Origin of the sequence: Sinorhizobium sp. CB7 (assembly GCF_041357635.1) — a bacterium.
GTDB lineage: Bacteria > Pseudomonadota > Alphaproteobacteria > Rhizobiales > Rhizobiaceae > Rhizobium.
In genome coordinates, this window is sequence record NZ_JAULLL010000019.1 from 1 (window position 1) to 57,671 (window position 57,671).

Sequence of the window (57,671 nt, forward strand, 5' to 3'; positions counted from 1 at the left end):
CGTCGCTAATCTTGCTTCCCAACGCTGACATTCGACCAGCATCCCAAGAGGCGACGACTGTCGCATCTCTAACTGGCTTATATGTCGCATCTCTAAAATGCTGCTACATACAAAGATCGCATAACATAGATTATGGAACTAAAGCAAATAGCCATTGTGACGGCAAACGGCTGGAAACCTGAATTCCCAAAGCCAAATCTTCGGCGATCAGTATAAGCCCTTCACGCTCTCACGCGGATTTCTCTCGCTGCGATCTTTTTCGAAAGCAGCTTTGGATCGCACGAAAATATGCTGTCCGGTCGGCCCGCAGCACACCAGACTTGGTCGTAGACCAGCAGGCTTTCGTCGACATAGACGGGCAGATTAATGCGATGACCGATCGGCGCGACGCCGCCGATGGCAAAGCCGGTCTCATCGCGAACACGGTCGATATCAGCGCGCTTTAAGTTCAAGCCATAAGCATCTGAAATATATTTCGTATCTGCATTGTGCGCGCCGGAGACCAGAACCAAGGTCAGCCTGTTCGTGGCAGCGTCGACAAAAACGAGCGATTTCACGATTTGTGCGACGGCACAGCCAGCGGCCTGCGCGGCTTCCTCAGCTGTGCGCGTGGACTGTTCCATGCGTTTGATGACGATACCGAGGTCCAGATCCGAGGCGGCTTTTTCGACTCGTCCGAGGCTTGAGAGCTTTTTCGTATCTTCGCTCATCGTTGGGCTCATAGCTGGCCTTCCGTTACGTCAACCTCGAAGCTCATTTGGTCGTATGCCGGCTCGACATGTGCCGGCGTCTCGGCCATCACAGTGTTGTAATCGAGCGGTGAGTGCATATGCGTCAGGATCGCGCGCTTCGGCCGAAAGTATTCGATCCAGCCGAGAGCCTGTTCCAGAGACAAGTGGCTCGGATGATACTGATACTGCAGCGCATCGATGATCAGGACATCCAGGTTCCCGAGTTTGCTGATGCTGTCGGGCGGAAAATCACTCACATCGCAGCAATAGGCAACATCGCCGATCCTGAATCCGAGCGAATGGATATCGCCATGATGCTGACGATGCGGCTGAAGTCGGATCGGGCCGCCTGCTCCGTTGATGACGATGTCGGCATTCAGACTTTCTATGATGATCGGCTCTACAACTGGCGGATAATTGCTGCCTGGCGGCGTCTCCATGCAGTAGCGAAAGGCTTCGCGAAGGCGATCCATTGTCACCTGGTCCGCATAGATCGGGATGCGCCGGTGCGAATTGTGAAAGAACCCGCGCAGATCATCGATGCCATGGATATGGTCGGCGTGAGGATGCGTGTAAAAGACGGCGTCTACTGAAGCGACGCTTGCCCTTATCATCTGTTCACGGAAATCGGGACCGGTGTCGACAACGACGGTGGTTACACCCCCATCAGGCGCTGTCTGCTCGATGAGGAAGGCAGATCGCGTACGTCGGTTCTTCGGATTCCCTGGATCGCAAGCCCCCCAGTCACCGGTGATCCGAGGTACGCCCGGCGACGACGAGCAGCCCAGTATGGTGAAGCGTCGCCGATAGGTCACGTTCGTCAGATCCTCGGCATTCGGGAAAAAATGCGATAGGCATTTTCCGTCGTGATCCTGCCAATTTCCTCGAGGCTCATGCCGATCGTTTCGGCGAGAACTTCGGCGGTATTAACGACATAGGATGGTTCGTTACGCTTTCCACGCCAACGCTTGGGCGCAAGATAAGGTGCATCGGTTTCCACAAGCAGCCGATCATGCGGGATCGTCCTGGCGATATCCCGCAATTCCTCCGATTTCGGAAAAGTCAAAATACCGGAAAAGGAGACGTAGCCGCCAAGTTCAATGCCGGTGCGCGCCAGATCCGCTCCGGACGAAAAGCAGTGCAGGATGAAAGGGAAGGCTCCCTTCCCCGTTTCGCTTGTCAGGATCGCCGCCATATCCACGTCGGCGCTGCGGCTATGGATCACAAGCGGCAGCTGCGTTTCGCGGGCCGCAGCGATATGGCGCAGGAACCCGGTCTTCTGGTCCTCGGGTTTCACGGTGTCATAGAAATAATCGAGGCCCGCCTCGCCGATTGCCACGACCTTTTCCTTTTTCGAAAGCCGCACCAGGTCCTCGACCTGGATGTCGAGCTCCTCGTCGGCATTGTTCGGATGCGTGCCGACCGAGCAGAAGACGGACGGATATCGTTCGGTGATTGCCAAGAGACCGTCGAGCTTGCGCACCCGCGTGGAGATCGTCACCATCTGCTTCACACCGGCCTCGTGGGCGCGCGCGACGATTTCATCGCGCTGCGCCTCGAAATCGGCGAAATCCAGATGGCAGTGCGTATCGATCAGCATCGCAGCCTCAAGCCTCAGGCGCGACGTAACGCGGAAAAACCGGCGTCGGCGCTTCGAGCGGCGTCCCCGCCACAAGACGACCAGACTGCCCGAGCGCGGCAAAATCGCGCTTATCCGCCGGCACCGCGACAAGATCGAGCAGCTTTGCCGCCGATTCCGGCATGAATGGCTGCAGCAGGATGGCGATCTGGCGAACGACTTCCGCCGTTACATAGAGCACGGTTCCCATGCGCGCCGGATCGGTTTTCTTCAGTGCCCAGGGCTCTTGGCCCGCAAAATAGCGGTCGGTTTCGGAGACGACGGCAATGATCGAGGCGAGCGCCCGATGGATCAGCTGCTTGTTCATATCTTCACGGGTCGAGGCCAGCAGCGCATCGACTTGCTGCAGCATCGCCTTGTCTTCTTCCGTCAGCGGGCCACACTCCGGAATTTTTCCATCGCAATTCTTGACGATCATCGAAAGCGAACGGCTGGCGAGATTGCCGATGCCGTTGGCGAGATCGGAATTGATGCGCGTGCCGATCGCTTCCTCGCTGTAGCTGCCGTCCTGCCCGAAGGAGACTTCGCGCAGGAAGAAGTAGCGCACCTGGTCGAGACCGAAATGATTGACCAGATTGACCGGATCGACGACGTTGCCGAGCGACTTCGACATCTTCTCGCCCTTGTTGAGCAGGAAGCCATGCGCATAAACACGCTTCGGCAGCGGCAGCTTCGCCGACATCAGGAAGGCCGGCCAATAGACCGCGTGGAAGCGGATGATATCCTTGCCGATGATATGCACGTCCGCAGGCCAGAACTTGGCGCGCGGACCGTTCCTGTCCTGAAGATAGCCGGTCGCGGTGATATAGTTCGTCAGCGCGTCGACCCAGACGTACATGACATGCGCCGGATCGTTGGGCACCTTGATGCCCCAATCGAAGGTCGTGCGCGAGATCGACAGATCCTTGAGGCCCGACTTGACGAACGAAATCACCTCGTTGCGACGCTCGGCCGGACCGATGAAATCGGGATTCTCTTCATAATGCTTCAGGAGCCTGTCTTGATAGGCGGAAAGCTTGAAAAAATAGCTTTCTTCCTGCACCCATTCGACAGGCGTACCCTGCGGGCCGTAGCGTACGCCGTCGGCGCGCAGCTCGGTTTCGTTCTCCTGATAATAGGCTTCATCGCGAACGGAATACCAGCCGGCATAGGAATCCTTATAGATATCCCCGTTATCGGCCATCAGGTTCCAGATGTCGCGCGAAGCCTCGTGATGACGTGGCTCCGTCGTGCGGATGAAGTCGTCATTGGACGCATTGAGCAACTTACCCATCGCCTGAAATTCCGCCGAATTCCGCTCGGCTAGCTGTTGCGGCAACAGGCCTTCGGCGCGTGCCGTCTGCTGCATTTTCTGGCCATGTTCGTCCGTTCCCGTCAGGAAAAACACCTCGCGCCCATCGAGCCGCTGGAAGCGGGCCATAGCATCCGTCGCAATCAGCTCATAGGCATGGCCAATATGCGGCTTGCCGTTCGGATAGGAGATCGCGGTGGTGATATAGAACGGAGAGTTATCTTTCATGGGTGGCATCTTACTTCTTACAAGTTTGTCAACCGCTCTTAGCGCAACTTGCTGCAGAGCGAAACATTAAGTTTCGCAGCGCAAAGCATTTGCAAGACCCCGGCGAGTGAGCTTGACTCGCATTTCCGCCCGCCTTACCCCATAGGGCTCTAACGAGCGAGGCAATCATCCGGGCAATGTCGCAATCCATCGATGAAATCAAAATCAGGTTTGCGCGGGGAACCTGACCTTTGACGCTGACAGCCCATTTCCAGCCGCTCTATTCGCTTTCCGGATTTTTCGTCGGGATGCTCGTCGGCATCACGGGCGTCGGCGGAGGTTCGCTGATGACGCCGCTCCTCGTCCTCCTGTTCGGCGTCCATCCGGCAACCGCAGTCGGCACGGATCTGCTCTACGCCGCCATTACCAAAAGCGTCGGCACGGCGGTCCATGGCATGCATGGGCGGGTCAACTGGCGAATCGTTCGATCACTGGCCGCCGGCAGCGTGCCGGCAGCGCTCATCATGCTCTGGACAATGGCCGGTGTCGATCGCAAGAGCAGTGCCGTGACGCACATGATCACGCAGTCGCTCGGCTGGCTGCTGTTTCTAACGGCTATCATGCTGATATTCCGGGCGCAGTTGCTGGCTTTCGCGAAAAAAGCGATTGGTGAACAAGCCCCTGCAAAGCCGGTCACGATCGCCCTGCTCACGCTCCTCCTTGGATTGGCGCTCGGCGTGCTTGTGACCATGACCTCCGTCGGCGCCGGTGCGCTCGGTGTAACCGTGCTACTTGCGCTCTATCCGCGGCTCGATGTTCGCGAGATTGTCGGATCCGATATCGTGCACGCGGTGCCGCTGACGCTGATCGGAGGCATGGGTTACTGGGCCATTGGTGAAATCGACTGGACGATGCTGTTCGCACTACTTGTCGGTTCCATTCCGGGGATCGTGATCGGAAGCCTTGCGGCACCGAGGCTGCATGAACGCACAATCCGGATCGTTCTCGCCCTCACGCTTTTCATCGTGGGCTGGAAGCTGATTGCAGGCTGATCGACATGTAATCACGTGCCCAGTTGCCTCATGTCTCCCAGGATTGTCAAAATGGTCTGCTTTCGATCGAGATTGTAAGCCTGTGACACCGTCAATTGTTCCGAGACGTCGGAATAAAGGCGAGCGAGGCGCTCGGCGGGTCCGATTTGTCCTGCTGCGGCGAGGCTCTTCGCCCGGCTCATGATGTCATCGCCGACATGGCTGATGAAGAACTCGAAGATCGTGTCGCTGTCCCTGCCGGACAAAGCATCGGCTAGTCTGTGCATCGCCTTGCGGGCCGCTGGCCCTTCCGCCGCCATGACCTGGTTGTAGGCGGCGATAATTTCACCGCCTCCGTAGTTCAGAAGCTTCAGGGCCTCGGCAACGCTGCCTTTGGCGCCAGCAAGCAGGATGTCCTTCTGCGCTTCGCCAATTTGCATCCCGAGATGGCCCAAGGCGCGTTCCAGTGCGTCATCACCCAGCGGCGACAATTTCAGCGGCAGGCAGCGCGAGCGGATCGTCGGCAGAAGCCGTCCCGGCGCGTGCGACAGAACGAGAAACATTGCACGCTTCGGCGGCTCTTCCAGAATCTTGAGAATGGCGTTGGCGGCGTTGCGGTTCATATCGTCGGCGGGATCGATGATCACAATGCGCCAGTTGCCTGTGCCGGACGTCTGGGCAAAGAAGCGCCCTGCCCTTCGTACCTCGTCGACCGTGATCGCAGATTTCACCTTCCCGGTCTTCTCATCAAACGGGCGACTGAGATGAAGCAAATTATGCGACGCCCCCGATGCAATCTGCCGACTGATCGGCGAAGCCGGGTCCGGATCGCTCAGGACCTCCGGGGCCGTTGCCGGATCGGGATGGGAGAGCACGTGATTGGCGAAGCGGAAAGCAAGGGTCGCCTTACCGATGCCTTCCGGCCCTTCGATAAGAACAGCATGGTGTCCCTTCCCCGAGCGATAGGATTGCGCAAGGAACCGTTCAGCCGTCTCATGGCCGTAAAGATGCGTATTTTCCGCAGGCGGTATGGCGCCGTCGAGAACGCCCGGCTGTTCATTCGTCATCGCGCCGATTCCGTTGTGCTCGCCGACCTCGGATCGCGCTGTGTCAATACGGCATCGACAATGGCGAGCACGTCCTGCGCAATCGCCTCTTCTTCCTGCAGCGCATCGACCACATGACAGCGATCCGGTTCGGCGGCCGCGATATCGAGGTAGGCTTCACGCCTCTTTTCGTGCGTTTCCAGCGTTTCCTTCTCGAAGCGATCCGGTTCGACAACGGAGGCCGCAGACGCGCTTCGAGAACGTGCGCGTTCCAATCCAATGCTTGCTGGAATATCGAGGATAACTGTGCAATCCGGGATCACGCCGTCGACTGCAACGCTTTGCAACGCCTCGATGAAATCCGGTTCAAGATTGCCGGTTATGCCCTGGTAGACACGTGACGAATCCATGTAGCGGTCGCAAAGAACGATCGTACCGCTCAACAGTGCGGGGCGGATCAGCTCTTCTACATGGTCGTTACGGGCCGCCGCAAAAAGGATCGCCTCCATGCGGGTACCGAACAGTTCCGCTGCGCCGGACAGAAGCACATGGCGAACGGCCTCGGCACCGGCCGAACCTCCTGGCTCACGCGTTACAAGCACATCGTGACCGCGCCGACGAAGCGCGTCGGCCAATCGACGGATCTGGGTGGATTTTCCGGCTCCCTCCCCGCCTTCAAAGCTGACGAACAATCCTGTACCGATCGACAAAGAACAAATCCTGCATCTGTCTACGTGTCCACGCCCCTGGATCACGATGATTTTGGGCCGAACCGACCCAAAATCATAAACGTGATCGATTCTAATAGTCAGAGCGGGATGCGGGCGGAAACCGCACGCACTTTTTCTCATCCCGCTCTGGCCTGTTTATCGCAAGATGGAACGGGACGAAACCGCCACCGTTCCGCAAACGTCTATTTCTCTTTGAATTTGCGGATAAATCAGTCTTTTCGATGATAATCTTCCTACCGCATAACTCCTTCGTGGAAGCGTGGAACCGCTCCCATCTTTTGCTTTTGGGCAATTGCGAACGCAAAACCGCTTCGCGCCTTTCGTCGAATTGTTTTAGGTCGGCTCGGGTTTATTCCATAGCCACGAAAAGAAGAGCGATTCTCCAAGTTCCAAGAGAGCGTCCATGGCGCGCCTATGAAGCGGTCCCTGCTCCACAGCTTTGCCCGTATAGAGCGGCACGTCCCTCAGCAGGCGGTTTCCGGAAAAAATGCGCAAGGTTCCCGCCTGGTAACCGGCTTCGACGGGAGCCGTCAACGGCCAGCGATATACGATGCGGGCAGCAAGCCGTTCAGGATTGCTAATCGGAATGTAGACGCTGACAGCCGACTTGGCGACCAGATCGACCGAAGACACGGCGCCGCCGTAGACACTCGCAGCGCCAATCACCTCGCCTTCGGCAAAAATCTGTCGGCTTTCGAAGGCCGTCAATCCCCACTCCAGCACCCGTTTGGCTTCCTCCGTCCGCTCCTTGTCGGAAGCAAGCCCAGCCAGCGCCAGAAACAGGCGCTTGCCGTCGCGTTCGACGGAGGCAACGATAGAATAGCCCTCACCTTCTGCAAAACCGAGCGCAAGACCATCGGCACCGATACCCAGATCGAGCAACGGATTGCGGTTGCGCTGAAAGATCTTGTTCCATTCGAAATCCGGCTGCGCGTAGTATTTGTAGAGATCGGGATAAGTCTGCTGCAACTGACGCGCCAATGTCACCAGTTCATGTGCGGATACCTTGCTGCCCGGGTCCGGCAGACCAGTGGCATTGGCAAACACGGCATTCGGCATGCCGATCTCTCGCGCGCGCCTCGTCATTCTTGCGGCAAACTGGGCTTCGCTGCCCTCCATGCCCTCTGCAAGGATGATGCAGCCGTCATTGGCAGCCTGCACGACAACGCCCTGAATCAGATCCTGCACCCGGATACGCGATTTCAGCGCGGCAAACATCGTTGAGGTGCGCGACGGCGCTCCACCGGTGCGCCAGGCATGTTCAGAGACCGGATATTCCGTGTCGAGCGCAACCTCCCCCTTCTGCAGGGCGTCAAAGACGACCTCCATCGTCATCAGCTTGGCAAGTGATGCCGGAGAAAAGACCTGGTCCTCGTTCTTGGCGAGCAACACCGTTCCGGTCGAAGCCTCGATCATGAAGGCCTGCTGCGCTTTCGTCTCGAAGGCAGGTATCGTGCCATCGGCAGCAACAGCGGAAGGGATCGGAAATGCCAGAAGGACAAGAAGAAAAAGCATGCACTTCCGCATTGCGAATCCCGTCAATCAAACGATGCCTTGGCAGAGTAGATAGAACGGCCGGCCGACGCAATGATTGCGTTATCGGCCCTGCACTTTCGCCGCCTGCTGATGCTTGAACGAGGCGAGGATCGAGGCTTGCGTCAACCCATCGTTACGCGCCATGACCGCATCGAAAGCGATCGGAACGACAACAGTCTTGACAGGAGCTTCGTTCTGGTAGGCCGAGGCAAGGGAGCCGCTTCGGATATAATCGGGCCGTTCATAGGGTATCGGGCCGATCTCCGGCAGGACGACGAGCTGATCGAAGGCCTGCGTTGCATTGTTCGCGGCGGGTGCCAAGCGCGGGGCGGCGCTGGGTGTCGAGCCGGCGTAGGACGTCGCGGATATCGGAACGGGGATTCTCGCCGGCTGAGGCGGCGTGTAGCCGATGCTGCGCAACTGATCGCCCATGGTCTGGTTCGAAGCCACCATCACGCCGGTTGCGATCTGGCCTTCCGGATTGATGCGCGGCAGACGGCTGCCTTTCGGTACGTAGGAAGCCATGAGATAAGGCATATCATGCCCGTCCATGCGGGCGCGCCCGACATATTGGACACGCACCTGGCCGGTGCCGCTGTGCTGCAGATCGAGCATATCGGCGGTCTTATTGGAAAGGTCGATAATGCGGCCTTCATGATAAGGCCCGCGGTCGTTGACGCGCACGATAACAGACGAGCCATTTTCCGTATTGGTTACGCGCGCGTAGCTCGGCAGAGGGAACGTCGGGTGCGCGGCGGAAAGATGCATTTGGTCGTAAACTTCGCCATTTGCCGTCAGTCTGCCGTGAAAAGCAGAGCCGTACCAGGATGCGACTCCCACCTTATCATAGGAAAAATCTTCCTTCGGGTAGTACCACTTTCCCCTCACCTGATAGGGATTGCCCACCATGTAGCGGCCGCCACCCTTGGGAATGTTATTGCCTGTGGCAACGCGGGGGCTGGCTTTGACGCCGTATTCCTTCTCCGAAAAATATTCCTTGGGATGAGAACGCTTTTTCGCAACCTGGGTCGTGCCGCATGCGGCAACCGTTGCGCACATCAATGACAGCGCAAACCACCGCATTCCGGTCGCGACCGTCGCCGCACCAATTTCAAACTTCATTTGTCCCACGCCGCTTACGACCGCTATGGTTAAGGAATGCTTCAGCCCAAAGGCTGCATTCGCCTAATCCCCAATCGGCTAACGAAGGATTAATCATGCGAACATCGTGTCGAATTTGCGAATAATTTCGCCAGGATAGGACCAATTCTGCTGAGTATGGTTTATAAAGCGTTACGGCAAACGATGGTCCGAAACGAAATATTAACAGCCTGAAGACTCCGTGAAGAGGCCGCGAATGCCTCGTCCGCGTGCCCCGCCTGCAGGCTCTTCCTCCGCGCGAAATGATGGAAAACAGCAAATATACTGGGAACGAATCGACGCTTCGCAAGTTGATGTGGTGGTTCATCCGCTGGAGGGTCGATCATGCGAAAGTTTACACTGGCGGCAGGTCTGGCATTTTGCCTCACCAGCCTCGATTTAAACACACAGGCACTTGCCGCCCTCGAGAATAACTTCGACTATAATGCCATACCGCAACCCGATGTTTCTTATGCGGAATATAAGGATCCTGCACTTACCGAACCTCCCATGGAGTGCCATCCGACCTATGCACCCGCCTTTATCCGCGCAAATGACGGTACGATCATCGGTGTCGGATATCTGGAACTTTCCGAAGATTGCGGGCCTTGAGATCAGGCCCGCGCAATCAACCGTGTGCGGCCCCTTCAGTTCAAAAACTCTGGCTCTCGCGCGTTATCCCACGCGATGATCGACGCTCGACAATGACGAAGAGATTACCCAGTATAGTTGCGAGAGCAGCGATTCTTACGGTTGATCGGCTGACGTCATTTCGAAGGGAGACGCATGACCACCGCGTTGACGTTGAAACATCGGGCTCTGACATGCCAGTGAACAAACCTCTCGCGGTGTCCGTCCTCGCTGCAATTTGCTCTGGGTGTGTCGACCAGGCAAATACTCCCACACTGCTCCCAATTGGTCATCCGCCGAACCCGCCGTGGGTCGCTCATACCTTTTGCGCGGGCGACGCCAAGGCGATGTATAACGAGGCGAAAAGCCAATATGAGTTACGTCTGCAAATGACCGGATATGCGGAAGCCGATCCGATTAACGAGGAAGAGCAGGCGAAGGCGGCGGCATATCGGAAATATGTCTCTTGCGTCGCGAGCCAGGGCTATCGAGCCGTCAACTGACTAGTGGAGTGCTACCCAGTCATAGAGTGGCTAATCACAGGGCCACCATGCGGGTGTTGCCCATAGCAAGCACGCGGCCAATGTCGCAGATATCATTTACTCATAAATGCTGAGCCAGCGCATAATCCTGAAAATCAGCATCGCTCTTCAGGATTATGCACTGCGAAGTGACAAGGCATCAGCAGCGTATCATCGCCAGCCAAATCAGAAAGACCGCCTGGAAATTCCAATGACTTGGTGAGGCCGCCGGGTAACTTGCAGTCTTGAAAATGCGGCGGCCTCCAGCTTTCGCCGCCTCTACATTAGATCTGCGGCGGCGCACAGGGTCAACGGCGTAGACCCTCAGCAATTTGGCTGAAACTATCCTCTTCAATCTTACGGTTCCGACCGGCATTGTTCTGTGAAGACGCCAACAGCCGGACAGTCGAATACGGATGCGAAGGACAGGAGAGCATTGAGGAAAACCGACGAGGAAAGGGGAGAGATACGGCAGCAGAGGGGGTTTATGCCTGCGGTTATTCGCTCGCCGCCAAAACGAGCCGCAGTAATGCTGGAAGCGATCGTGATCCTGTTCGCTTCATAATTGAGGCGCGGTGGTTTTCTACGGTGCGCTGGCTGATCCCTAACTCCGCAGCGATGACTTTACTGGATTGCCCTGCAATCACCCTGTCCAAAATCTGGCGTTGCCGCGTCGTAAGGCGCGAGAGCTGATCCAACGCGCCCGCCCGCTGATCATGTGGAACGACATTCAGTGGACGTTGTGGTTCAGCCTCTCCTTTTGATGAGGAAAGATGCAAAACGCCGCCTTTAACCGAAAAAAGCATACCAAACGGAACAAGGTAGAGATTGCCGGCCTTGATGGTCATGCCATCCTCCGCTTCAATGACAATAAGTCGGGTAAACGAAGCCAGCATTTGCGTTGTTACAGCCGTACCCAATGAATTGCCGGATTGTACGACAATCACCGCGATGCCGGTCTCATCGGAAAGAGAATTGAAAAACACCCTGCACGCTTCCAGGCCGTCTTCAGAAGCTCCAATCACGATGACCAAAGTATCAGAGTGATACGGCAACTGTTTCGCCGTTGATGTATTTTGAATCCTGGTGTGGAATGTATTTCCCTTTCGCTCGCGATTCGTTTCGATCATACTATCGTCCCACGTTTCTAGCTCCCGGAAGTACAATGAAGAAGAAGGAAATATTGTCGAAATCTTCTCGACTTGCGTTATGGATTTTAACATATCAGCCCTTTGAATATTAGCATAAGCAGAAAATCGATTTAGATCAATCATCAGACTCAAATGAATGAAAGAAGCAGGCGCAATTATCCAATCGGCTTAGACCAAAATCGTTATCTGTATATCGATCGGTATCTATCTGATGTAGTATGGCCGCTGAACGATGTATTGACGATTTTGCGTTTGCCTTAGTTTATTCGCGCTGCGTATGAGTATTTTCCGATACTATTATTTCTAAATTAGCCAGACGTATATTAGCAATTAACCCATATGCCTCAAGTGTAGAACCTGCCGGGGGGCGCGGATTTGGGCCGGCAAGGTTTTGAGTTAAGAGGGGTTCATGATGACCTTAACAATCCATGGCCAGAACAACTGGCCAGGCCAATTGTCGCGGCCTGCACAAATTCATGCCATCGCGAATTCGTCTGGAATTCCATCCGTGGACGAGATTGGAGAGGCAAATACGCTCGCCATCATTGATGATCGCGCTCTCGACAGGGAATGCCTTGCTCAGAGTCTGATTGCGCACGGTCTCAATATGAACGTGAAAATGTTCAGTACGATCGATTTGTGGAAAAAGTCCGGCAACAGAAACTTTTCCGGCATTCTGATAAACACCGGACATCGTGACTTTCATGAGAAGGCGTTGGCGGAAGAGGTGAAGCGGCTGGTAGCCGAGTTTCCGAACATCGCGGTCGTCATCCTATCCGACAACCATGATCTCAGGCAGATATTGATGGCGCTCGAGATCGGAGTAAAAGGTTACATTCCTTCTGCGATCGGTCTCAGTGTCTGTGTACAGGCAATCTCTCTTGCCCTCGCCGGCGGAATATTCATTTCAGCGGAGAATATCAACGATCTCCATGAGTTACTGACGGTCGCCGATCAAAAGGGACGCAGACGCGCGGAAATGTTTACCTCACGCGAGGAAGACGTCATCGACGCTCTCAGTCAGGGCAAACCAAACAAGATTATCGCTTATGAGCTCAATCTTTGCGAGAGCACAGTCAAAGTTCATATCCGCAACATTATGAAAAAACTGAAGGCACGGAACCGAACGGAAGTCATTTTCAAAATCAACGGATTATTCAACTGACTTGACGCGTTCGAACAGCGAATTGCGCTGTCCGCCATGCAAACCATGCAACCTGCGCAAAAGTTCGCCCGTATTTATTCGCTCTTTCCACGAGGGACAGATCCGGGCGATCTCAAATGCTTCTTCACATTGATCAGCCCGCCTCGCCTCTCGCGCTGCCGCCAGAAACATGGGTCCTTATGCAGCAGCGCGTGCGGGATGGCGTGCCCCGGCAACGCCGTCCTTCCGATCAAAACCATGACTACGCCTATATGACGAAGCCGGCGTCCGAACGAATGGCGTGAGGCGCCCTGCTGAGGTTGTCATATTTGCGACGAAGCAGGAGCGGACCGGAGCAAGAACATGTGTGGCTTCATCCAGAATTTCGAGAATTCCGATCGCTTGCGCAAACGCGCCAAGGAAGTCATCCCCGGTGGGGCGCATACCTATGCGAAGGGGGACGATCAATATCCCATCCTGTCGCCAGGATTCATCGATCGCGGTTCCGGATCCCATGTCTGGGATGTCGATGGAAACGAGTACATTGAATATGGAATGGGCAATCGCGCGGTGGGCCTTGGTCATTGCTACCCTGATGTTCTGGCGGCCGTCAGGCGCGAGCTGGAATATGGATGCAATTTTACGCGACCCTCGCGAATAGAAGTGGATTGCGCGACGACCTTTCTCGATCTCGTCCCGTCGGCGGACATGGTCAAGTTCTGCAAGGACGGTTCCGACGCGACGTCAGGGGCAGTCAGGCTCGCAAGAGCGGTAACGGGGCGTGATCTCATCGCGCGTTGCAGCGACCACCCATTCTTTTCAACAGACGATTGGTTCATCGCTACAACCGACATGAATGCCGGCATCCCGGAAACCGTCAGAAAGCTGACACTGGGCTTCCGTTACAATGATCTCGACAGTGCACGCATGTTGTTCGATCTCCATCCGGGCAAGATTGCGGCGTTCATTCTGGAGCCCTCGCGCGGGGAGAAGCCGGCGGATCGGTTCCTTCACAAGCTGCAGGCTCTTTGCCATCAGAATGGTGCGCTTTTGATTCTGGACGAGATGATCACGGGCTTTCGCTGGCATAAGGGTGGCGCCCATCAGCTCTACGGCATCGAGCCCGATCTCTCCTGCTTCGGCAAGGCGCTTGGCAACGGCTTTGCGATTTCCGCTCTGGCGGGCAAGCGCCAATTCATGGAAAGAGGCGGCATAGAACAAACGCAGCATCCGCGTGTTTTTCTGCTTTCGACGACGCATGGTGCCGAAACTCATGCGATGGCGGCAGCAATAGCCACAATGCGCGTCTACCAAAACGAACCGGTCATTGAACACCTCTATCGCCAGGGGCAGGCGCTGAAGATATCGATCAATCAAGTGATTGATCGCCACGGACTACAGGATTTCTTTGAGGTCACCGGCCATCCGACTTGCCTCACCTATGCGGCTCTCGACACGGACCATCGTCCCTCGCAGGCCTTCCGCAGCCTATTTCTGCAGGAGACATTGCGCCGCGGTCTCCTCGCACCTTCGTTGGTGGTCAGCTACACCCATGAGGACGAGGATATCAATCGGACGGTAGATGCCATCGATGGTGCTCTCTCCGTCTACAGGCGGGCACTGGAGAACGGCATCGAGCATTTCCTGGTCGGCCGACCGTCCGCGGTTGTCTTCCGCGCCTTCAATCAGCCCCCTGCCCGCGCAGCGGCTGCCGCCATGGCGAGCAATGGCTGATTCATGACAGCCCCATGCGTCTCGCAAGACGCATCGGGCTGTAACCCTTTGAATTGCTGCATAGTTTACCGGTTCCGATCTCAGGAACCATGCAGCGGTACCATGAAATCACAGACTGATCTGGTCTTCGGGGCCATTGCAGGCATCTGCGCCATCCAAGCCTATTCCTTAGGGCGTAGTGTCCCGGCCCTACTCCTCCTTTTTCGACCTAGCCGCAACCGATCTCCTCAATCACGATTTTCGCCCTGCCCCCGTAGCGTCTTCCAATATGCAACGACACTGCCGGAGGACCAGGGCAATGAAAGTTATGGTGACGGGACATAGGGGCTACATCGGTTCGGTAATGATTGGAATATTGCGCAAGGCAGGCCATGAGGTTCATGGTTATGACAGCGGGCTCTACCGCCGCTGCGCCTATGCCCCTGGCGGACCTTTGCCGATGGTCCCCGCAACTCGCAAGGACGTCCGCGACATCACCAAGGCCGATCTGAAAGGCTTTGATGCCGTGATCCATTTGGCCGCATTGTCCAATGATCCGCTCAGCAATCTCAATCCGGACACCACCTACGAGATCAACTATAAGGGCAGCGTCCGCACCGCCATTGCGGCGAAGGAGGCCGGCGTGAAGCGGTTCCTCTTTGCGTCCTCCTGCAGCAATTACGGGCTGGCGGGTGACGGCCTGGTCAACGAAAACTCAGAACTCCAACCGGTTTCCGCCTACGGGACCTCTAAAGTATTAGCCGAAAGGCATATTGCCACCCTCGCCGACGACAATTTCTGCCCCGTCTTTCTGCGGCCAGCAACCGCCTACGGCGTGTCGCCAATGCTCCGTTTCGATATTGTCCTCAACAACCTGATCGCGTGGGGCGTCACACAGGGACGAATCCTGCTGAAGTCGGACGGCAGCCCCTGGCGCCCCATCGTTCATATCGAAGACATTTCGGCAGCCTTCGTTGCTGCGCTGGAGGCACCGAGGGACGCTGTGTTCAATCAGGCCTTCAATGTCGGCCAGACGGAGCATAACTACCAGATCAAGGACATTGCCGAGATCGTTGCCGCCACTGTGCCCGGATGCCGGCTGGACTACGTTTCGGGCGCAAGTCCAGACAAACGGTCCTATCGCGTCGACTTCTCGAAGATCTCCCGTGTCCTTCCAGCCTTCAGACCGCGTTGGGATGCCAAGGCCGGCGCCGAACAACTCTATACAGCCTATATGAGTGCCGGTCTGACGCTTGCCGAATTCGAAGGACCGCGCTACCAGCGGATTGCCCATATCCAGCAGTTGATCGGCGATCACGTCATCGATGAAGACCTTAGGTGGCGACAGCCAGAGACGCACATCCCGGCCCCGGCCTTCGCCGAAGCCGATGCCTGAGAGTTGCAGCCATGGACGCGCTTCCTTCTGCGGCACAGGTCCTCGATCGAGATACAGGCCAGGACATTTACGCCCTGGCCAGCCGTCTTTTCCCGATATGCAGAAGCATCACGGGGCAAGGCGTCCGGGACACGATCGCCATCCTGAAAGACTTCATAGATATCGAACGCCATGATGTGCCGACTGGGACGCAGGTCTTCGATTGGGTGATCCCCAAGGAATGGAATATCCGGGATGCCTATGTGAAGGATCCCGCAGGGCGCAAAATCATCGATTTCGCCAGATCCAATCTTCACGTCATGAGCTACAGCACAAGCGTGCGGAGGGTCATGTCGCTGGGCGAACTCAAACAGCATCTTCACACGCTGCCCGCCCGAGCCGATCTCATCCCCTACAAGACGGCCTACTATGCCGACGAATGGGGTCTGTGCGTGGCCTATAGCCAACTCGTCGAACTTGAAGAGGGCGACTATGAGGTGATGATCGACTCCGAGAAATCGGAAGGGCATCTGTCATATGGCGAATATCTTCATTCCGGCACCACGGACAAAGAGGTCCTGCTTTCCGCTCATATTTGCCATCCGTCGCTTGCCAACGACAATTGCTCCGGGCTCGCTCTGCTGACCTGGATCGCGCGTGCGCTCAAGGCTCGCAGGACTCGCTACAGCTACCGGTTCCTGTTCGCGCCCGGGACGATCGGCTCGCTGACTTGGCTTTCCCGAAACGAGGACCGACTTGCGAATATCGCCCATGGCCTCGTCGTATCCTGCATCGGCGATGCGGGAGGCCCTACTTACAAGCAGAGTCGCCGTGGAAATGCTGTCATCGACCGTGCGGTCGCCTGTGTGCGCTGCAATGGCGATCGCCGTGCGGAAATGCAGCCCTTCAGCCCCTATGGCTATGACGAACGGCAATTCTGTTCACCCGGTTTCAACCTGCCGGTCGGGCTCCTGCAGCGGAGCGCATTCGGCACATTCCCGGAATATCATACATCGGCCGACAATCTCGACCTGATCCGGCCGGAGCATCTCGCAAGCTCGTTCCGGATGGTGATGGATATTATCGACGTCCTCGAGGAAAACTGGATACCGATCAATCTTTCGCCGAAGGGGGAGCCGCAGCTCGGTCGGCGCGGCCTCTTTTCCCCATTCGGCGGTCACAAGGTCAACAGTGACATGTCCATGGCGTATCTCTGGGTTCTCAATCTCGCCGATGGCGATCATTCGCTGCTCGATATTGCGGAACGATCGGACATGCCGTTTTCCACTATCGCCAGCGCTGCCGCGCGATTGCAAAAAAGCGGCCTCCTCGGCAGAGAAGAAATCACCGTTGATTAGGCGTCGACGGGTTGCGGTGCGAGCAACGGCCAATTCTTGTCCTTTTCGGAGATCACTGTCGGCTTAGCCGGCCAATCGATCGCGAGCGCGGCGTCATCATAGCGCATGCCGCTTGCATGTTCCGGTTTATACGGCGTGGTTATGAGATAGGAAACGACAGAGTCATCGCGCAATGACTGGAATCCGTGCGCACATCCTTTCGGAATGTAGAAATGCAGCCGCTGCTCGGGCGAGAGGATTGCGGCTGTCCACCTAAGGTAGGTCGGAGATTCCGGCCGCAAATCCACCGCGACATCCCATATGGCGCCCTGGATGCAAGTGACTAGCTTCTCCTCTTCATAGGGATACGTTTGGAAGTGAAGTCCTCGCAACGTGTGCTTGAGATAGGAATGGGATATGCTGTGCTGCGTGAAGCCCGACGCCAATCCATGCTCCTTGAATTCTTCGACGCTGAATGTGCGCGCGAATGAGCCTCGGGCGTCGAAATTTGCAATTGGTTCCATCAGCCATACACCGCTTATTGCCGTCTCGCTGAACCGCATGGATCGTCACTCCATTCTCATCCCGATGTTTCTCTCCGAAATCTGATTCAGAATCCGGCCGCGGGAAATTCAGCTTTAAGCCGTATGCCGGCATAGGCCCGGAGGTACCGTTTCCCGGATGGTCCCCGTGCCCTTTTGCGACACTTTAGTAAATATAAAATAAGTGGTACCTCATACAACTTTTGAACGACACGCGCGGCCAGATTGTGGTGTCGTTCTCACCCCCTCATCAGCGTAGCGTGCAGGCATGGAAATGCGGCCGATCAACCGCTATCTGGAGGGCTTTCTGATGAACTTGAGGGCAGACCATGTCCCGTCGATTCTTGCTGATGATTTGAGCGTTCAGCCGTGCCGGCTGTGCGGTACCCCTCTTGCCCATAGTTTCGTCAATCTTGGACTGTCGCCACCTTGCGAGAGCTACGTTCCCGCGAGCGCGATCGGTAACCCCGAGAGCTTTTACCCCCTGCACGTCTTCGTTTGCAGTGAATGCCTGCTGGTGCAGTTGCCGGAACATGTCAGCCCTCAGGCAATATTCGAAGAGTATGCCTATTTCTCATCCTACGCTCAGAGCTGGGTCGAGCATGCGCGGCGCTATTGCGACATGATCATCGAAAGGCTCGGCCTCAACGGCGATAGCCTTGTCGTCGAACTTGCCAGCAATGACGGCTATCTGCTTCAGCATTTCCTTCCCCACAATGTCCCGATCTTAGGCATTGAGCCTGCAGCTAATGTGGCCAAGGCCGCGTTTCAGAAAGGCATCCCGACCGAGGTCGCCTTTTTCGGCCGCCAATTGGCCGAGCAGATGGCGGGGCGCGGTCAGCGCGCGGATCTGATCATTGGCAATAATGTCCTGGCACAGGTGCCGGATCTCAACGACTTCGTCGCCGGAATGAAAATCCTGCTGAAGGCGGACGGTGTCATCACACTGGAATTTCCACATGTCGAGAGGCTGATTGCGGAGAACCAGTTCGACACGATCTACCACGAACATTTCTCCTATTTTTCGCTCATCACGATCGAAAAGATGGCAAAACGGCATGGGCTGAAGGTCATCGATGTTGACGAATTGCCGACACATGGCGGTTCCCTGCGTGTCTATCTCAGCCATGCCGAAAGCAGCAGGCAGCGCCAAAGCAGCGTCGACGAATTGCTGAGACGCGAGCTAGGCGCTGAACTTGACCGCGTTGAAACCTATGCCGCCTTCGACGAGGCTGCCCGCAGGACGAAACGGAACCTTCTGGCCTTCCTGATCCGACTCAAGGATATGGGCGCATCGATCTGCGGTTATGGCGCGCCGGGGAAAGGCAACACGCTTCTCAACTACTGTGGCATCGGCACCGACTTTCTCGACTTTACCGTAGATCGCAACCCCTACAAACACGGCCGCTTCACACCCGGCATGCGCATTCCGATCAAACCGGTGGACGCCATTGCACTCAGGAAGCCGGATTACATTCTTATCCTGCCCTGGAACTTCAAGGATGAAATCATTTCCCAAATGAAGCACGTCGGCGAATGGGGTGGCAAATTCATCATCCCCATCCCGGAGGTCAGTATCGTAGATCCCAAGGAGTTTCAGCCATGAAAGTTGTGCTGTTCTGCGGCGGCAGGGGCACCCGCATCCGCGAATATTCGGAGAGTATTCCGAAACCCTTGATCCCCCTCGGTTCACAACCGATCATGCGCCATGTCATGCAGTACTATGCTGACTACGGACATGACGACTTCATCCTTTGCCTCGGCTACAAAGCCAACACGATCAAGGATTTCTTCCTCAACAGCAAACCTCAGAACTATTCCGATTGTATCGTGTCCGGCGGGGATGTCGAACTCCTCGGCGATATTCAAAAGAGCTGGCGTATTTCGCTGATCGACACAGGTATCTGGCGCAATATCGGGGAGCGCCTCTGGGCCATACGCGATCACGTCAGAAATGAGCGGATGTTCCTGGCCAACTACAGCGACGGTCTGACGGATGTCGACCTTGACGATATGATCGCGCGTTTCGAGGCCAGCGGGAAGATCGCTTGCTTTCTTGCCGTCCGTCCGCCGCTGACCTATCACCTTGCCGACATCGAGGAAGGCGGCGGTGTCCGCGAGTTCCGGTCATCGGACCGATCCGATATCTGGATCAACGGCGGCTATTTCCTGCTGCGGCCCGAGATTTTCGATTACATGCGCGAAGGTGAAGAGCTGGTGCTGGAGCCATTCTCGCGCTTGATCGCGGAAAACCAGTTGATGGCCTATAAGCACGAGGGCTTCTGGAGGTCGATGGATACCCTCCGTGATTGGCAATCCCTCGAGGAAATGGTCGAGCGCGGCGATATGCCATGGACCCATCTCGGCAGGTCTGCCGATCGAAGCAGGATGGCGAAGTTATCATGAAGAACCTGTCACTTGCCGCTTCCGGAGAACGTTTATCCATTCTGTGCATCGGCGCCCACTCCGACGATATCGAAATCGGCGTAGGCGGCACGATTCTCCGCCTGCTGTCGGAGGGTGTTAAGCTGGATGTCCATTGGTGCGTCCTGAGTGCTGCGGACAACAGAGCCGAGGAAGCGCTGAGTTCGGCGCGTGCCTTTCTTGAACGGGCGGAAACGCACTCGATAGAACTCGCCAATTTTGATGACAGCTTCTTTCCGAGCCAGACCCGTGAAATCAAGAATTGGCTGCTCGCTCTCCGCGACAAGGTCAACCCGGATGTCATCTTCACGCATAGCCGCGAGGATGAACATCAGGACCATCGCGAGATCAACCGGCTGACCACCAATGTATTTCGAAACCATTTCATTCTGGAATACGAGATTCCGAAGTGGGACGGCGATTTGATCCAGCGAAACGCCTACGTCCCCCTCACCGCCGACATTATCGAGACCAAGGTCGCGCTGCTTCTCAGGCACTTCGCCACGCAGAGATCGAAGGATTGGTTCGACGGCGACACTTTTCGAAGCCTGGCGCGACTGAGAGGAATGGAATGTCGCGCTCCAGCGCGCTTTGCGGAGGCCTTCACGATCCGAAAAGTTCTCCTGGCGTGAGCCAGGCCGCAGTCTCCGCAAGCAAATCGGGCATACGAAATGCAGTAGCAGCAAGTCAGTGGTATCTACAGCAAATCGAGGGGTATGGGGCAATGGGCGAAGAAATCATTGATTATAAGCAGAATATGCTTAGGGCACCTGGTATGGCATCAAAGATGCTGACCTCAATTTCAGTTGACGACCAGGCTCGTTTTCCGCGAGCGAAATCCGGGGACTATCTTGCACTTGTCGACCGCCGGATGCTGGAGCGGGAGTGCTTGGCTCATGCATTGAATGTTTATCGCATCGGTATGAGAGTCATGACATTTTCCGATCTATCCGCATTGCAGGAAATCCAAGGCGAGGCGGGAATGCCGCGTGCCATCCTGTTCAATGCCGGGAATGCCGGCCTGGAGGACAGTCGACTGGAGGCCGAGATCAGCGAACTCGTGGCAGCAGTCGCGCCTACGCCGGTTGTTGTCGTATCGGAAAATCAGAACCTTTCGGATGTCCTCAACATAATTGCGCTGGGGGTTCAAGGCTACATCCCGAGTTCCGTCGGCATCGGTGTCTGTGTGCAAGCAATCGGCCTGGCGATGGCCGGCGGCAAATTCGTACCGGCAAGCGCCGTCATGCACATGCGGGCCTTGCTGGGTGTCAATTCCAAAGTGACCATCGGCACGAATTCGAGGTTTACCGAGCGTCAATCGGCGGTGGCCGAAGCGCTACGGCGCGGTATGGCGAACAAGGATATCGCGCAGGAACTCGATCTTTCCGAAAGCACGGTGAAGGTACACATCCGAAACATCATGAAGAAACTAGGGGCCACCAACAGAACGGAAGTTGCCTACAAGATAGGCGGCTTAAGGGAGGGCGATCGGCTGGATTGAACCCTCGCGAATATTTGTAATCTGGTTAGCCGCAGCGGGTATAAGCCTATGATTTTGTCCCACGATCCGCCAGGTGGCGGCGAAATGAACATGTCACGCGTCCTTTCGATTCTAAGGGACCGAAAACTGACCGTTCTTGCTTGCTTAGTCCTCAGCCTTGCGGTCTGCGCAATCGGCTATTTCAACACGAAGCCTCGATACAAGGCGGAGGCGATCCTGGCTTTGGATGTCAGAAAGCTTCAGGCTCTTCCCATCGAAGCCGTCGTGTCTCCGCTACCTCAGGAAAGTCCGGTTCTGCGTACCGAGCTCGACATCATCGGATCGCGCACAATGGCTGAGCGTGTGGCAAGCCGAATGGAAGATCTTGGCATCGGAGTGGAGAGTTCAACGGAGGGCAGCATCAGGCAAAGCCCAACTGCCTCCGCGCAAGCTGCCGATGCTTCGGAAAAGAGTGCAGAAAACGAAGCTCTGGTAGAGCAGCTGATGAGCAACGTCCGCGTCGCGAATGATGGCCGCTCTTACACGATCTACATCTCCTTTACCGCCGACGATCCCAATTTCGCAGCGGTGGCGGCAAATGCCTATGGCGAAGCCTATATCGAGTACCAGATCGATCTTCAGACATCGGCAACCCGGCGCGTAAGTGATTGGCTCGGCGAAAAGCTGGTTGATCTGCGAACCAAACTGGAAGAATCCGAGCGCCTTGCAACCGATTTTCGTGAGAGAGCCGGTATCGTCAGCACCGACGGTACTACCCTTCAGTCACAACAGATAGCCGGATTGAACAATGAACTGACTGCACTCCGCGCCAGGGCGGCGGCCGCCGAAGCGCGTCTGTCAACCGCCATCGATGTGCAGCGCAATGGTACCGATCTGGAGCTTTCCGAGGTTCTTTCTTCGCCGATGATCCAGCAGCTTCGGGGCGAGGAGGCGCGCATCAAACGCACCATTGCCGAACTTGATGAGAGCGGCGCCATGAAGAATGTCCAGCTCCCACAATTGAAGTCGCAACTTGTTTCACTTCAAACGCAGATTGGCACTGAGGTTTCCCGCATTATCGAAAGCCTGCGGAACGAAATCGAAGTTAACCGAAGGCAACAGGCGGGCCTGGAGGAAAGCATCAAAGAGACGCGCGCGTCAATGGCGACCTACAGCCAGACACTTGTGCATGCCGATCAACTTGATCGCGAAGCCAGCGCCAATCGCGCCATATATGAAAGCTATCTTACACGCTATAAACAGACCATCGAACAGGATGGCATCGCGACGGCCGAGGCCCGCATGATTTCGCGAGCGACACCATCGTCGCGGCCAACCAGCCCAAATCCTTACCTGTGGTTAGTGGCCGGCATCGCCTTCGGCCTTACCGCTGGTATCGCCGCTGCCTTCCTCCGGCATCTTACGGAACGGAAAGTGCGCTCGGCGGATACCTTGGAGGCAAGAACCGGCCTTTCTGTCATTACGAAGGTGCCGCGCGGTAAGTTGCAGTACAATACCAATGCTTCAATTCTGGTTCATGATCAGAGCTCTTCTCTCGGCCGGGCAATGGCCGAGATTCAATCGCAGCTGCGATTGTTCGCGGATGCCAAGGCCACGCGTGCAAGGGCGGCGCGCGCAATTGCTATAGCGTCCGTTTCCGGCAGCAGAAGCAAATCCCATATCGTCGCAAATCTTGCACGGCTAGTCGGTGCGACGGGATTGAAAACGATAGTCATCGAAGCGAATCTGCGAAATCCGACACTCGCCGAAGAGTTTGGGTTGAGCTCCGCGGCGCACCTCGAGCAGGTCGTCATGCAAGAGATTCCCTTTGACGACGCGATCCAACGCGACCCGAGCTCGATCGTCGACGTTATCCCGGCTCAAAGCAGCAATGCACCGGAATCGGTCCTGGCCAACCAAAGATTTGCTCTTTTGATCCAGGAAATGAAGCGGCGCTATGATCTGGTGCTGATCGATATGCCTTGTGCTTCCAATGGTTTCGATCTGATGCGGATCGCTTCCTTCTGCGACGACGTCGTTCTTGTCGTCCGACCGAAATTCACCAGAGTCTTCGATCTGGAGGCATGCATCAAGAAGCTGCGGGCGGCAAATCGCAGCATCGCTGGCATCGTTTTCGACAGCGCTTATCGCCCAAAGGGGGCTATGGACAAAAAAACGGGAGCGCCCCCACACCAACTATATCTCGGCGGAATGCGCCGCCGAAAGCGGCGCGGCGATCAAGCGCAACCCATTGCAGCAAGCCTATGAAACGGGAGCGTAAGGTGTTTTCTGTAGCACGCAGCCATCGTCAGTTCAGGTCGTCCGCATCCCCGATATGCATCATTGCAACGCTGGCAGTCCTCCTGTCCCCAGCTTCAGTGACGGCGCAAGCTCAACAATACAGGGTAGCATCGGGCGATGTGCTGTCGGTTTCCGTTTACGGCGACCCAAATCTGACCGGTCTTTTTCCTGTGAGTACCGATGGCACGATCGGCTATCCGGTTCTTGGCAATTTAGACGTCGTCGATAAGACGACCGCCGAGATTGGTGCTGCAATCAGCGCATCGTTACGGGAACATATTCCCAATCTCTCTGTTGCGGTTTCCGTTAAGGAATATGCGCCGATTTTTATCATCGGCGACATTCAAAACCCCGGCAAATACGAGTTCCGGCCTGGAATGATCGCGCTGGAAGCTTTCGCCCTCGGCGGTGGATTGCGTCAGTCAGACCGGGCACTAGACGCCTCCGGGGTTCAACTGGTGGCGGCCCAGCAGGAGTATGACGATGCCGCGCTCCAACTGTTATCGCAGGATATCAAGCGCGTGCGGTTGGAAGCGGAAATCAACGGCAAACCGTTCGAATATGATGCAAATGCTACCGGCACCGGCGTACGCGATGCCGCCACGATCCAAAGCATGATTGCCGCAGAGCGCAGCCTTTTCGAACTGCGCCTTTCCACAATGGAAAGCGATAGAAGGAATATGGAAGCGCAGCGCGAGAATTATCAGGAAGAGATCGAGATGCTCGAAAAGAGCGCGGCGATGAGAAACGAGCAATTCAACCTTGTGCAACTCGATGTCAATGCATCACAAGGCCTTGTCTCCCGGGGGGCGGCTTCCGAAGCCACGTTGCGCGACAGAAAGCGCGATTTGCTGGCGATGAACCAGCAGCTTCTCGAATCGGGATCCTTTCTCGCGCGCGCCCGGCAAAATAAAAATGAGGTCGAGCGCAGGATTCGGGAACTCGATGACCAAAGAAAGAATGAGGCCGCCGTCGAATTGAGAAACATCACCCTCGATATGATCCGACTGAAGAAGAAGATGTCCGCGATCGTCCAAACCATGGCCGAAATCGGCGCCGCAGCACAGCGTGTCAGCAGTCTCGAGCAAACCGTGAAGACCAGATTTTCGGTCGTTCGCATGGTTGATGGCAACTACCAGGAAGTGCCTCTGGAGGAACATGCGGAGGTCAAGGCGGGTGATATCGTTCGCGTTCAACTGGTTCCGGCAGTGCAAGCAATCGCAAGCCGAAGCATAAACAACAATTAGAGCCGGAAATGATTTCAGGTCGAAAGGATCTGAAATATGAATTCGTCTCCGACCAAAAAACTAATGTAATGCATGTCGCAAAAGTGTGCAGCGGTTTTTGCGGCAACGACATGCATGAAAACAATGAGCTAAAGCATGTCGCGTGAATATCCCTTTTCGGCATGCCGCTCTTGGCGCGGATCAATTGTCGGCACTCAGCTCAAGGCTGTGGAACATTTTAGCGCATCCAATGGGATGCGCTTTCGAAATCAAGCAACTTCAGAGATATCCTTGAAGCTCCGCTGCCAATTGGCATAAACACCGACAATGCCCGCTTCGAGTTCTGTACTTGGCCGCCATCCCAATGACCTGATGTACGAACTATCGAGAAGCTTGCGTGGCGTTCCATCGGGCATTTCGGTGTTGAATACAATGCGTCCTTCATAGCCAACAACCTTTGCGACCATCAAGGCCAGGTCACGGATGGATATCTCGCTGCCGGATCCAACGTTGACTATCCTTGACCCCGCATATCTGACCATCAGATAAACGCATGCGTCCGCAAGATCGTCGACATGAAGGAATTCGCGCAGCGGCGTTCCTGTCCCCCAAACCTCGGCGGTCTTTGTGCCATGAACCTTTGCGTCATGGATTTTTCTGATCAGAGCAGGAAGAACGTGCGACGTTTCGAGATCGAAATTGTCATTCGGGCCGTATAGGTTGGTCGGCATTGCCGAGATCGCCTGCAGGCCATATTGTCTTGCGCATGCCTCGGCTAGTTTAAGCCCAGCGATTTTCGCGATCGCGTAAGGCTCGTTGGTGGGCTCCAGGCTCCCAGTCAACAGCGAGTCCTCCGTGATCGGCTGACCGGCGAATTTCGGGTAAATGCAACTCGATCCCAGCCATAAGAGCTTTTCAACCTTGATATCGGCCGCGGTCTTGATGACGTTCATCGCGATCATCGTATTTATGTAAAGGAAATCGACCGGGTATTGCGAATTGGCTTTAATGCCGCCGGCTAACGCGGCGGCCACGAAGATTGCCTCCGGACGGTTCTGCCGCATCCAGTTCTCGGTTTCGCTCTGGCGGGTGAGGTCAAGCTCACGATGTGACGCTGTCAGGATTTCACAGTCTTCCCGCTGCAACCGCCTCACAAGTGCGGAGCCGACCATTCCAGCGTGACCGGCGACCCAGACGCGCTTACCGCGGAGATTGTACGTCGGACGGTTCGCCTCAGCCATAAAAGTCATTTCGGCCCTCTTCCTTCATAATTGTTCTGAGATCCGCTTGCACCATTTCGGAAACGAGATCATCGAATGAAATCGAATGTTGCCAATTCAGTTTCGCCCTTGCCTTTTCCGGATTCCCCAAGAGGATATCGACCTCTGTCGGCCGGAAATACACGGGGTCGATCTCGATGATGGGATCGCCGCTCTTGCGGTCGAAACCAACCTCATCGACGCCGTCGCCTTCCCATTCGATGCTTCTGTCCACAACCTTGAAGGCGCGCTCGACGAACTCACGCACGGTATGCGCCTCGCCCGTTGCCAGCACATAGTCATCCGGCGTCTGCTGCTGCAGGATACGCCACATGCCATCGACATAGTCGCGTGCATGTCCCCAGTCGCGCTTGGCGTTGAGATTGCCGAGCCGCAGTTTCTTCTGCAATCCGCGCTCGATCGCGGCCACTCCGCGCGTGATCTTGCGGGTGACGAAGGTTTCACCGCGTACAGGGCTTTCATGGTTGAAGAGGATGCCGTTGGAAGCATGAATGCCGTAGGCCTCGCGGTAATTCACGGTGATCCAGTACGCATAGAGCTTTGCGGCCGCATAGGGGCTACGGGGGTAGAACGGCGTTCCCTCATGCTGAGGCGTTTCGCCTAGCCCGCCAAAAAGCTCGGACGTGGAAGCCTGGTAAAATCTGCAGGTCTTTTCGAGCTTCAGTATCCGGATGGCCTCGAGCAGACGCAGCACGCCGACAGCATCGGCATTGGCGGTGTATTCAGGCGTTTCGAAGCTGACCTTCACATGGCTTTGGGCGCCGAGATTGTATATCTCGTCCGGTTGGACGTCCTGTATGACACGGCACAGGTTGGTGCCATCCGTAAGGTCACCAAAATGCAAATGGAAGCGAGAGCTGTGTTCGTAGCGATCGTGATAGAGATGATCGACGCGCCCCGTATTGAACGACGATGAGCGTCTCTTGAGACCGTGCACACGATAGCCCTTGGAGAGAAGCAACTCACTCAGATAGGCACCATCCTGCCCGGTGACACCAATAATTAACGCAACTTTCTCGGTCATCGATAGTCCCCTCTTCCGTCCACGCCTTGTCTTTAGCCTTTGCTCACGATGAGTATAAAAGTCACCGGAGCAGTGGCACTTTGCCAAAAAGGTGTAGATGCACGCCGGCCAACTCCCCTAGCGGGATGCGGTATTGCCAAAGGGACTCCGAAAGTCGCAGACATCCCGCATAAGGGGTAGCAAAGCCTATATTCGGCTCACCGCTCTATCGCATTTGGGGAACTTGCGAGCATTGCCCCGCCTGCCAGAATGAGCAGCATCCGGTCGTCGGCCACCATGCCGGACTTTACTCTCGCCGAAGCAGCCAAGGCAGCAGTATGAGAATTATTTTCGCTAATCGCTACTTCTACCCAGACCAGTCGGCGACCAGTCGGATGGTGTCCTCCATAGCCTTCGCCCTGGCGCAACGCGGCTTCGAAGTCGTCGCCCTCGCCGGTCGAAGTCTGCACAACAGAAAGGACGTGCTTCTGCCTGAGGAGGAAACGATATCGGGGGTCAGGGTCTGCCGCCTGACCACATCCCGGTTCGGTAGGCAATCCGTTGTCGGCAGGTCAATCGACTATCTTTCCTTTCACGTGCTTGCACTCTGGTGGTTCCTGCGAAACACCTCCAAGAACGATGTCGCCGTCATATGTACGGATCCGCCGTTCCTGTCGGTCAGCTGTGCCATTGCGCTGAAGCTGCGGAGGGCTCGGATGGTCAACTGGATCATGGATCTGTTTCCGGAGACCGCGATCGAACTTGGATATCTGAAGAATCATCGGTCCTTCGGGAGGCTCGCAAGAGCCATTCGAGACCGGTCGATCAGGAAGTCCGCGCTCATCATCTGCCCCACGAAGACTATGGCGGACTACATGATCGGGCAGGCCCTGCCGAAGGAAAGAATCGCCGTCCAGTACCACTGGTCCAACGAGGATGAGATTTATCCCGTGGATCCGGAGCAAAACCGCCTTCGCCAGGAATGGGACCTCAGGGATGATTTCGTCGTCGGCTATTCGGGCAATTTCGGCAGAGCACACGAATTCACGACGATTATCGAAACCGCCTCACTCCTTAGGGATCGCAAGGATATCCGCTTCCTTCTGATCGGCAGCGGTCATCAGCATGCCGCGGTTCAGGAAGCGGTAAGGGAACGTAAGCTGGAAAATGTCATCTTCAAGCCGCTGCAACCGGCTGAACGTCTGGCCGAAAGTCTCAGCGCCGCCGATGTCCATCTCGTTTCTCTGTTACCGCAACTCGAGCACTGCATCATACCAAGCAAGCTTTACGGCATCCTTGCCGCGGGTAGACCGACGATCTTCATCGGTGACCGGGATGGGGAAGTCGCCCGCATAGTGGCTTCAGGGTCATGCGGAGAAACGGTCGCGATTGGAGATGCCGAAAAACTAGCCCTCACCATCCGGGAGCTGCAAGAGTCCCCCGCCCGTCGCTCGGAGATGGGCAAGGCTGCACGACATTTGATCGGCACCGCCTACTCCCGCCGAGCTGCGATAGAAAGCTGGTGTGCGCTCATCGAGCGGCTGAAGCCAATATCGGCGCCTTATCGCGATGAGATCCAGAGGCAGTTTTCATGAGTGGAAAAGTCATTGTCAGCCAGCTCGGCGCCCGCATGCATTATGCAGTGCCAGCCATATTCGCATCCCGGGATCGCCTCGCGCATTTCTATACGGACATATGCGCAACGAAGAGCTGGTCTCGCCTCGCCACGGCTTTGCCCACCACTCTTACGCCGGCGGCCCTTCGGCGCTTCGCCGGACGGCAGCCGAAGAATGTTCCATCGAATCTGATTACGATCTTTCCCGTCTTCGGCATCCGGTCAGCTTTACGTCGGATGCGCGGAAAGGATGTCGTCGACGATACGTCGCACGCTCTGTGGGCGGGCGCTCATTTCTCCCGTCTGGTTGCCCGCAACGGTTTCCACGGCGCCGAAGGGATTTATGCCTTCAGCGGCGATGCACTCGAACAGATAAAGGCTGCCAAGCAGCGGGGATTGTGGGCCGCAGTGGAACAGATGATCGCCCCGCGCGACCTGGTCGAACAACTGGTAAAGGAAGAAGCCGAATCCTTTCCCGATTGGGCAGGTCCGCTACCGGTCAATTCGTTCGCCCGCATCTTTGCTGACCGTGAGAAAGCGGAATGGGATGTAGCGGATTTGATCATATGCCCGTCCGAATTCGTACGCAAACACGTCGTTGCGGCTGGAGGTGACGAAAGCCGTTGCATCGTTGTTCCCTATGGGGTCAACGCGAGATCGCCGGCCAGTCGGCCACCGCGCTCGCCAGGCCCGCTGCGGGTGCTTACTGCTGGCCAAATCGGTCTACGAAAGGGTTCTCCTTACGTCGTCGAAGCTGCCCGGCTTCTTGGCGGAGCGGCAAGGTTCCGCATGGTCGGTCCATGCAATCTCCCTGAGGCGATCAAGAAGAAACTGGCGCTGTCTGTCGATCCTGCCGGCATCATTCCACGCGCTGCCATGGCCGAGGAATACCGATGGGCCGACGTCTTCTTGCTGCCTTCGATCTGCGAGGGGTCGGCAACCGTCGTCTACGAGGCGCTCGCCGCCGGTCTGCCAGTCGTCACAACCGAAAATACCGGAAGCGTCGTGCGTGACGGCGTGGAAGGCTTCGTTGTTCCCCTTCGCGACAGCCAAGCGATAGCGGAAGCAATCGAAAGGCTGGCAGTGGATGACCAATTGCGAGCCGAAATGTCTGTGAATGCTCTCCGACGAGCAGCTGAGTTCACCGTTGAGAAATATGGCGAACGCCTGCTCGCTGCAATCGACACCCTTCCTCGCGTCATTGTCGGGAGCGTTCGACAAGGAAATGCGGATCATGCGCAGTACCAGATCGCAACGTGGTCGGGCGCGCATTCCGCATCGTGAGCGACTTGCAGGCGGTGACGACTACGCCGGCCGATAAGGACGTATGTTGTTGCTGTCAGCTCGGCAAGGACGCCAGGATGTTTTCGGAGATCTGTCGCAGCATGAAGATAGTTCACGTCATTTCTACGATAGATCCGGCAGGCGGAGGACCACAGACCGTGGTCGTCCGAATGGCCGCAGCACAATGCGCGCTGGGTCATGAGGTCCACATCGTTAGCTATGCCGGGCCAGACAGTCGGGACAGGGCCTTTCGTGCCGCGGCGAATATACCCGATTTCGAAAAAATCCGGTGGCATTTGCTGCCGGACCCAGATCGCCTTGAGCGCATTGCCTGCATTAAAGGGTCAAGGCTAATCAATCGAATTCTGCCTTCCGCCGATTTCATTCACCTTCATGGGGTATGGGAGTCCCTCCTGTTCAGATCGGCATCGGCAGCAAGAAAGGCAGGCGTGCCTTATTGCGTGCGGCCGGCTGGAATGCTCGACTCGTGGAGCCTGCAGCAAAAGGCGTGGAAAAAGCGGTTGGCGCTGTCTCTTGGCTATCGCGGCATGCTTGAAGACGCCAAGTTCATTCAGGCGCTGAATGCCGACGAAGCACAATTGATGCGGCCGCTTTCGCTGGCTACACCAACGATCGTTATTCCCAACGGGGTCTTTCCTGAGGAATTCGAGCAAGGTTCCGATGCGGTGTCTTTCCGCAAGCAGATCAACATGCCGAACGATCGACGCTTTGTGCTCTTTCTTTCCCGCCTCCACTTCAAGAAGGGCCTGGATCTTCTTGCCAAGGCGTTTCAGATGGTTTCCGCCGAATGCCCGGATGTCGATCTGGTGGTTGCGGGACCGGATGACGGAGCGCGCGAAGAATTTCTGGCGCTCGTGCGCACCCTGGGTATTGAGGAGCGCGTCTGGTTGACCGGACCGATCTATGGGGCAGCCAAGCTTCAGGCCTTCTCGGCAACCGCCTGCTTTTGTCTTCCGAGCAGACAGGAAGGATTCAGCCTTGCAATTACCGAAGCGCTCGCCTGCAGTGTGCCGGTTGTCATAAGTGATGCGTGTCACTTTCCGGAAGTGGATTCGGCTCAAGCTGGTATTGTAACGTCGCTGGCCCCTGCGGCGATTGCTAAGGCGCTGGTAGCCGTGTTGAAGAACGGTCCCATGGCCAACAAAATGGGCGAAAATGGCCGGCGACTCGTGATGGAGAACTTCACCTGGCCGGTCATTGCAGGAAAGACCATAAACAGCTACCGCTCGTTTGCGTAGCAGGCGGCTGCAGCCGGATTGCGTCGACCGACCGGCTTGGCCGGATTGCCCACATAGACGGTCCAGGCGTCGAGCGATTTAGCCGCGACACCTCTCGCTCCCAGAACGGCTCCCTCCCCGACCGTGACATTCGGCCCGACGAAGGCTTCGGCGGCGATCCAGCAGTTAGCCTGAAGCGTGATCGGTTTGCTGATCAACGGGAACCGGCTGTCATGGATGTCGTGAGTCCCAGTGCACAAATGCGCTCGTTGAGAAACGTTTGCGTGATCGGCAATCGTCACACGGGCGACGTTGTAGCAGATGGCGCCAGGTCCAATTGAAGCGAACTCCCCCATCTCAAGGTTTCCGGGCCACCAGATTTTGGCCCTGCCATCGATGGAGGCCGTGGAATGAACCTGGGCGCCAAAGCACCGGAGCAACCAAAGCCGCCAACGGGCCATCGGCGAAGGCGTCCACGCGGCCAGTGTGGTCCAGCAAATCGCCCACAACAGGCGCATGGCTCGAAACTTCAACGAGAAGGTAGGCCCGCCGAACCTTGGAAGAAGGATTTCGGGATCGTCGAAAGAGACATGGTCAGTGTACATGCCAGGCAGCTCCCCTCGAAACAGATGTGATCTTGGACTTGCTTTCTTCACGCCCTGCTCTCCTACGCGGTCCAATGCGCGCGAACGCCAAGAACGGTACAAGAAAAAACAGCATATGCACCCAGACCATCACGACCCAATCCGTCTGATGCGAAATCGCATGCATGGCGGGAACGATGGATAGCATGTAGACCACTTGTGCTGATGCCTCTCCCGCATTCGCCGAAACCCAAATCCGGTGCATCAAATAGGACAGGAGGAGAAATTTCAGTGCGCCGAAATACCAGAAGGACTGGAAGGCATCCGCCATTCCTGTTTCGGTAGTGCCGGTCAAGGGGTCGTAATCCCGCGCAGGAACAGGCATGGACAGCATCAGCGCGTTCTTGAAACCGCTGCCGAGCAGCTGAGCCGGCACGTAGCTGAAGATCAGCCGATTCCAGTGAAATTTGCCGTAATCGAAATCCAGCGTGCTGTCGGTGTCGTTTATTCGGAGCACGGCGTTGCGCATTTCCGGCCCGCCGTCCCTCAAAACCTGGGTGACATTGCCGACCACATCAATACTCGCTACATCGCTCCAAATCGGCGTGGCATTCGCCCGAGTGATATTGCGATAATCGCCCATGCTGGCCATGCCGACTGTTCCAAGCAGCAAAGCGGCGACCGTCAGCACACGCGAAAGCGTCCAGCCGCGGTAAAACCAGAAGGCAAGCAGGAAGATGAAGCAGAGCTCCACGGTCTCGGCTCGCTTTCCTGTTACGACGATTCGATCGAGGTAGAAGACGAGATCAAACGCGATAATAGCCAATGCCACAAATGACATGCGTCTGGCAAAGCAAAGGACCGCTACGGCGAGACCATAGCAGAGCAATCTCGAGAAAAAGACATAGATAACCGGCACGCCGGTCATTTGTACACCGACCGTGATTTCGGTCGAAAGGCGACTGAGCTTATAATAGAAATAGGCTCCAAGGATCGACAGCAAAAAGGCGATGACAAGAAGGCGCTTTTCTGAAAAGTCGTGACGAAAGAAGGAGAAGGGCTTGACGCGCGACGTGTAGCCCAACCAGCACATCAGCAGACAAAGAATGGTAAAAGCGACGGTTTTGGCGAATGCGTTTTCCGGCAGAAAGCGATCGTCTGCTAGAGCGGGAACCTGCGGCAGGAGAAAAGCGAAGGTGATAACGCCCGTCAGGAACGGAAATTGATAAAGGTTCACGCGCCGAACCATACCAACGCCCAATAGGCAGAACACGACGAGGACAAGAACGCAAGTCAACAACCAGTTCATCGCTTTTACCCAAACGTCTTCCGCCGACCGCCTATGACGGATCGGGCGCGAAGATAAACCAAGACTTGTATAAGGATAGTTTCAGATATTCCTTGGTGATCTGAAGCCCCTTATGGTCAAAGACGAGTTTCGAATACGAGATGTTTCGTTCTACAGGCCAGGAGACCCAGGCGATCTCCTTTGCAGCAAATGCGAAACTGTCGAGGGCTCGTCGGGAATGAAACCAGCTGGTGACCAGGGCGCCGCTGTGTACATTCATCGATTTCAGGAGCGGTGCAGAAAATTCTGCATTTTCCCAGGTACTGGCCGATTTGCATTCGACGCTGATCGCCCCTGCCCCAACCCCCTGGTTGATCATTGCATCCCTGATCGACAGGCAGTCTCCGCTGCCGCTGACGAGGATGCGGGGCGCAAGGCCCTGCTGCCAAAGTTCGGCGGCATGCGTCGCCCGCGGCGGTCCATCGCCCCCTAGCACAACGATGATGTCGGTTTTCTCAAGGGGATCGTGAACGACAAGAACCTCGTCCGATGCGACGAGGGCGAAGACATAGAAACCTGCAAGCAGGATTGCCATGATGCAAAGAGCTCCTGTGAGATACCAACCTCTGGAGAACTCAGTTCGCGGCGACCGTGGCCCGTTCGACAATTTCCGAACACTCGTCATACGGGCAATCCGCGCTCCCGCCGCTGCAACTCCATCGTCTTGATCACGATCATATATTCGTATGCCGCAATCAGCCGGCAGTAATGATAACCTTGGATGCCATCAAGGAAACCACCGCGCACGAAGTACATGTAGACGAATCGAGCCGTCGCGCGGAATGGGACGTGCTTTGACAATTCCTTCAGCGCGCGTCGGCGAACTTCAGCACGGGAACTTATGACCTCTCCCCAGGGAATGCGCCCGTTGCGCAGGCTCTCGGCTGTTTCGCGCGCTTCGGACGAAGAATAGCGATTGTGCTTTTCATACCAGGCCCTGAGGCCCTTGTTGAAACTGTAGTGGAAGTAGTGGGCCTTCAGCTTTCCTTCCGGCCCATCGCCGATGGGGCGGGCATGCTCTTCACGCTCGAAGCGGATGATACGGTCAGGGCGGAAAAATCGCGTCATCCAGGTTGGATAGAGGCTGCTATGCTTTATCCACCGACCCATGAACATATTCTTGTAGCGGATGCGGAAGAAGGCCTCGGGTCTTGTCGGATCAACCGCGATTGCCAGCATTTCATCGCGCAGATCAGGTGGTGTCACCTCGTCGGCATCCGGCATGAAGACCCATTTGTGCTTGTAGGTGATTTCCTTCAGCGCGAACATGCGTTGGCGGTCTTCGCTGTCATAGGCACGTTGATAGACGCGAGCGCCCGCCTCCTTGGCAATTTCGACCGTCCGATCAGTGCTGAAGGAGTCAAGGACGACGATGTCGTCGCACCAGGATAGAGATTCCAGGCATGCGGGAAGATTGATTTCCTCATTCAGCGTCAGGATGCATACAGAGATCGACACGAAACACCTCTCCGAAAAACCAAATTTCCAAACCCATTCAAATCTCGACGCCGCTTTTGTCGCGCTTGGTGGCTGCCAGGCTGATGACCTCCGGCGACCCGGATGCGGCAGAACCCAGCAGCCGTTGGAAGGCCGGCTTTCGCGGCCGCCACATCAGTACGAATCCGGTGTGCAAGGCCGCCGGCACCAGCAGTCCGGCGGCCATGACGAACCCCGAAACGCCCTGGACGATCCCGATGTATCCGATCCCGCCGCAAATCGCAGAAAGCGCAGTGATCACGCCGGTCGCGGAGGCAGGTGACAGGCCACTGTCGAGAAGCAAATGATGCAAGTGCCAACGGTCCGCCGACATCGGGCTGCGGCGGTCAAGCACGCGACGTATCATCAGGCTCAACGTGTCGATAATCGGAATGATAACGACCCAAAGAAGAGCGGCAAATGGGATCGCGGAATCGCCGGCTGCCAGCATGAGGATGACGTAGGAAAGGGTCGCGCCAAGCGCTGTACTCCCGGCATCGCCGAGGAAGATACTGGCGCGTGGACGCCATGGGCTTCTCATATTGAAGATCAGGAAGCCGCAGATTCCGACGAGAAGTATCTCCAGGGAAGGCATGACGTCCGAAGAACCTGAAAATCCGGAAATCACGAGCAGCCACATGATGGCAACCGCCGCCGCACCACCTGCAAGTCCGTCGACACCATCGAGCATGTTCCAGGAGTTGACAAGGCCGGTAATGAAGCAGGTGCTGATGACGAAGGCTACCAACGCCAGGGCTGCGATCTCAGTGTGAAAGAAGTTAAGCGACAGGGATGACGTATCGAATTCGGCGACCATGATGAGGGAAGCCAGCAGTTGGACCAAAAGACGCCTGAATGCCGAAAGTTGATAGCGATCATCGGCGACACCGAGCGCGAGGATGATCGCCAGGGCGAGCCAGTAGTTCACAGAGAGGCTTAAAAGCTGTCCGCTCACGCTGGAAACGATCGCGAAGGCAGCGAATATCGCAATGCCTCCGCAAAGCGGTATATGCCCGTCATGGCGCTTCCTCGCATCAGGATGGTCGACCAGGGCAACGGTAACCGACACCCTTCTCAGCACCGTGATGAACGCAACGCAAAGCATGAAAGCGAGAATATTGCTCAGTATAAGCCCAGACATCTTGACCATCCCCTCGGCGCGCGACGTAGCCGATCCCGACTGCAAGCCAGAGACCCTGCGACGGAGGATAAAATCTCCTGGGAGTTTGCTGATACGTGGGAAAAAGAAGCCAATTTTCAGCCATAAGACGTTGCCGGCGAATAGGCCTACTACTTGCGGCGATATCGGTCGCACCCCAAAGGGCAATGAAATTCGATGGACCAACGCCTTTCCTTTGGAAAGGCGTTCATGCCGGAGAAATCGCAAGAAGAGGTGCGCGTCTGGCTATGACTGGCAGACCCACCTCATCGAAAAGGACGCCCCTTCGATTACCGAGAGCCGGTCGATAGTGGCGAGATCAAGTGACGGCCGCCGAAAATAGCAGTGATCGGTTATGCGTGGCGAAAAGACCTGGTGAGCGCGGTTGCGCCGGGTCCGAGCGGGGCATGAATTTAAGGCAATGCCCGGCAGCTCGGAGCGATGCGAACGACCAGCGAGTTTATATTACTGGATGTCAGCGTAGCCAGTAACACCGCTACCGTAATTTGGGCCCATGCCTTGCGGCTGTGCGTAAGTTGTGTTGCTTGCGCCAGTGGTTGCGCATCCTGAAAGCGTCAAAAGCGCCATTACTGCGGCGGCCAGAAGATATTTCAGAGGCATGGTGTTCTCCGATCATGGGTGGCTGCCAGGCCTCCAGGGGCCAGATCCAAGATTTTCCATTAAATCATCTTCGATGGCAAGCGAGCTTATACGTTCAACCGGAGTTGTACCGCGCGGATGAAAGCAAATGAGGGCATTCAAGCGCGTCGACGAGATCAGCCTGACACAGTTACGAGCCAAGCGCCCCTGCCGATTCCACATGAGAACAGATCGAGACCTTATCCTCTTGTCGGCGTGGAATGATGCAGTGATATCCGAGATAATGCTTCTATAACAATAAGTTAAGTAGAGACAATGGCGGAAGAGGTGGGATTCGAACCCACGGTACGGTTTCCCGCACGCCGGTTTTCAAGACCGGTTCCTTAAACCACTCGGACACTCTTCCATCTTGCTGAAAAGGTTGAAAAATCTACATTCTGTTGATTTCTCGAAATCGGCGATTGCGACCGATTTGCTACCCAATCATTCGATGGGTGGCTTTTTAGCAGCTTTGATCGCAGCGTCAACTTGTTCCGCAGCGTTCGCCGGATAGCTCGTGTGAGCCCTAAAAGTATCCGACCAACCATCGAAGTTCTATTCGACGACGATTGGGGGAAGCGCAAGGACGAACTTAGAGCAGGCTTGCCCCTCATGGCATCGGCGCTGCGGCCTCAACCTTACCTTTGCCGATGCCATCCGCCGGCTGACGACAACAAAACGACCCTCTTTTCTTACAGAGAAGCACAGGTGCCCATGGCCCTTTCACTAGAGCAACGTTTATCCAAGCCAAACGGTCCCCGACCGATTGTTCAAAAACTTCGATTCTCCAGTGTTAATTCAATCGCCGCTTATTCACGCCAATGGTGCGCTACCCACGGTGTGGGGAGGATATAGTGCCGCAAGTATGTCAACGGTGACTTTGTTCCCCTTCGGTTGGCCTTGAAGACGCCGAGTATGTGATCGAGCGGCGTCGCTGACAGGCCTTTGGGGCCGAATTTGCCGTCAATCGCATTTTGGGGATGAAAACCGCGTGGAAATAGAACAACTCGCGCGCTGGTCGGCAAGTGCGGGACGAGTACGTAGTTCAAGGGCATTGGCCAACGACAGTCCTGTCTGAAATGCAAAACCCAGCGTCGAGGATAGAACTTCAGTTTGCCCGGCGCGTTGCGGGTGAGAAAGCGTTGCTCGTATTTATATTCATCGGCGATCGCCTGAGGGTTGGCGCGAAACTTTTCCTGCAAGGGGACGAGCTTGCCTACGGGGAATCGGAAGACGGAGGATTGGCCGAGACGCTCGAAGGGTGTGGTCTGGTTTTGAGCCATGACAACATCATCCGGATTTCCAACCTCGAAGAACGGGTCGAGAGACGCGACGACAACCAAATCGAGATCCAGATAGAGCACCGGACCGGAGAGGCTGCCGAGCTTTGGACCCCAGAGTCTTGCCTTTTGCCAAATGCCCTTCGTGTTCACCGGCATTTTCTCGAGATCAAGATCCGGCAGGTCTTCGCACAGTATCCCCGGGTTCAATCCTTCCCTGTTGTCGGTGAAGCAGGTGAAGGTGAAGGGCGGTGTGATGTTGCGAGCAACCATACCGTAGAGTCGATTGATGAATGTTGCACCGTACTTGGTCCCCCAATTCATGCAAATGACTTGCTTGACGCCACCGCTCGCGGCAAGAATTCTCGTCATCATCCCGCTGAATTTTCCTGAACGACCAAAAGAATTTTTGCGCCAATGTCACGGCACGCGCAGACACCATTCAGCGCCGCTTGCAAAAATGTGCACGTGTACGATTGCATTTTAAACCTGCCAAGTATCGACCGGGTCGTGATCTTCGAATAACAAGCAACCCGACCGCGATCAATCCTGCAATCAGTTACACTTCACGTCTTCACTGAAGTGATGTTACTTTGCCTCATCAGCCGAAGAAGCGAGTTGCAGAAGAATAAAAGCCACTGTTGCCTCGTCTCAAATATCGCGTCGCTGAAAACGCGGTATGAAGGACCCAGCGCGATGGCGGGACGTGAAATCTGCGACGGCCTTCCACGATCAGTATGGCGACACACATTGACGACGGGGGCCGTAATAGGGCTGATAAGTGTTGTCCCATGCGCGATAGGATCGATATCGACTGTAGCACCAGTTCGCGTGCCCATTGCCGCCGTAATATCTCGGCTGCGACGCCAGAGCGCCGATGATCGCCCCTGTCGCCAACCCACCGATGATAGCGGCTGCAGCGTCTCCGTGATCGTACCTGCGATAGTGACGGCGCCGATAGTAGCCGTCGCGGTAGTAATCACCGCGATAATAGCCGTCCCGATAGCTGTAGCGACCGAAATAGCTGCGTGGGGAGTTATTTTCACGGTCCCACCGCCTGATATGGGGATTGTTGCTGCCGTAACGAGGAATGAACCTTCGATGATCGACTTGCTGAACATCCGAGGACGCCTCGACTCCAGGCATTGTCATTGCGGCGGGCAAAGGAAAAGCTTCGGCCGGGGCAACACCTGTAAAGGCAGTTGTGGCCGACAGGATGATGATGGCTAGCTTTTTCATGTCTTCCTCACCTTGTCGGAATGATGCGAGCATCGCATATCATCTTACCCTCAACGTGAACCGAAGGTGAACGTTCGAGCGCTCCCGAAAATGTTACCGGGACGTTCCGCCTTCAATTCAAGCGCCGGGTCCGAGCACGACAATGCGGTGAGCGACGTTCATGCCGGGTTCCCGCGACATGCCTGCCTTTGGCAGGACGCCACAGCCTATCTCTCGTGCCACTGTGTGCGGTTTCGGCGAGCCTCAGAAACCCATTGGAGGCGCATAGAAGCAGCGCACGGTATATTCGTTTGGGAAAAGGCAAAGATGATAGGCGCCGTCCGGAGACTCCATCGTTTGCGTCTGAGGAACGAAGAACACGTGCTTGTGTGTCGCCAGGCGGTGATCACCGGGCAGCAGGGTCACCTGAAATCCCTTCGGAACGGGACGAACCGTCTTCGATGAAATTTGCTGGCAATCACCGTTGTGGCCGTCTCCATTGCAACAATAGGGCTCATAGGTAAAGCCGGACGGAGCTTCATGCGCGCCGGCAGCAGTGGCAAAAATTATGGCAATCCCTGCAAGAATCATTCGCATGGCATCCTCGCTTTTCCGAAAAGCGGAGATCTGCGGCAGGCCGCTTTATCCGCCACAGCACTAAAGTAGAGGCCGATTGAAAACGGGCTAGAGCGATCTGCACCGAACTGCTACCGGCGGCACCACTTGGTCCTGAAACAACTAATATGCCCTATTGTCCGGCATTTTTCAGTCCAAATTCCAACATGGGGCCTGAAGCAAAAATATTTTGAGTATCTCGAAAACTTTCACGAAAATTTAGGTACTTGCGGAACACATATGGAACATATAGTGTCTGTTCTGGCTTTGTTTCACCGATCTGGGGTTCCAGCAAAAATGTTGACGCGCAAACAACAGGAACTGCTCCTTTTCATACACGAGCGGATGAAGGAATCTGGTGTTCCGCCATCCTTTGATGAGATGAAGGACGCGCTCGATCTGGCATCAAAATCGGGAATCCATAGGCTGATCACAGCGCTCGAAGAGCGTGGCTTCATTCGCCGCCTGCCCAACCGGGCTCGCGCGCTTGAGGTTATCAAGCTGCCCGAGGCCTATAGCCCGAGTATTCAGCCACGGCGCGGCTTCTCGCCGAGTGTCATCGAAGGAAGCCTTGGCAAGCCTCAGCCGATTGCGGCTGCACCGATAAAGCCCGTTACTGAGGATCCCGGCAAATCCGTCTCCATCCCGGTGATGGGCCGCATCGCCGCCGGCGTGCCGATCTCGGCCATCCAGAACAATACGCATGACATCGTCATTCCCGCCGACATGCTCGGCAGCGGCGAACATTACGCTCTCGAGGTCAAGGGCGATTCGATGATTGATGCCGGCATCTTCGACGGCGACACGGTCATCATTCGCAATGTTACGACGGCCAATCCCGGCGATATCGTCGTTGCACTGGTGGATGACGAGGAAGCAACGCTCAAACGGTTCCGGCGCAAGGGCGCATCGATTGCTCTCGAAGCAGCAAATCCCGCTTACGAGACGCGCATCTTCGGCCCCGATCGCGTCAAGGTTCAAGGAAAGCTCGTCGGGCTCATTCGTCGCTATCATTGATTGAAGCGGGCGTTTCCAATGTTGCCTGCTCCGTGAAGCGATCCGATCGCCAATCATAGGCGCGGTGCCGGTTCCAGGGCCTCTCCAACGTATCGAAGGCGGTTTTGATAACCGGCCCTTCCTGATCGAAGCGTATTTCCACTGCGCCAGTCTTGCGTAGTGTTTCTCCGGTGAAAAGTGCCGCACCCGACCTGCAACGGTCAAAGCGGAGCCTTATCGACGTGATGACGATCTGAGCGGTGTCGCATGCCGGGCCAAGATAGGCAGCATCGTCGATCGTCGTGACTACCTTTCCGTTCGGCAGCTTCGTCGTGCACCATGCCCTCTTTGCGCAGACGAAGCCCCTATCCGTTCCTGCCTCCGTTGCGGCACGCATGGCTTCCCTCGCCTGCTGGCGTTCTGCAGCATCCAATCTGCGGCGGGACTTGCTTGAAGCGGAGGGGTTGGCCTGCTCCCCATCAATGGTTTTCGGCCTTCGGTGCTGAGAAATCGCAAGCGCATGCTGCCACTGTTCGAAGATGAAACTCGGCGGGCGATCGCGATTGGTAGCGAGCTCGTCGTCATGAATCACAGCGACAAGCCCACCATCCTCGGAAATCAGCATGTCCGGCTGTGGCGCCGGCGGCACTAGGCATACGAGAATCAATGCGATCGCAAGCGTGAGCGTTCCCGTGTGCCGCAATTTCGTGCGAAGCAGAGTGAGCAGCAGAAAGCCCCCGACCATGACAGGAAAGAACCACGACGGCAGGCGCCCGACGTCGATATTGCCGCCCCAGTCCGCGATGGTCTTTGCAATGGCGATGACGAGATCGAGGCCGAAACCGACAACCTTCCATAGCGTTGGATCCAGACCGAAGGGCATCAGCAGCATGGCGAATAGCCCCGCCGGCATCACGATGAAGGTTATGACCGGCATGGCAGCCAGGTTGGCGGCAAGGCCATATGTCGCCAATCGGTGAAAATGCTCGATTGCAAAAACTGCCGTGGACAGACCTCCGATCAGAGATGTCAGCAAAATCCCACCGAAGAACCGCGCGGCCAGCAACAGGGCAAGCAAGGCAGGATTTGTGGTATGGAATGGCGTATGAGCGGGCCGGTCCTTCCAGACCGCGTAGCCTGCAATCAGTGCCAGCGTAGCAGCAAACGACATCTGGAAGCTCGGCCCCAGAACTTCGGATGGCGATAGCACCAGTATGACGATCGCCGACAGGGCGACATTGCGGAGGCTGAGCGAAGGGCGGTCAAAGAAGACCGCAATCAGCATGATGGCCATCATGATGAAGGCGCGTTCGGCGGAGACTCCGAAGCCGGAGATGAGGAAATAGGCAGTAACTGCAACAAGCGCACCGAAGGCCGCGATCTTCTTGGTCGGATAAGCTTGAGCCATCCCGGGAAGGAGGCTCAGTACGGAACGGAAACCGATAAAGAAGATGCCGGCCGAAAGCGCCATGTTCAGCCCGGAGATGGCGATGATATGCGCCAGTCCGGAAATACGCAGTGCCTCAGTCGTCTCCTCCGAAATGGCGCGCCGCTCATCGGTGACGAGCGCGGCGGCGAAAGCGCCGGTATCGCCCGGCAGAATCGAGCGAATGCGATCCCCTATTCCGGCTCTCAGTCCGTGGAGCCATTTTTCGACCGCAACCATCCGCGGCTCTTCGGTGTCGGCCCCTGAACGAGGTACGCGTTGCGGCGCTCCGTAAAAATAGCCGTTCGCACCAATGCTATCGAAATAGGCACTGAAAGCGAAATCATTCAGCAGCGGCAGGGCCGGCCCAGCGGGCGGTACGAGACGCGCACGCCCGGTCAGCGTATCGCCTATTTCGAAGGGAAGATCCATGCCGCGCGAGATAACGGAAATCCGCCTCGGCGGGCGTTTGATCGCTGGCAGTTCGGTCTTCTCCAAGGCGAGGATATAGCGCCAACGCCCCTGCCCGCTGGTCTCACGCCGCTCGACACGGCCCGTCAATGTCGTGGTAACCGCGGAATCGAGAACCACGGTCTGCGAACGCCACGTCTCCACCTGAGACAGCACCATGCCAAGGAGAACAAGAAGACCGGCCCAAACGGTCCGTTTCACCAGAAGCTCGGCATCCCGCGAGACAAAGAGTATGCAGAAGCATACGAGAACAGCGACAGTGAGTGCGATGGCCGAAAAATCGGTTTCAGTCTTAAACCAGATGACGGCGCCCGTTCCGATACAGACGGGAACAAAGAGAAAGGTATGGCCATGCGCCTCTTCCTCGCTCGACATCCACCGGAGGCTGGACCGGGCCTCGCCCAAGATGTTAGCGGCACCGACAGCGAATCGCCTCCGATGCCACGTCCTCGCCGGCTGCCTCGCCTCGGCACGTATCGGTGCCGAAAAGCCGCTTGGACCTTCGTCTATTCGCAGATCCCTGCCCTGCCGTTCGATCGTTTCCGGCTCCGGCATCTACCGCCCCGAATTGGTCAAAAACGGCAGAAGATTGCAACCACTGCATGATTTTCGCAATCACAATCGATTAAAATTCAGAGAAAATACAACTTTGCAAAAATCGCACCTGAACGAGCCGTTTCTTCTATGCAGAAACGCCATTGCTGCTCTGCCTAAAAGTTGATTTTGCAATGCACAATTCAGCGCCAGAGTAACTTGGCATTAGCGTCACGATCATATAGCTAATCGGTAGACGCTTAACCCCTATGGCGCTTTTATGGCGCCAACCGCCATTTTGGAGGATCAGCATGACGGAACAGAGCGCAACACTGAAAATCGGCGACAAGTCGGCAGAATTGCCGGTCAAGAGCGGCACAATCGGACCGAACGTTGTCGACATCGGTGCCCTTTACAAGCAGACAGGTTCCTTCACCTACGATCCTGGTTTTACCTCGACCGCTTCGTGTGAATCCAAGATCACCTATATCGACGGCGATGAAGGCGTCCTGCTGCACCGCGGCTACCCGATCGAACAGCTCGCCGAACATGGCGACTTCCTCGAGGTTTGCTATCTGCTTCTCTACGGCGAACTTCCGTCCGCCGCTCAGAAGAAGGACTTCGACTATCGCGTGACCCATCACACGATGGTACATGAGCAGATGTCTCGCTTCTTCACCGGCTTCCGCCGCGACGCCCATCCAATGGCCGTCATGTGCGGTTGCGTCGGCGCACTCTCGGCCTTCTATCACGACTCCACCGATATCGCCGATCCGCATCAGCGGATGGTCGCAAGCCTGCGCATGATCGCCAAGATGCCAACGCTCGCCGCGATGGCCTATAAATACCATATCGGCCAGCCCTTCGTTTATCCGAAGAATGACCTCGACTACGCTGCGAACTTCCTGCGCATGTGCTTCGCCGTGCCGTGCGAGGAATATGTGGTCAATCCGGTGCTCGCACGCGCCATGGACCGCATCTTTATCCTGCACGCCGATCATGAGCAGAACGCATCGACATCCACGGTTCGTCTCGCTGGCTCCTCCGGCGCGAACCCCTTCGCCTGCATCGCGGCAGGGATCGCCTGCCTCTGGGGACCGGCCCACGGCGGCGCCAATGAAGCAGCGCTCAACATGCTGAGCGAGATCGGCACGGTGGACCGCATTCCGGAATATATTGCGCGCGCCAAGGACAAGAACGATCCGTTCCGCCTCATGGGCTTCGGTCACCGCGTCTACAAGAACTACGATCCGCGCGCCAAGATCATGCAGAAGACGACGCACGAAGTTCTGGGCGAGCTGGGCATCAAGGACGATCCGCTTCTCGAAGTCGCGATCGAGCTCGAGCGCATCGCACTTACCGACGAATACTTCATCGAGAAGAAGCTCTATCCGAATATCGACTTCTACTCGGGCATCACGCTGAAGGCCCTCGGCTTCCCCACGACCATGTTCACCGTGCTGTTCGCGCTCGCCCGCACCGTCGGCTGGATCGCACAATGGAACGAGATGATCGAGGATCCGGATCAACGCATTGGTCGCCCGCGCCAGCTCTATGTCGGCGAACCGAAGCGCGACTATGTTCCGGTCTCGAAGCGCTGAGATCACTACTGCATGTTTCCTTAAATCGGAACCGATTTAAGGATAAAAACATGCAGCAATTCAAAGTGCTACAGCGACCTTTGTGCGTCTGATAAGACGCACGGCGTTGTAACGCGAAATCAACAAAAAACCCGGTCAATGGCCGGGTTTTTTCATTGATAGAAGATCGAGAACGATCGCGGCCGCATGTTCGCCGGGTGGCTTTTCCGTCTGCATCCGCTGCCACACCAGATCGAATCCTTCGATCATGGCGCGCCGCTGTAGAGTGTCGTTTGCGAGACGCTCCACCCATCTGGCGAGGCTTCCGGGCCGCAATATCTCGTTGATCTGCTCGGGAACGACAATATAGTCGGCGATCAGATTCGGCAAAGCTGCGGTCCATGTCTTGATCCGCGCATGCAGGATCTTGATGATCCAATCGGTCCTGTACGCTGACACGACGGGTATGCCGGAAAGTCCCAGTTCGAGTATGACGGTGCCCGATGCCGCCATCGCCGCGTCCGCTTGGGCGAAGGCCTCCCATTTGGCCTGCTGCCCCACCACAATATCCGGACGAATATCCCATTCCTTCACCAGATCCCGCACCAAAACCTCCTGGCGAGGTACGGTCGGCAGGAGGAAACGGGTATGCGGATTGCGTTGGGCGACTTCTGCCGCAGCCTGGCGGAAAACCGGCAAAAGCTTGCTGATTTCTGACGACCGGGAGCCGGGAAGTAAGAGGATCGTCTTTTCCCCACCCGATGCAGGAAGCGGGCGCAGCGCCCTTTGTCTTCGCGTTTCGAGCAACAGCGGATCCGCCGTCAACCGGTGTCCAACATAGGTCGTTGGCGGTCCGCCGAGTCGTCTCATCACGTCCGGCTCGAATGGAAGGATCGCCAGCACATGATCGATATAGCCGAGCATGTCTTGCGCGCGATATTCCTTCCAGGCCCAGACGCTCGGACAGACATATTTGATCACCGGCAGATCGGGAAGAGCCTCCCTCACCCGCTTTGCGACGCGATGCGTGAAATCGGGACTGTCGATGATGATCAGGATATCGGGTCTGGCCGCAATGATTGCTGCAGCGGTCTGCCGGATGCGGGCAACAAGTTTCGGCAGCCGCGCAAGAACCTGCGTGATACCCATCACGGAGAGTTCGGAGAAGTCAAATAAGGAGCGAAGCCCCTGGGCCTCGAGCCCTTCACCGCCGACACCGATCAGTTCCAGAGGGCCACCGTGAGCAGTCTTCAGAGCTGCAATGAGATCCGCCCCCAGGAGATCACCCGAGACCTCGCCGGCGACGACCGCGACTTTCAGCGATGCGCTGGTCATGGAACACTCCGGAGCGGCAGTTCGCGATCGATGCCGTAGACGAAAATTCCTTCCCTGTCTGCGGTTTCAATCAACGTTTCGCGCTCAAGAATGAGCGAGCGTCCCGCTTCGACGGCGATTCCGGCGAGTCCCGCTTTTTTCGCATTCAGCACCGTTGAGACGCCGATTGCCGGTAAATCGGCCCGAATGTCCTGCTGCGGCTTGCAAAGCTTTACCAGTACACCTCGGCGACGCGCCGAAATCCTTCCCTCCGCCCTGAGCTCGGCCACGCGCGCAAGCATGCGGTCGGTTCCTTCGACGCCCTCCAGAGCAACGACCCTTCCCCCCACGCTGACCGCACCCTGGCCAACATCGAGCAAACCGAGAGCTTCGGCCGCCTTCGCCGCCTGCTCGATGTCCCGGTGATCTTCCTCAGACGGCAGGACAGCTCCGACAGGACCTGTGACTGCCAGGAGGTCGGGCGCGATTTCATGCGCCCCGATCACGCGGCGGCCATCGGTTTCAATCAGATTGATGACCATCTGGAGAACACCATCATCCCCTCCGGAAAGCAGCGTGCGGACTACGGCCGGCACCTTCATCAGGGTCCTGAACGTCGGGCGTATCTCACGCCATTCCGGTCGCCTGCGTACGCTTCCCGACATGACAACACGCCTCACGTCATATTGCCTGAAGAGCGCATCAAGGGCCGCGAAATCGCCAACGCTGATCACAGCATGGTCATAGCCTTCCCAACGGCGATCGACCTCGTTCTTGAGGGCGATGATAACCGGGTTCTCGCCGGCGGCTCGCGACGCTTCGGCAACATGAAACGGCAACAGGCCGCTTCCGGCGATAATAGCCAGGCGACCCTCAAGATTCTGGCCAGCCGCCACCTGTTTCAGCCCTTGCCTCGGGTCGGCGAGGACAGGGCGCGATCGCTGTTAGCGGCAATAAAGTCCAGGATCTCGATAACCTGTGGACAATCCGCATATTCCTCGCGGATTGCCGCCGCATTTTCGCGAATGGATCCGTCCCCCTCGAAAATGGACTTGAATGCACGTCTGACGACGTGGATGACGGAACGATCAATGCCCGCCCTCGTCATGCCGACAACATTCAATCCGCCAAGAACTCCAGGATTACCATTGAGCATGCCATAGGGAATGACATCATAGCTGACGGCCGACAATCCGCCGACGAAAGCCTGACGACCGACGCGGGTAAACTGATGTACAGCCGATCCGCCGCCGAGGATGACCCGATCCTCCAGCGTAACGTGGCCGGCAAGCATGACATTGTTGGAAAGAATTACGTTGTTGCCAACGCGGCAATCATGGGCGACATGCGAATTCGCGAGGAACAGATTGTTGTTGCCGACGATGGTCTTGCCGCCGAAATCCACAGTGCCGGTGTTCATCGTCACACCTTCGCGGATGGTGCAGCTCTCGCCGACAGTCAGCGTTGTTTCCTCGCCGCCATGATGAACGCTCTGCGGGTCACCACCGACAACCGCCATCGGAAAGATGCGTGTCCCCTTTCCGATCGTTGTGCGCCCCGTCACGATGGCATGGGAAAGAAGCTCGACATCGTCGTGCAGCACGACCTTCGGGCCCACATGGCAGAAGGGTCCGATGACCACACCCTCCCCAATGACAGCGCCATCCTCGACCACTGCCAAAGGATGAATGCGCGCGCTATCGGCAATGGTGCTCATGCCTCGTCCTTGCGTACGATCATTGCGCCGATATCGGCTTCTGCGACGAGGGATCCATCCACCTTCGCGTCGCAATGGAATTTCCAAATGTTGCCTCGTTGTTTCTGCTTGACCACGTGAAATTCGACGCGATCGCCGGGCACTACCGGCCTGCGGAAACGGGCGTTGTCGATCGTCATGAAGTAGACGAGATTGCCGCTCTGGCCATCCTTGCGAGCGCAGATAGCCCCGGCGGTCTGCGCCATGCCCTCGATCAAGAGCACGCCGGGCATGATGGGCGACCCGGGAAAATGGCCGGTGAAATGCGGTTCGTTGACGGTCACATTCTTGATTCCAATCGCTGAATTGTCACTATCGATCTCGATGATCTTGTCGACCATCAGAAAGGGATAGCGATGCGGCAGGAGCTTCATGATTTCCATGATGTCCGCCGAAGATAGCGTCGCCGTGGCTTCCTCAGTCATTCTTCTCTCCTGATTTCCTGGCGCGGCTGCCTGAGCGCGCCGCAATCTCGGCCATGTCACGTAAAAATTCTTTTAGCGGGCGAGCGGGGATCCCGCCGTAACGTTCGCCCGCCGGGATATCCCCGACGACACCGCTTTTTGCGGCGATCTGCACGCCGTCGCCGATGGTGATGTGCCCGTTGAGACCGGCCTGGCCGCCGATCTGCACGCCGTTACCGATTTTGGTGCTGCCTGCGACGCCGACCTGGCTGACAATCGCACAATGACGGCCGATATGAACGTTGTGACCGATCTGCACCTGGTTATCGATCTTCGTTCCTTCGCCGATAACGGTATCATTCATCGCGCCGCGGTCTATCGTCGTATTCGCACCGATCTCGACATTGTCCTGGATAATGACGCGACCTATCTGCACGAGTTTCATCATGCCGCTAGGGCCAACCGCATAGCCGAAACCATCCTGACCAATCCTGGCACCATTATGGATGATGACGCTATTGCCAACCAGAGCGCAGAGAATGCTTGCGCCAGCGGCAATGGTACAGTTGCGGCCAATCTTCACGTTAGGACCGATGACCGCCCCCGCTCCGACACGCGTCCCCTCGCCAATTTCGGCGCCGGCGCCGATCACCGCCATCGGCTCGACGTCGACGTTGGCTTCCAATCTCGCGGTCGGATCGACGAAGGCGGCAGGCGAAATACCCACCGGCGCTGAAGTCACGGGTGCCGGCCGCATCGCTCCCGGATGGAGCAAAGTCCCAGCTATGGCGAATGCCGTCTGCGGCCTGCCTGAAAGGAGAACCGGAATATGTTCCGGTATCAGTGATTTCAGCGCCGGGTCACAGAGAATCGCCGAGGCACGACACGTCTCCAATTCATGACGATTCCGTCTCGAGAGGATGTAGCAAAGATCCCCTTCACCCGCTCTATCCACCGGAGCGATGGATCGGATCATTGTATGCCCGACGCTCTCATCAACGAGCTCGGCGCCAAGATGGCGCGCCAAGTCTGCGAGGCTCACGCCATCATGGGACGGAAAAAAACTAGCATGCTCCATCGGCGAGCTCCAGAACAGTATTCAAGTCCGTAGTTCTGGACTGCCGATATCAGAATTGGTTGTTTATGCCAAACCTGAAGCGCTGCGTTTCGTCGAAATCTTCCTTGAGGACCGGGAAGGCATAGTCAAACCGCAGGGCTCCAAACGGAGACTGCCAGATCACGCCGAGACCCACAGATGCACGCAGCGATGCGCCCGTGCCTTCCGCAACGTCGGTACCGAGAACATCAACCTTGTTGCCATACAACGTGCCTGCATCGGCAAAGACCGCACCGCGCAAGTTGAAGTCGCGCGGGACAAGCGGCATTGGGAAGCTCGCCTCGGCCGAGGCGACGAAATAGGTCGTACCGCCAAGCGCATCATCGCTGCCCTGAATGCGGGCACCGATACCCTTGGTCTTGAAGCCACGGATTTCATTGCCGCCGATCATGAACTGATCGAATACGTTCAAATGATCGTCGAAGCCTGCAACATAACCGGCCCCAGCCGAGACCGAACCGATGATATCGGCATCGTCGGCCAGCAGATGATAGTAGCGCGCGCGACCACTGATCTTGTAGAACTTGGAGTCGCCGCCCAATCCCGCAATTTCCTGCGTCGCCGTCGCATAGATACCTTCGCGCGGCAGCGTCATGTCATCGAGCGTGTTGTACGTCAGCGACTGCGAAATCGACGATTTGACCCAAGGACCGTTGTCGACCAGATTCCGGTAGGTATCAGACAAATCATCGCTCGGGTCCGAATAATCCATCTGCTTATAGTTATAGCGCAGCGTCGTCGCCAGATCTTCGGTGATCGGCGCAGTCACGCGCAGCGAAACACTCGTTTCCTCATAGTCGTAGTTGTCGTTGCTCGACGTCTCGCTGTGGTTGATATCGAAGCCGGCAGCAAGGCGATAGCCCAGGAGATAGGGCTCCGTGAAGGAGAGGCTGTAGCTGCGCGAATCTTCCGTACCGCCACCAGCCGCCAGCCTGATATACTGTCCGCGACCGAGGAAATTCTTCTCTTCAATGGAAGCTTCGAGAAGGAAGCCGTCGCCGCCCGCTGCGTAACCCGCACCAATACCGAACGAACCCGTCGGCTGATCCTGAACGTCGACGACGATGACCACGCGGTCCGGCGAGCTGCCGGGAGCGGTCGAAATATTGACGGTCGTGAAATAACCCAGAGCCTCGAGGCGACGCTTGGCGCGCGTGATCATCTGCTGATTGAAGGCATCACCCTCGCTCACGTCGAATTCGCGGCGGATGACATAGTCGCGCGTGCGAGTATTGCCACGAATTTCGATGCGCTCGACATAGGCGCGCTCGCCCTGGTCAACGAGATATTCGACGCCGATCGTATTGTTCGAGAGATCGCGATTGCCACGCGGCGTGACGCGGGCGAAGGGATATCCGGCGGAAGCAACGCGATCAGAGATCGCTTCGATCGACCGCTGCACTTCCTTGGCACTGTAGACATCTCCCTTGCGGGTGCGCACTAGGCCCAGCAGATCTTCGGATCTCACGCCTTCGACGGTCGATTCAACTGTGATGTCGCCGAAATCGTAACGCGGACCTTCCTCCATCGTGAATGTCAGCGTGTATTTGTTCGTGGCTTCATCAAGGGTCGCATCCGAGGAGATGATCCGGAAATCGGCATAGCCGCGGTTGAAATAGAACTGCCGCAGCGCTTCCTCGTCCGCATGGAGCTTATCTTCGCTGTAGATGTCGCGGCGGTTGAGGAACGAGAGGAAGTTCGACCGCTTCGTATTGATCACAGATGCGAGACGGCCATTGCTGTAGGCGTGATTGCCAACGAAATTGATGGCCGCGATCTTGGTACGCTCGCCTTCGTTAATGACAAAAGCAACGTTTGCATGGCCCTCGCCCACCGGCACGACCTGGGTCGTCACTTCGACGTCGCTGCGGCCGATAGCGGCGTAGGCATCCTTGATCGACTGGACGTCCGCCTGGAGCTGCGCATCGCTAAGGGCACCGGCAGAATGCGTCTGAACGATAGCGGCGAGCTTGTCGTCCTTGATCTTGCGGTTGCCGTTGAAAACGACCTGGTTGACAAGCTGGTTTTCCTTGACCGTCACGACGAGCGTGCTGCCCGAAACACTGATCCCGACATCGGAGAAAAAGCCGGTCGCATAAAGCTGCTTCACGGAAGCGTCAATGTCGGCATTCGAGAAGCTCTTGCCCGGAACAATCGTCAGATTGGAACGGACGGCGTCGACGCCAACACGCTGCGCACCACGGACATCGATCCGCTGAATGACTGCAGCCTCGGCTGCCGTCGCAGAGACAAAAGTCATCGCAGCCGCACCAGAAGCAACAATACCAGCAGACAGCGCTACCGCCGATACTGCGTTCAAAAACCTTGAACCAGCCTTCATTTTCAATTCTAACCTTTTTTTGCGTTGTCCCCGATACGAGCGATACCCGAGTCCGGTCACGTGTGTCGTTTTACCCGCTTTTGACATACAAGCAAGCTAGCAAGTTAATTTCTGTTTACTTCATTTCGAAGCGTGACCCATCCGCCACTACAGCTTTGAAACATCGTAAATAAACGGTAATTTCCTTATCTTTGCGACTAACCGATCCACCTTGCAAAGGTGTCGTTCCATGTGGCGAAAACCATCAAAGCCAACACCAATGCCAAACCGATCCGAAACGCCACCTCCTGCGTTGCAGCCCCCAGTGGTTTACCTCGTACTGCTTCGATCGCATAAAACATAAGATGGCCGCCATCAAGTACCGGTATTGGCATCAGATTTAACAATCCAATCGAAACGGAGAGAATAGCAGCAAGCTGCATCACTTCGGCAAATCCCAGGCTCGCCATCTGGCCAACCGTTTGGGCAACGCGAATGGGGCCGCCGATCTGGTCAGCCTTCATGTATCCGCTGAATATATTGCCGATATATTTGAACGTGCCGGTAACAATATGGACGGTCTGGACAACGCCCTCCTTGATCGCCTCCAGCGGCGTATAGGTTTGCAGGCGGAATCGACCGACCTCCTGGTTGGTCTTGATGCCTATTTGGCCGACCTCCATCTTGTTGCCGAACTGATCGGTCTGCTCCGTTCGCTTCGGAACCATGGGTAGATCGAGCTTTTCGCCATTTCGTTCGACCGTGACGATGATTCTCTGCTGCGGGCGAATGCCGACATAGCGGCGGACATCGTCGAATGTCGAGACCTTGCCGCCGTCGATGGCAATCAGCAAGTCACCGGGGAGAATGCCAGCTTCTGCGGCCGCGCTGTCGGGAACCACCTCGGCAACAACGGGATCTGCGACCTGCCGGCCATAGATGCTCAACAGCACCGCAAAAATGGCGATGCCAAGCAGGAAATTGGCGATCGGGCCGGCGGCAACCGTGGCTGCGCGTTTCCACAGTTTGGCGCCGGCGAATGTGCGGGCGCGCTCCTCCTCGCTCATCCCGGCTACTTTTTCGAGATCGGGCTTGCTGGAGGCATCCTCGTCGCCGAAAAAGCGCACATAGCCGCCAAGCGGAATGGCCGACAGCTTCCAGCGCGTTCCATGTGAATCGGTGTACCCGGCAATCTCAGGCCCGAACCCGATCGAAAAGGCGAGAATGCGGATGCCGCTCCAACGTCCTACGAGGTAGTGACCCATCTCATGCACGAAGACAAGAAGCGACAGAACCAGGATGAAGGCAACAATATTGCCCATCAGGAAACCGTAGATGGCACTCAAGCTTACCATAAATCCTCTTCCGCCTTCATTGCGTTTCTATCAAACGCCGAATAGCAATCTGCCGAGCGACGCCGTTTCGGCGCCTTTTACCAGCGTAAGGATGATTGCAAATAAAAATGTTGCAAAACAAGCAAAAATAAGTCCATCGACCCGGTCCATCACGCCACCGTGACCGGGGATAAGGTGGCTTGAATCCTTTACAGCGAATCGGCGCTTGATGAACGACTCGAACAGGTCTCCTGCCTGACTGCAGACCGAAAGCAGCAACGCGACTGCTGCCACTCGCCATCCTGTACCCGGAAAGAAAGCAAAGGCAAGGGCAACACCCGCCACCACAGCGGAGATCGCGCCGCCGACGGCGCCAGACCAGGTCTTTCCAGGAGAGATTCGCGGCGCAAGCTTGGGGCCACCGATGGCGCGGCCGATGAAATATGCAAAAATGTCGGTCGCCCAGACGATGGCGAAGACGAACAGCATCGAAATCAGGCCGAGTTCATTGTCTCCGCGTATTTCCGCCAGCGATATGCCCGTGAGCCCCGCATAGACGACCCCCAGAGGGAACCACCAGTTCCCGCCGCGCAGCAAGATGAAAGCGCCCGCCGCGACCGCAGAGACCAGCAGCAGCCCTACGGCGTAGTCCGTTTCGCCGCTGATCGTCGCGATTGCGATCGCCGCCTGTCCCGCCCAGCCGATCGCATTGGCTCGGACATCTTCGCGAGGAAGCCGAATGATCGTCGACCATTCATAGTATACGAGAAGCGCGATCAGCGACGACAGAAGCCGAAAAGCCAGTCCGCCATACCAGGTGGCGACAAGAACGATCAAAGCTAGAATTGCTCCGGAGACAATGCGGAGCCGCAATTCCGGCGGCATCAAGACCCCACCGCGGCCGCCTTGGCCGAAAGACCACCGAAACGGCGGTCGCGGGAGGCATATTTCTCGAGAGCAGAGAAGAACAGGTCGCGGTTAAAATCCGGCCAATATTCCGGAACGAAGATAAACTCAGAATAGGCGGCCTGCCAGAGAAGGAAATTTGAAAGCCGCTCCTCGCCACTCGTGCGGATGATGAGGTCCGGATCAGGAATGCCGGCGGTATCCAACCGGGCATCGATGAGCGACGCGCTGATGTCCTCCGCTCTCAAACGACCCGCCTCGACATCCCTGGCAAGGCTCATGGCGGCCCGCGCAATTTCATCGCGGGCACCATAGTTGAACGCGATCACAAGCGTCAGCGCCGTATTGTTCTTCGTGGTCTCTTCCGCTTCAATCAGCAGATCAAGAATGTCGGAGCGCAGGCTCAACCTGTCACCGATGACCCGGATGCGGACATTCTGCCGGTGAAGCTCGGCGAGGTCGCGGCGTATGAAGGCTTTCAAGAGGCCGAGGAGATCCGACACTTCCGCCTCGGGACGCCGCCAGTTCTCGGAGGAGAAGGCAAAGAGCGTCAGGTACTTGATGCCGACATCGCCCGCCGCCCGAACCGTCTCACGGACGGCCTCCACTCCCTTGCGATGCCCCATGGTGCGCGGCAAGCCACGCTCCTTGGCCCAACGGCCATTACCGTCCATGATGATGGCAACATGCGTCGGCACAGTCATATACATTGGGTGTGACATAGCTCGTCCGGTTTGTTTCGGCGCAGATCTACTGGATGCCGGCGCTCTCAAACGTGCATGATTTCCTTTTCTTTCTCGGCTAGCAAGCGGTCGACTTCGGAAATTGTATCATCCGTCATCTTCTGCACCTTTTCGGATTGCGCGCGGCCGTCGTCCTGGCTGATTACACCGTCCTTTTCGGCCTTCTTAAGGCTGTCCATGCCATCGCGGCGTACGTGACGAATGGCGACCTTGCTTTTCTCCGCATAGTCATGGGCGACCTTGACCAACGAGCGACGGCGCTCTTCATTGAGTTCCGGCAGGGGAATCCGCAGATTCTGTCCATCGACAATCGGATTGAGGCCGAGATTCGATTCGCGTATGGCACGTTCGACGGTGCCAACCATCGATTTGTCCCACACGGAAACCGAGAGCATGCGCGGCTCGGGTACCGTGATGTTTGCCACCTGGTTGAGCGGCAGGCGCGAGCCATAGGCTTCCACGGTGACGGGATCGAGAATATTGGCAGACGCGCGCCCGGTACGCAGCGACGCGATATCGCTCTTGAAGGCCGATACGGCCCCATCCATCCGACGCTTCAATTCTTTCAGTTCGACGCCTTCAGTCATCTCATTACTCCCGTCTCATCTCACAGGCGTCGGCAAATCCGACGCCTTGCATGTCAATTGTCGGATACGATGGTCTTCCGACCACCGCCGGTCAAGATTTCTGCGAAACCACCCTTCTCGTGAATAGAGAAAACGATGATCGGAATGGAATTTTCACGTGCAAGCGCCACTGCAGCCACGTCCATTACCGCCAGCCCCTTCTCCAGAACCTGACTGTGGGTCAGATGATCAAACCGCATGGCATCGGGATATTTTTTGGGGTCAGCGGAATAGATACCATCGACCTGCGTGCCCTTGAAGATGGCCTCGGCACCCATTTCGGCCGCACGCAGCGCGGCGGCGGAATCGGTGGTAAAGAAAGGATTGCCGGTGCCGCCGGCAAAGATCACAACCCGGCCCATCGACAGATGATAGAGTGTCGCGCGCTGAGAAAAGCTTTCGCAGATTTCCGGCATGGCAATGGCAGAGAGAACGACGGTATCGATATTGAGCTTGCGCAGCGATGTCGCGAGTGCCAAGGCGTTGATCACCGTCGCCAGCATGCCCATGTGATCGCCCGTTACGCGGTCGCCCCCCTTCGAAGCAACAGCCACTCCACGGAAGATGTTGCCGCCGCCGACAACGACCCCAACCTCAACCCCCATCGCTGTTGCCTCCGCGATGTCGGATGCGATGCGGTCCGCGACCGCAACGTCAATTCCGAATCCCTGGCTACCCATCAAGGCTTCGCCCGAGGCCTTAAGGAGGACACGCTTGTAGAGTGGCTGCAACGACATCTTGGCTCCTCGTGTTGATAGTGATTGCCGGATACACGAAGGGCATCACGTTGTCACGCGATGCCCTTGTCTTTTCCTGGTATGAAAGAAGATCAGCCCTTGGCGGCGGCAGCAACTTCGGCTGCGAAATCGGTCTCTTCCTTTTCGACACCCTCGCCAAGCAGCAGGCGGGCCATGCCGGTCACTTCGATTGGAGCGCCAACCGTCTTTTCCGCTTCCTTGAGGGCTGCGGCAACGGTCAGGTCAGGATTGATGACGAACGCCTGCGAGAGAAGGGCAACTTCCTCGAAGAACTTGCGCATCCGGCCTTCGACCATCTTCTCGATGATGTTGTCCGGCTTGCCGGAGGCGCGGGACTGCTCGATGAATACGTTGCGTTCACGCTCGGCGACAGCGGCGTCGACCTCTTCCGGACGGATTGCGAGCGGCGAGGTCGCTGCAATGTGCATGGCGACCTGGCGGCCGATCGCATTCAGCGCTTCCTTGTCGCCGGTCGACTTGAGAGCGACGAGGACGCCAAGCTTGCCGAGGCCGTCGGCGACAGCATTGTGAATATAGGTCGAGACAACGCCATCTTCGACAGAAAGGAGCGTCGAGCGGCGCAGGTTCATGTTTTCGCCGATCGTAGCAATCGCATCCTTGATCGTGTCGCTAACCGATTTGCCAGAGGCTGCGTAAGTGGCGGCGCCAACAGCCTCGACCGAGCCGTCCGTCGACAGCGCGACCTCGGAAATGCCGCGTACGATTTCCTGGAAGGCATCGTTGCGGGCGACGAAGTCGGTTTCGGAGTTGACTTCAACGACGACGGCCTTCGTGCCGGCGCTTGCAACGCCCACGAGGCCTTCCGCAGCGGTGCGGCCGGACTTCTTGTCGGCCTTGGCAATGCCCTTGGCGCGCAGCCAGTCGATGGCCGCTTCCATGTCGCCGTTGGTCTCCGCCAGCGCCTTCTTGCAATCCATCATGCCTGCGCCGGTCTTCTCGCGCAGTTCCTTCACCATTGCAGCCGTTACGTTGCTCATTATTTTCCTCTTATCGGTTCAGACGGTGCGCTGAGGGCGTAGAGCCGGTGCGACACCGGTTTGGGAACGAAATGTACCCGGAAGTATGACAGCGTGATGAAACGCGTCATACAGAATTCCAACTGGCAGAATTCCAACTGGCGAAAGCGCGTCGGCAATCCACTTTCGGATGCCTCTTTATCAAATGGCCAAGGCCGCTGAACTTCTCGAAAGTCAGAAGCGGCCCTTCAACTCCGCCAGGGCGAGGCGGGCCGCCGGCCCGCCTCGTTAGCCTTCTCAGGCTTGAGCTTCGGATTCCTCGTCCAGAGCCGGCTCGAGCGGAACTTCGGCGGAAGCGCCGAGGTCGCGGCCGGAAGCGCTCTGCTGACGTGCAATACCGTCGATGGCGGCACGGGAGATCAGATCGCAATAGAGCGCAATGGCGCGCGATGCGTCGTCATTGCCCGGGATCGG

General features: G+C 56.7%; 52 protein-coding genes and 1 tRNA gene (1 of these 53 running past the window's edge). 18 read left to right on the plus strand and 35 right to left on the minus strand.

What is annotated here, in order from left to right:
* Positions 1 to 221: 221 nt before the first annotated feature.
* The 4 genes from AAE029_RS28260 to metG are packed head-to-tail and all read right to left on the minus strand — an operon-like array spanning position 222 to position 3,889.
* On the minus strand, positions 222 to 710 hold the full coding sequence (locus AAE029_RS28260; RefSeq protein WP_371076238.1) for a YbaK/EbsC family protein: 489 nt from the start codon (positions 708 to 710) through the stop codon (positions 222 to 224).
* 8 nt (positions 711 to 718) lie between these two features.
* Positions 719 to 1,546: an MBL fold metallo-hydrolase gene (locus AAE029_RS28265; RefSeq protein WP_371076239.1), complete on the minus strand. Its 828-nt coding sequence runs from the start codon at positions 1,544 to 1,546 to the stop codon at positions 719 to 721.
* A gap of 5 nt (positions 1,547 to 1,551) precedes the next feature.
* Entirely contained in the window at positions 1,552 to 2,331 is a 780-nt protein-coding gene (locus AAE029_RS28270; protein WP_371076240.1) for a TatD family hydrolase, read from the minus strand.
* A gap of 7 nt (positions 2,332 to 2,338) precedes the next feature.
* The gene (metG, locus tag AAE029_RS28275; protein ID WP_371076241.1) at positions 2,339 to 3,889 is read right to left on the minus strand and encodes a methionine--tRNA ligase; all 1,551 of its coding nucleotides are present in this window, start codon (positions 3,887 to 3,889) and stop codon (positions 2,339 to 2,341) included.
* A 236-nt stretch (positions 3,890 to 4,125) separates the two neighbouring features.
* Between metG and AAE029_RS28280 the strand changes: the two genes are divergently transcribed.
* The gene (locus AAE029_RS28280) at positions 4,126 to 4,920 is read left to right on the plus strand and encodes a sulfite exporter TauE/SafE family protein (RefSeq protein WP_371076361.1); all 795 of its coding nucleotides are present in this window, start codon (positions 4,126 to 4,128) and stop codon (positions 4,918 to 4,920) included.
* Positions 4,921 to 4,931: 11 nt separating this feature from the next.
* Here AAE029_RS28280 and AAE029_RS28285 read toward each other — a convergent pair whose 3' ends face one another.
* The 4 genes from AAE029_RS28285 to AAE029_RS28300 all read right to left on the minus strand — a co-directional run bounded on the left by AAE029_RS28285 (position 4,932) and on the right by AAE029_RS28300 (position 9,334).
* A complete protein-coding gene (locus AAE029_RS28285) occupies positions 4,932 to 5,966 on the minus strand; it encodes a DNA polymerase III subunit delta' (protein ID WP_371076242.1) in 1,035 nt (344 codons plus the stop codon).
* On the minus strand, positions 5,963 to 6,655 hold the full coding sequence (tmk, locus tag AAE029_RS28290; RefSeq protein ID WP_371076243.1) for a dTMP kinase: 693 nt from the start codon (positions 6,653 to 6,655) through the stop codon (positions 5,963 to 5,965). Before tmk ends, AAE029_RS28285 begins: the two co-directional genes overlap by 4 nt.
* 354 nt (positions 6,656 to 7,009) lie before the next feature.
* Positions 7,010 to 8,203: a D-alanyl-D-alanine carboxypeptidase family protein gene (locus tag AAE029_RS28295; RefSeq protein WP_371076244.1), complete on the minus strand. Its 1,194-nt coding sequence runs from the start codon at positions 8,201 to 8,203 to the stop codon at positions 7,010 to 7,012.
* Between the two features lie 69 nt (positions 8,204 to 8,272).
* On the minus strand, positions 8,273 to 9,334 hold the full coding sequence (locus tag AAE029_RS28300; RefSeq protein WP_371076245.1) for a septal ring lytic transglycosylase RlpA family protein: 1,062 nt from the start codon (positions 9,332 to 9,334) through the stop codon (positions 8,273 to 8,275).
* A 363-nt stretch (positions 9,335 to 9,697) separates the two neighbouring features.
* Here AAE029_RS28300 and AAE029_RS28305 point away from each other — a divergent pair, with 363 nt between their 5' ends.
* Both AAE029_RS28305 and AAE029_RS28310 read left to right on the plus strand, forming a co-directional pair.
* Positions 9,698 to 9,964, plus strand: a complete 267-nt coding sequence (locus AAE029_RS28305; RefSeq protein ID WP_371076246.1) for a hypothetical protein — start codon at positions 9,698 to 9,700, stop codon at positions 9,962 to 9,964.
* 212 nt (positions 9,965 to 10,176) lie between these two features.
* Complete coding sequence (locus tag AAE029_RS28310) at positions 10,177 to 10,485, plus strand: hypothetical protein (protein WP_371076247.1); 309 nt, start codon at positions 10,177 to 10,179, stop codon at positions 10,483 to 10,485.
* Between the two features lie 515 nt (positions 10,486 to 11,000).
* Here the strand turns inward: AAE029_RS28310 and AAE029_RS28315 are convergent.
* Positions 11,001 to 11,633: a LuxR C-terminal-related transcriptional regulator gene (locus tag AAE029_RS28315; RefSeq protein ID WP_371076248.1), complete on the minus strand. Its 633-nt coding sequence runs from the start codon at positions 11,631 to 11,633 to the stop codon at positions 11,001 to 11,003.
* Positions 11,634 to 12,063: 430 nt separating this feature from the next.
* Between AAE029_RS28315 and AAE029_RS28320 the strand changes: the two genes are divergently transcribed.
* The 4 genes from AAE029_RS28320 to AAE029_RS28335 all read left to right on the plus strand — a co-directional run bounded on the left by AAE029_RS28320 (position 12,064) and on the right by AAE029_RS28335 (position 17,244).
* Entirely contained in the window at positions 12,064 to 12,819 is a 756-nt protein-coding gene (locus AAE029_RS28320; RefSeq protein ID WP_371076249.1) for a LuxR C-terminal-related transcriptional regulator, read from the plus strand.
* Positions 12,820 to 13,161: 342 nt separating this feature from the next.
* Positions 13,162 to 14,532, plus strand: coding sequence for a glutamate-1-semialdehyde 2,1-aminomutase (locus AAE029_RS28325; RefSeq protein ID WP_371076250.1), 1,371 nt, complete (start codon positions 13,162 to 13,164; stop codon positions 14,530 to 14,532).
* A gap of 298 nt (positions 14,533 to 14,830) precedes the next feature.
* Positions 14,831 to 15,907, plus strand: coding sequence for an NAD-dependent epimerase/dehydratase family protein (locus tag AAE029_RS28330; RefSeq protein ID WP_371076251.1), 1,077 nt, complete (start codon positions 14,831 to 14,833; stop codon positions 15,905 to 15,907).
* Positions 15,908 to 15,918: 11 nt separating this feature from the next.
* Positions 15,919 to 17,244 (plus strand): DUF4910 domain-containing protein, encoded by a 1,326-nt coding sequence (locus tag AAE029_RS28335; RefSeq protein WP_371076252.1) that lies wholly within the window; start codon positions 15,919 to 15,921, stop codon positions 17,242 to 17,244.
* On the opposite strand, the gene rfbC is transcribed toward AAE029_RS28335, so the two are convergent.
* Positions 17,241 to 17,786: a dTDP-4-dehydrorhamnose 3,5-epimerase gene (gene rfbC, locus AAE029_RS28340; protein WP_371076253.1), complete on the minus strand. Its 546-nt coding sequence runs from the start codon at positions 17,784 to 17,786 to the stop codon at positions 17,241 to 17,243. The two genes, AAE029_RS28335 and rfbC, sit on opposite strands and share 4 nt — an antisense overlap.
* A gap of 289 nt (positions 17,787 to 18,075) precedes the next feature.
* Between rfbC and AAE029_RS28345 the strand changes: the two genes are divergently transcribed.
* The 6 genes from AAE029_RS28345 to AAE029_RS28370 all read left to right on the plus strand — a co-directional run bounded on the left by AAE029_RS28345 (position 18,076) and on the right by AAE029_RS28370 (position 25,217).
* The gene (locus tag AAE029_RS28345; RefSeq protein ID WP_371076362.1) at positions 18,076 to 19,371 is read left to right on the plus strand and encodes a methyltransferase domain-containing protein; all 1,296 of its coding nucleotides are present in this window, start codon (positions 18,076 to 18,078) and stop codon (positions 19,369 to 19,371) included.
* The gene (locus tag AAE029_RS28350) at positions 19,368 to 20,171 is read left to right on the plus strand and encodes a sugar phosphate nucleotidyltransferase (protein ID WP_371076254.1); all 804 of its coding nucleotides are present in this window, start codon (positions 19,368 to 19,370) and stop codon (positions 20,169 to 20,171) included. The genes AAE029_RS28345 and AAE029_RS28350 overlap by 4 nt, the downstream gene beginning before the upstream one ends.
* Positions 20,168 to 20,821, plus strand: coding sequence for a PIG-L deacetylase family protein (locus tag AAE029_RS28355; protein ID WP_371076255.1), 654 nt, complete (start codon positions 20,168 to 20,170; stop codon positions 20,819 to 20,821). Before AAE029_RS28350 ends, AAE029_RS28355 begins: the two co-directional genes overlap by 4 nt.
* Positions 20,822 to 20,913: 92 nt before the next feature.
* Complete coding sequence (locus AAE029_RS28360; RefSeq protein ID WP_371076256.1) at positions 20,914 to 21,690, plus strand: LuxR C-terminal-related transcriptional regulator; 777 nt, start codon at positions 20,914 to 20,916, stop codon at positions 21,688 to 21,690.
* A gap of 84 nt (positions 21,691 to 21,774) precedes the next feature.
* On the plus strand, positions 21,775 to 23,937 hold the full coding sequence (locus tag AAE029_RS28365; protein ID WP_371076257.1) for a GumC family protein: 2,163 nt from the start codon (positions 21,775 to 21,777) through the stop codon (positions 23,935 to 23,937).
* A complete protein-coding gene (locus AAE029_RS28370; protein WP_371076258.1) occupies positions 23,934 to 25,217 on the plus strand; it encodes a polysaccharide biosynthesis/export family protein in 1,284 nt (427 codons plus the stop codon). Before AAE029_RS28365 ends, AAE029_RS28370 begins: the two co-directional genes overlap by 4 nt.
* A gap of 248 nt (positions 25,218 to 25,465) precedes the next feature.
* Here AAE029_RS28370 and AAE029_RS28375 read toward each other — a convergent pair whose 3' ends face one another.
* Positions 25,466 to 26,446: a GDP-L-fucose synthase family protein gene (locus tag AAE029_RS28375; protein ID WP_371076259.1), complete on the minus strand. Its 981-nt coding sequence runs from the start codon at positions 26,444 to 26,446 to the stop codon at positions 25,466 to 25,468.
* Entirely contained in the window at positions 26,430 to 27,500 is a 1,071-nt protein-coding gene (gmd, locus tag AAE029_RS28380; protein WP_371076260.1) for a GDP-mannose 4,6-dehydratase, read from the minus strand. The genes AAE029_RS28375 and gmd overlap by 17 nt, the downstream gene beginning before the upstream one ends.
* Before the next feature lie 317 nt (positions 27,501 to 27,817).
* Between gmd and AAE029_RS28385 the strand changes: the two genes are divergently transcribed.
* The 3 genes from AAE029_RS28385 to AAE029_RS28395 all read left to right on the plus strand — a co-directional run bounded on the left by AAE029_RS28385 (position 27,818) and on the right by AAE029_RS28395 (position 31,637).
* On the plus strand, positions 27,818 to 29,074 hold the full coding sequence (locus AAE029_RS28385; protein WP_371076261.1) for a glycosyltransferase family 4 protein: 1,257 nt from the start codon (positions 27,818 to 27,820) through the stop codon (positions 29,072 to 29,074).
* The gene (locus tag AAE029_RS28390) at positions 29,071 to 30,378 is read left to right on the plus strand and encodes a glycosyltransferase family 4 protein (RefSeq protein ID WP_371076262.1); all 1,308 of its coding nucleotides are present in this window, start codon (positions 29,071 to 29,073) and stop codon (positions 30,376 to 30,378) included. Before AAE029_RS28385 ends, AAE029_RS28390 begins: the two co-directional genes overlap by 4 nt.
* A 170-nt stretch (positions 30,379 to 30,548) precedes the next feature.
* Positions 30,549 to 31,637: a glycosyltransferase gene (locus tag AAE029_RS28395; protein ID WP_371076363.1), complete on the plus strand. Its 1,089-nt coding sequence runs from the start codon at positions 30,549 to 30,551 to the stop codon at positions 31,635 to 31,637.
* Here the strand turns inward: AAE029_RS28395 and AAE029_RS28400 are convergent.
* The 9 genes from AAE029_RS28400 to AAE029_RS28440 form a co-directional block, all read right to left on the minus strand.
* The gene (locus AAE029_RS28400) at positions 31,619 to 32,221 is read right to left on the minus strand and encodes a putative colanic acid biosynthesis acetyltransferase (protein WP_371076263.1); all 603 of its coding nucleotides are present in this window, start codon (positions 32,219 to 32,221) and stop codon (positions 31,619 to 31,621) included. The genes AAE029_RS28395 and AAE029_RS28400 overlap by 19 nt on opposite strands.
* Positions 32,211 to 33,509 (minus strand): hypothetical protein, encoded by a 1,299-nt coding sequence (locus AAE029_RS28405; protein WP_371076264.1) that lies wholly within the window; start codon positions 33,507 to 33,509, stop codon positions 32,211 to 32,213. Before AAE029_RS28405 ends, AAE029_RS28400 begins: the two co-directional genes overlap by 11 nt.
* 31 nt (positions 33,510 to 33,540) lie before the next feature.
* A complete protein-coding gene (locus AAE029_RS28410; RefSeq protein WP_371076265.1) occupies positions 33,541 to 34,083 on the minus strand; it encodes a YdcF family protein in 543 nt (180 codons plus the stop codon).
* Between the two features lie 86 nt (positions 34,084 to 34,169).
* Positions 34,170 to 35,006, minus strand: a complete 837-nt coding sequence (locus AAE029_RS28415) for a glycosyltransferase family 2 protein (RefSeq protein WP_371076266.1) — start codon at positions 35,004 to 35,006, stop codon at positions 34,170 to 34,172.
* A 37-nt stretch (positions 35,007 to 35,043) separates the two neighbouring features.
* Positions 35,044 to 36,165 carry an MraY family glycosyltransferase gene (locus AAE029_RS28420; RefSeq protein WP_371076267.1) on the minus strand — a complete coding sequence of 374 codons (1,122 nt, stop codon included), beginning with the start codon at positions 36,163 to 36,165 and terminating at the stop codon, positions 35,044 to 35,046.
* Positions 36,166 to 37,099: 934 nt separating this feature from the next.
* Positions 37,100 to 37,189 (minus strand) — tRNA-Ser (locus tag AAE029_RS28425).
* Positions 37,190 to 37,631: 442 nt separating this feature from the next.
* On the minus strand, positions 37,632 to 38,477 hold the full coding sequence (locus AAE029_RS28430) for a glycosyl transferase (RefSeq protein ID WP_371076268.1): 846 nt from the start codon (positions 38,475 to 38,477) through the stop codon (positions 37,632 to 37,634).
* 357 nt (positions 38,478 to 38,834) lie between these two features.
* Entirely contained in the window at positions 38,835 to 39,341 is a 507-nt protein-coding gene (locus tag AAE029_RS28435; protein WP_371076269.1) for a BA14K family protein, read from the minus strand.
* A 243-nt stretch (positions 39,342 to 39,584) separates the two neighbouring features.
* Positions 39,585 to 39,917, minus strand: a complete 333-nt coding sequence (locus AAE029_RS28440) for a hypothetical protein (RefSeq protein ID WP_371076270.1) — start codon at positions 39,915 to 39,917, stop codon at positions 39,585 to 39,587.
* A 315-nt stretch (positions 39,918 to 40,232) separates the two neighbouring features.
* On the opposite strand from AAE029_RS28440, the gene lexA reads away from it, so the two are divergent.
* Positions 40,233 to 40,952, plus strand: a complete 720-nt coding sequence (gene lexA / locus AAE029_RS28445) for a transcriptional repressor LexA (protein WP_371076271.1) — start codon at positions 40,233 to 40,235, stop codon at positions 40,950 to 40,952.
* On the opposite strand, the gene AAE029_RS28450 is transcribed toward lexA, so the two are convergent.
* A complete protein-coding gene (locus AAE029_RS28450) occupies positions 40,933 to 43,383 on the minus strand; it encodes a ComEC/Rec2 family competence protein (RefSeq protein WP_371076272.1) in 2,451 nt (816 codons plus the stop codon). The genes lexA and AAE029_RS28450 overlap by 20 nt on opposite strands.
* Before the next feature lie 290 nt (positions 43,384 to 43,673).
* Between AAE029_RS28450 and gltA the strand changes: the two genes are divergently transcribed.
* On the plus strand, positions 43,674 to 44,963 hold the full coding sequence (gene gltA, locus AAE029_RS28455) for a citrate synthase (RefSeq protein WP_371076273.1): 1,290 nt from the start codon (positions 43,674 to 43,676) through the stop codon (positions 44,961 to 44,963).
* A 135-nt stretch (positions 44,964 to 45,098) separates the two neighbouring features.
* Here gltA and lpxB read toward each other — a convergent pair whose 3' ends face one another.
* The 13 genes from lpxB to rpsB form a co-directional block, all read right to left on the minus strand.
* Positions 45,099 to 46,277 carry a lipid-A-disaccharide synthase gene (gene lpxB, locus AAE029_RS28460; protein WP_371076274.1) on the minus strand — a complete coding sequence of 393 codons (1,179 nt, stop codon included), beginning with the start codon at positions 46,275 to 46,277 and terminating at the stop codon, positions 45,099 to 45,101.
* Positions 46,274 to 47,152, minus strand: coding sequence for an LpxI family protein (locus tag AAE029_RS28465; RefSeq protein WP_371076275.1), 879 nt, complete (start codon positions 47,150 to 47,152; stop codon positions 46,274 to 46,276). The genes lpxB and AAE029_RS28465 overlap by 4 nt, the downstream gene beginning before the upstream one ends.
* A 5-nt stretch (positions 47,153 to 47,157) precedes the next feature.
* The gene (lpxA, locus tag AAE029_RS28470; RefSeq protein WP_371076276.1) at positions 47,158 to 47,973 is read right to left on the minus strand and encodes an acyl-ACP--UDP-N-acetylglucosamine O-acyltransferase; all 816 of its coding nucleotides are present in this window, start codon (positions 47,971 to 47,973) and stop codon (positions 47,158 to 47,160) included.
* On the minus strand, positions 47,970 to 48,437 hold the full coding sequence (gene fabZ, locus AAE029_RS28475; protein ID WP_371076277.1) for a 3-hydroxyacyl-ACP dehydratase FabZ: 468 nt from the start codon (positions 48,435 to 48,437) through the stop codon (positions 47,970 to 47,972). Before fabZ ends, lpxA begins: the two co-directional genes overlap by 4 nt.
* Entirely contained in the window at positions 48,430 to 49,494 is a 1,065-nt protein-coding gene (lpxD, locus tag AAE029_RS28480; protein ID WP_371076278.1) for a UDP-3-O-(3-hydroxymyristoyl)glucosamine N-acyltransferase, read from the minus strand. The genes fabZ and lpxD overlap by 8 nt, the downstream gene beginning before the upstream one ends.
* A 49-nt stretch (positions 49,495 to 49,543) precedes the next feature.
* Positions 49,544 to 51,874 carry an outer membrane protein assembly factor BamA gene (bamA, locus tag AAE029_RS28485; RefSeq protein WP_371076279.1) on the minus strand — a complete coding sequence of 777 codons (2,331 nt, stop codon included), beginning with the start codon at positions 51,872 to 51,874 and terminating at the stop codon, positions 49,544 to 49,546.
* Between the two features lie 197 nt (positions 51,875 to 52,071).
* Positions 52,072 to 53,208 (minus strand): RIP metalloprotease RseP, encoded by a 1,137-nt coding sequence (gene rseP, locus AAE029_RS28490; RefSeq protein ID WP_371076280.1) that lies wholly within the window; start codon positions 53,206 to 53,208, stop codon positions 52,072 to 52,074.
* 30 nt (positions 53,209 to 53,238) lie between these two features.
* Positions 53,239 to 54,072, minus strand: coding sequence for a phosphatidate cytidylyltransferase (locus tag AAE029_RS28495; RefSeq protein WP_371076281.1), 834 nt, complete (start codon positions 54,070 to 54,072; stop codon positions 53,239 to 53,241).
* Positions 54,072 to 54,815: an isoprenyl transferase gene (locus AAE029_RS28500; RefSeq protein ID WP_371076282.1), complete on the minus strand. Its 744-nt coding sequence runs from the start codon at positions 54,813 to 54,815 to the stop codon at positions 54,072 to 54,074. The genes AAE029_RS28495 and AAE029_RS28500 overlap by 1 nt, the downstream gene beginning before the upstream one ends.
* A gap of 47 nt (positions 54,816 to 54,862) precedes the next feature.
* A complete protein-coding gene (gene frr / locus AAE029_RS28505; protein WP_371076283.1) occupies positions 54,863 to 55,423 on the minus strand; it encodes a ribosome recycling factor in 561 nt (186 codons plus the stop codon).
* Positions 55,424 to 55,476: 53 nt separating this feature from the next.
* On the minus strand, positions 55,477 to 56,199 hold the full coding sequence (pyrH, locus tag AAE029_RS28510; protein ID WP_371076284.1) for a UMP kinase: 723 nt from the start codon (positions 56,197 to 56,199) through the stop codon (positions 55,477 to 55,479).
* Positions 56,200 to 56,291: 92 nt separating this feature from the next.
* On the minus strand, positions 56,292 to 57,218 hold the full coding sequence (gene tsf, locus AAE029_RS28515; RefSeq protein ID WP_371076285.1) for a translation elongation factor Ts: 927 nt from the start codon (positions 57,216 to 57,218) through the stop codon (positions 56,292 to 56,294).
* A 276-nt stretch (positions 57,219 to 57,494) separates the two neighbouring features.
* A protein-coding gene (gene rpsB / locus AAE029_RS28520; protein WP_371076286.1) for a 30S ribosomal protein S2 crosses the window boundary here: on the minus strand, positions 57,495 to 57,671 show its end. The gene runs 597 nt beyond the window's last position; only the last 177 of its 774 coding nucleotides appear in the window; its start codon lies off the right edge, out of view; the stop codon is at positions 57,495 to 57,497.

Bases quoted from the DNA above. Each gene is read 5' to 3' on its own strand.
- AAE029_RS28260 (WP_371076238.1), bottom strand. From the start codon at position 710: ATGAGCGAAGATACGAAAAAGCTCTCAAGCCTCGGACGAGTCGAAAAA.
- AAE029_RS28270 (WP_371076240.1), bottom strand. From the start codon at position 2,331: ATGCTGATCGATACGCACTGCCATCTGGATTTCGCCGATTTCGAGGCG.
- metG (WP_371076241.1), bottom strand. From the start codon at position 3,889: ATGAAAGATAACTCTCCGTTCTATATCACCACCGCGATCTCCTATCCG.
- AAE029_RS28285 (WP_371076242.1), bottom strand. From the start codon at position 5,966: ATGACGAATGAACAGCCGGGCGTTCTCGACGGCGCCATACCGCCTGCG.
- AAE029_RS28295 (WP_371076244.1), bottom strand. From the start codon at position 8,203: ATGCGGAAGTGCATGCTTTTTCTTCTTGTCCTTCTGGCATTTCCGATC.
- AAE029_RS28300 (WP_371076245.1), bottom strand. From the start codon at position 9,334: ATGAAGTTTGAAATTGGTGCGGCGACGGTCGCGACCGGAATGCGGTGG.
- AAE029_RS28305 (WP_371076246.1), top strand. From the start codon at position 9,698: ATGCGAAAGTTTACACTGGCGGCAGGTCTGGCATTTTGCCTCACCAGC.
- AAE029_RS28310 (WP_371076247.1), top strand. From the start codon at position 10,177: ATGCCAGTGAACAAACCTCTCGCGGTGTCCGTCCTCGCTGCAATTTGC.
- AAE029_RS28315 (WP_371076248.1), bottom strand. From the start codon at position 11,633: ATGATCGAAACGAATCGCGAGCGAAAGGGAAATACATTCCACACCAGG.
- AAE029_RS28320 (WP_371076249.1), top strand. From the start codon at position 12,064: ATGATGACCTTAACAATCCATGGCCAGAACAACTGGCCAGGCCAATTG.
- AAE029_RS28325 (WP_371076250.1), top strand. From the start codon at position 13,162: ATGTGTGGCTTCATCCAGAATTTCGAGAATTCCGATCGCTTGCGCAAA.
- AAE029_RS28330 (WP_371076251.1), top strand. From the start codon at position 14,831: ATGAAAGTTATGGTGACGGGACATAGGGGCTACATCGGTTCGGTAATG.
- AAE029_RS28335 (WP_371076252.1), top strand. From the start codon at position 15,919: ATGGACGCGCTTCCTTCTGCGGCACAGGTCCTCGATCGAGATACAGGC.
- rfbC (WP_371076253.1), bottom strand. From the start codon at position 17,786: ATGCGGTTCAGCGAGACGGCAATAAGCGGTGTATGGCTGATGGAACCA.
- AAE029_RS28345 (WP_371076362.1), top strand. From the start codon at position 18,076: ATGAACTTGAGGGCAGACCATGTCCCGTCGATTCTTGCTGATGATTTG.
- AAE029_RS28350 (WP_371076254.1), top strand. From the start codon at position 19,368: ATGAAAGTTGTGCTGTTCTGCGGCGGCAGGGGCACCCGCATCCGCGAA.
- AAE029_RS28355 (WP_371076255.1), top strand. From the start codon at position 20,168: ATGAAGAACCTGTCACTTGCCGCTTCCGGAGAACGTTTATCCATTCTG.
- AAE029_RS28360 (WP_371076256.1), top strand. From the start codon at position 20,914: ATGGGCGAAGAAATCATTGATTATAAGCAGAATATGCTTAGGGCACCT.
- AAE029_RS28365 (WP_371076257.1), top strand. From the start codon at position 21,775: ATGAACATGTCACGCGTCCTTTCGATTCTAAGGGACCGAAAACTGACC.
- AAE029_RS28370 (WP_371076258.1), top strand. From the start codon at position 23,934: ATGAAACGGGAGCGTAAGGTGTTTTCTGTAGCACGCAGCCATCGTCAG.
- AAE029_RS28375 (WP_371076259.1), bottom strand. From the start codon at position 26,446: ATGACTTTTATGGCTGAGGCGAACCGTCCGACGTACAATCTCCGCGGT.
- gmd (WP_371076260.1), bottom strand. From the start codon at position 27,500: ATGACCGAGAAAGTTGCGTTAATTATTGGTGTCACCGGGCAGGATGGT.
- AAE029_RS28385 (WP_371076261.1), top strand. From the start codon at position 27,818: ATGAGAATTATTTTCGCTAATCGCTACTTCTACCCAGACCAGTCGGCG.
- AAE029_RS28390 (WP_371076262.1), top strand. From the start codon at position 29,071: ATGAGTGGAAAAGTCATTGTCAGCCAGCTCGGCGCCCGCATGCATTAT.
- AAE029_RS28395 (WP_371076363.1), top strand. From the start codon at position 30,549: ATGGCCGCAGCACAATGCGCGCTGGGTCATGAGGTCCACATCGTTAGC.
- AAE029_RS28400 (WP_371076263.1), bottom strand. From the start codon at position 32,221: ATGTACACTGACCATGTCTCTTTCGACGATCCCGAAATCCTTCTTCCA.
- AAE029_RS28405 (WP_371076264.1), bottom strand. From the start codon at position 33,509: ATGAACTGGTTGTTGACTTGCGTTCTTGTCCTCGTCGTGTTCTGCCTA.
- AAE029_RS28410 (WP_371076265.1), bottom strand. From the start codon at position 34,083: ATGGCAATCCTGCTTGCAGGTTTCTATGTCTTCGCCCTCGTCGCATCG.
- AAE029_RS28420 (WP_371076267.1), bottom strand. From the start codon at position 36,165: ATGTCTGGGCTTATACTGAGCAATATTCTCGCTTTCATGCTTTGCGTT.
- AAE029_RS28430 (WP_371076268.1), bottom strand. From the start codon at position 38,477: ATGATGACGAGAATTCTTGCCGCGAGCGGTGGCGTCAAGCAAGTCATT.
- AAE029_RS28435 (WP_371076269.1), bottom strand. From the start codon at position 39,341: ATGAAAAAGCTAGCCATCATCATCCTGTCGGCCACAACTGCCTTTACA.
- AAE029_RS28440 (WP_371076270.1), bottom strand. From the start codon at position 39,917: ATGCGAATGATTCTTGCAGGGATTGCCATAATTTTTGCCACTGCTGCC.
- lexA (WP_371076271.1), top strand. From the start codon at position 40,233: ATGTTGACGCGCAAACAACAGGAACTGCTCCTTTTCATACACGAGCGG.
- AAE029_RS28450 (WP_371076272.1), bottom strand. From the start codon at position 43,383: ATGCCGGAGCCGGAAACGATCGAACGGCAGGGCAGGGATCTGCGAATA.
- gltA (WP_371076273.1), top strand. From the start codon at position 43,674: ATGACGGAACAGAGCGCAACACTGAAAATCGGCGACAAGTCGGCAGAA.
- lpxB (WP_371076274.1), bottom strand. From the start codon at position 46,277: ATGACCAGCGCATCGCTGAAAGTCGCGGTCGTCGCCGGCGAGGTCTCG.
- lpxA (WP_371076276.1), bottom strand. From the start codon at position 47,973: ATGAGCACCATTGCCGATAGCGCGCGCATTCATCCTTTGGCAGTGGTC.
- fabZ (WP_371076277.1), bottom strand. From the start codon at position 48,437: ATGACTGAGGAAGCCACGGCGACGCTATCTTCGGCGGACATCATGGAA.
- lpxD (WP_371076278.1), bottom strand. From the start codon at position 49,494: ATGGAGCATGCTAGTTTTTTTCCGTCCCATGATGGCGTGAGCCTCGCA.
- bamA (WP_371076279.1), bottom strand. From the start codon at position 51,874: ATGAAGGCTGGTTCAAGGTTTTTGAACGCAGTATCGGCGGTAGCGCTG.
- rseP (WP_371076280.1), bottom strand. From the start codon at position 53,208: ATGGTAAGCTTGAGTGCCATCTACGGTTTCCTGATGGGCAATATTGTT.
- AAE029_RS28495 (WP_371076281.1), bottom strand. From the start codon at position 54,072: ATGCCGCCGGAATTGCGGCTCCGCATTGTCTCCGGAGCAATTCTAGCT.
- AAE029_RS28500 (WP_371076282.1), bottom strand. From the start codon at position 54,815: ATGTCACACCCAATGTATATGACTGTGCCGACGCATGTTGCCATCATC.
- frr (WP_371076283.1), bottom strand. From the start codon at position 55,423: ATGACTGAAGGCGTCGAACTGAAAGAATTGAAGCGTCGGATGGATGGG.
- pyrH (WP_371076284.1), bottom strand. From the start codon at position 56,199: ATGTCGTTGCAGCCACTCTACAAGCGTGTCCTCCTTAAGGCCTCGGGC.
- tsf (WP_371076285.1), bottom strand. From the start codon at position 57,218: ATGAGCAACGTAACGGCTGCAATGGTGAAGGAACTGCGCGAGAAGACC.